Annotated in this window: 53 protein-coding genes (1 of these 53 only partly in view); 25 read left to right on the top strand and 28 right to left on the bottom strand. The window is 65.9% G+C overall.

Features of this window, described 5'->3' with window-relative positions; genetic code table 11:
- The first annotated feature begins 374 nt into the window (after positions 1 to 374).
- Complete coding sequence (locus tag KEC55_RS34130; protein WP_282511927.1) at positions 375 to 776, top strand: hypothetical protein; 402 nt, start codon at positions 375 to 377, stop codon at positions 774 to 776.
- A 201-nt stretch (positions 777 to 977) separates the two neighbouring features.
- On the opposite strand, the gene KEC55_RS34135 is transcribed toward KEC55_RS34130, so the two are convergent.
- A complete protein-coding gene (locus tag KEC55_RS34135; protein ID WP_011549124.1) occupies positions 978 to 1211 on the bottom strand; it encodes a hypothetical protein in 234 nt (77 codons plus the stop codon).
- Positions 1212 to 1522: 311 nt separating this feature from the next.
- On the bottom strand, positions 1523 to 2446 hold the full coding sequence (locus KEC55_RS34140) for a LysR family transcriptional regulator (protein ID WP_282511937.1): 924 nt from the start codon (positions 2444 to 2446) through the stop codon (positions 1523 to 1525).
- Positions 2447 to 2512: 66 nt separating this feature from the next.
- On the opposite strand from KEC55_RS34140, the gene KEC55_RS34145 reads away from it, so the two are divergent.
- Positions 2513 to 3130: a LysE family translocator gene (locus KEC55_RS34145; protein ID WP_282511938.1), complete on the top strand. Its 618-nt coding sequence runs from the start codon at positions 2513 to 2515 to the stop codon at positions 3128 to 3130.
- 27 nt (positions 3131 to 3157) lie between these two features.
- Here KEC55_RS34145 and KEC55_RS34150 read toward each other — a convergent pair whose 3' ends face one another.
- Positions 3158 to 3790, bottom strand: coding sequence for an FMN-dependent NADH-azoreductase (locus KEC55_RS34150; protein ID WP_282511939.1), 633 nt, complete (start codon positions 3788 to 3790; stop codon positions 3158 to 3160).
- A gap of 132 nt (positions 3791 to 3922) precedes the next feature.
- Between KEC55_RS34150 and KEC55_RS34155 the strand changes: the two genes are divergently transcribed.
- On the top strand, positions 3923 to 4801 hold the full coding sequence (locus KEC55_RS34155; protein WP_282511940.1) for a LysR substrate-binding domain-containing protein: 879 nt from the start codon (positions 3923 to 3925) through the stop codon (positions 4799 to 4801).
- A 52-nt stretch (positions 4802 to 4853) separates the two neighbouring features.
- On the opposite strand, the gene KEC55_RS34160 is transcribed toward KEC55_RS34155, so the two are convergent.
- Positions 4854 to 6329 carry a coniferyl aldehyde dehydrogenase gene (locus KEC55_RS34160; RefSeq protein ID WP_282511941.1) on the bottom strand — a complete coding sequence of 492 codons (1476 nt, stop codon included), beginning with the start codon at positions 6327 to 6329 and terminating at the stop codon, positions 4854 to 4856.
- A 99-nt stretch (positions 6330 to 6428) separates the two neighbouring features.
- Between KEC55_RS34160 and KEC55_RS34165 the strand changes: the two genes are divergently transcribed.
- The gene (locus KEC55_RS34165) at positions 6429 to 7082 is read left to right on the top strand and encodes a TetR/AcrR family transcriptional regulator (RefSeq protein ID WP_282511942.1); all 654 of its coding nucleotides are present in this window, start codon (positions 6429 to 6431) and stop codon (positions 7080 to 7082) included.
- Between the two features lie 132 nt (positions 7083 to 7214).
- On the top strand, positions 7215 to 7898 hold the full coding sequence (locus KEC55_RS34170; RefSeq protein WP_282511943.1) for a type 1 glutamine amidotransferase domain-containing protein: 684 nt from the start codon (positions 7215 to 7217) through the stop codon (positions 7896 to 7898).
- Positions 7899 to 7918: 20 nt separating this feature from the next.
- Here KEC55_RS34170 and KEC55_RS34175 read toward each other — a convergent pair whose 3' ends face one another.
- The 4 genes from KEC55_RS34175 to KEC55_RS34190 form a co-directional block, all read right to left on the bottom strand.
- Positions 7919 to 8398: a MerR family transcriptional regulator gene (locus tag KEC55_RS34175; protein ID WP_282511944.1), complete on the bottom strand. Its 480-nt coding sequence runs from the start codon at positions 8396 to 8398 to the stop codon at positions 7919 to 7921.
- A 125-nt stretch (positions 8399 to 8523) separates the two neighbouring features.
- Positions 8524 to 9768, bottom strand: a complete 1245-nt coding sequence (locus KEC55_RS34180) for a saccharopine dehydrogenase family protein (RefSeq protein ID WP_282511946.1) — start codon at positions 9766 to 9768, stop codon at positions 8524 to 8526.
- Positions 9769 to 9811: 43 nt separating this feature from the next.
- Positions 9812 to 10729, bottom strand: a complete 918-nt coding sequence (locus tag KEC55_RS34185; RefSeq protein WP_282511948.1) for an acetoacetate decarboxylase family protein — start codon at positions 10727 to 10729, stop codon at positions 9812 to 9814.
- 176 nt (positions 10730 to 10905) lie between these two features.
- The gene (locus KEC55_RS34190; RefSeq protein WP_282511950.1) at positions 10906 to 11355 is read right to left on the bottom strand and encodes a MerR family transcriptional regulator; all 450 of its coding nucleotides are present in this window, start codon (positions 11353 to 11355) and stop codon (positions 10906 to 10908) included.
- Between the two features lie 168 nt (positions 11356 to 11523).
- Here KEC55_RS34190 and KEC55_RS34195 point away from each other — a divergent pair, with 168 nt between their 5' ends.
- The gene (locus tag KEC55_RS34195; RefSeq protein ID WP_282511952.1) at positions 11524 to 12354 is read left to right on the top strand and encodes an alpha/beta fold hydrolase; all 831 of its coding nucleotides are present in this window, start codon (positions 11524 to 11526) and stop codon (positions 12352 to 12354) included.
- Between the two features lie 76 nt (positions 12355 to 12430).
- Here KEC55_RS34195 and KEC55_RS34200 read toward each other — a convergent pair whose 3' ends face one another.
- On the bottom strand, positions 12431 to 13093 hold the full coding sequence (locus tag KEC55_RS34200; RefSeq protein WP_282511954.1) for a glutathione S-transferase family protein: 663 nt from the start codon (positions 13091 to 13093) through the stop codon (positions 12431 to 12433).
- 99 nt (positions 13094 to 13192) lie between these two features.
- Between KEC55_RS34200 and KEC55_RS34205 the strand changes: the two genes are divergently transcribed.
- Complete coding sequence (locus KEC55_RS34205; protein WP_282511956.1) at positions 13193 to 14173, top strand: helix-turn-helix transcriptional regulator; 981 nt, start codon at positions 13193 to 13195, stop codon at positions 14171 to 14173.
- 10 nt (positions 14174 to 14183) lie between these two features.
- Here KEC55_RS34205 and KEC55_RS34210 read toward each other — a convergent pair whose 3' ends face one another.
- Positions 14184 to 14828 (bottom strand): HD domain-containing protein, encoded by a 645-nt coding sequence (locus tag KEC55_RS34210; RefSeq protein WP_282511958.1) that lies wholly within the window; start codon positions 14826 to 14828, stop codon positions 14184 to 14186.
- Positions 14829 to 14997: 169 nt separating this feature from the next.
- On the opposite strand from KEC55_RS34210, the gene KEC55_RS34215 reads away from it, so the two are divergent.
- Positions 14998 to 15405, top strand: coding sequence for a DUF3224 domain-containing protein (locus KEC55_RS34215; protein WP_282511960.1), 408 nt, complete (start codon positions 14998 to 15000; stop codon positions 15403 to 15405).
- Between the two features lie 49 nt (positions 15406 to 15454).
- Here the strand turns inward: KEC55_RS34215 and KEC55_RS34220 are convergent, their stop codons facing one another.
- The 3 genes from KEC55_RS34220 to KEC55_RS34230 all read right to left on the bottom strand — a co-directional run bounded on the left by KEC55_RS34220 (position 15455) and on the right by KEC55_RS34230 (position 19117).
- Entirely contained in the window at positions 15455 to 17020 is a 1566-nt protein-coding gene (locus KEC55_RS34220) for a methyl-accepting chemotaxis protein (RefSeq protein WP_282511962.1), read from the bottom strand.
- Between the two features lie 195 nt (positions 17021 to 17215).
- Complete coding sequence (locus tag KEC55_RS34225) at positions 17216 to 17626, bottom strand: VOC family protein (protein ID WP_282511964.1); 411 nt, start codon at positions 17624 to 17626, stop codon at positions 17216 to 17218.
- Positions 17627 to 17734: 108 nt separating this feature from the next.
- Positions 17735 to 19117: a CoA transferase gene (locus KEC55_RS34230; protein WP_282511966.1), complete on the bottom strand. Its 1383-nt coding sequence runs from the start codon at positions 19115 to 19117 to the stop codon at positions 17735 to 17737.
- Positions 19118 to 19271: 154 nt separating this feature from the next.
- Between KEC55_RS34230 and KEC55_RS34235 the strand changes: the two genes are divergently transcribed.
- The 4 genes from KEC55_RS34235 (at position 19272) to KEC55_RS34250 (ending at position 24376) form a co-directional block, all read left to right on the top strand.
- A complete protein-coding gene (locus tag KEC55_RS34235; protein ID WP_282513116.1) occupies positions 19272 to 20567 on the top strand; it encodes a citrate synthase family protein in 1296 nt (431 codons plus the stop codon).
- A 122-nt stretch (positions 20568 to 20689) separates the two neighbouring features.
- Positions 20690 to 21127 (top strand): hypothetical protein, encoded by a 438-nt coding sequence (locus tag KEC55_RS34240; protein ID WP_282511968.1) that lies wholly within the window; start codon positions 20690 to 20692, stop codon positions 21125 to 21127.
- Between the two features lie 1171 nt (positions 21128 to 22298).
- A complete protein-coding gene (locus KEC55_RS34245) occupies positions 22299 to 22682 on the top strand; it encodes an ATP-dependent protease (RefSeq protein WP_282511970.1) in 384 nt (127 codons plus the stop codon).
- Positions 22683 to 22876: 194 nt separating this feature from the next.
- On the top strand, positions 22877 to 24376 hold the full coding sequence (locus tag KEC55_RS34250; protein WP_282511972.1) for an FAD-dependent monooxygenase: 1500 nt from the start codon (positions 22877 to 22879) through the stop codon (positions 24374 to 24376).
- Here KEC55_RS34250 and KEC55_RS34255 read toward each other — a convergent pair whose 3' ends face one another.
- Both KEC55_RS34255 and KEC55_RS34260 read right to left on the bottom strand, forming a co-directional pair.
- Positions 24377 to 24916 (bottom strand): AAA family ATPase, encoded by a 540-nt coding sequence (locus KEC55_RS34255; RefSeq protein WP_432626329.1) that lies wholly within the window; start codon positions 24914 to 24916, stop codon positions 24377 to 24379. It lies immediately after the preceding gene.
- A gap of 194 nt (positions 24917 to 25110) precedes the next feature.
- Entirely contained in the window at positions 25111 to 25800 is a 690-nt protein-coding gene (locus KEC55_RS34260) for a TetR/AcrR family transcriptional regulator (RefSeq protein WP_282511974.1), read from the bottom strand.
- A gap of 53 nt (positions 25801 to 25853) precedes the next feature.
- Here KEC55_RS34260 and shc point away from each other — a divergent pair, with 53 nt between their 5' ends.
- The gene (gene shc, locus KEC55_RS34265; protein WP_282511976.1) at positions 25854 to 27893 is read left to right on the top strand and encodes a squalene--hopene cyclase; all 2040 of its coding nucleotides are present in this window, start codon (positions 25854 to 25856) and stop codon (positions 27891 to 27893) included.
- Between the two features lie 67 nt (positions 27894 to 27960).
- Here the strand turns inward: shc and KEC55_RS34270 are convergent, their stop codons facing one another.
- Complete coding sequence (locus KEC55_RS34270; RefSeq protein WP_282511978.1) at positions 27961 to 28875, bottom strand: LysR substrate-binding domain-containing protein; 915 nt, start codon at positions 28873 to 28875, stop codon at positions 27961 to 27963.
- A gap of 149 nt (positions 28876 to 29024) precedes the next feature.
- Here KEC55_RS34270 and KEC55_RS34275 point away from each other — a divergent pair, with 149 nt between their 5' ends.
- From KEC55_RS34275 to KEC55_RS34290, 4 genes are read left to right on the top strand one after another with little or no spacing between them, the layout of a single operon-like run.
- Entirely contained in the window at positions 29025 to 30149 is a 1125-nt protein-coding gene (locus KEC55_RS34275) for an NAD(P)/FAD-dependent oxidoreductase (protein WP_282511980.1), read from the top strand.
- Positions 30142 to 30441 carry a (2Fe-2S)-binding protein gene (locus KEC55_RS34280; protein WP_176046585.1) on the top strand — a complete coding sequence of 100 codons (300 nt, stop codon included), beginning with the start codon at positions 30142 to 30144 and terminating at the stop codon, positions 30439 to 30441. Before KEC55_RS34275 ends, KEC55_RS34280 begins: the two co-directional genes overlap by 8 nt.
- On the top strand, positions 30438 to 31874 hold the full coding sequence (locus KEC55_RS34285) for an NAD(P)/FAD-dependent oxidoreductase (RefSeq protein WP_282511983.1): 1437 nt from the start codon (positions 30438 to 30440) through the stop codon (positions 31872 to 31874). Before KEC55_RS34280 ends, KEC55_RS34285 begins: the two co-directional genes overlap by 4 nt.
- Positions 31875 to 31914: 40 nt before the next feature.
- The gene (locus tag KEC55_RS34290) at positions 31915 to 32697 is read left to right on the top strand and encodes an ABC transporter substrate-binding protein (protein WP_282511985.1); all 783 of its coding nucleotides are present in this window, start codon (positions 31915 to 31917) and stop codon (positions 32695 to 32697) included.
- Positions 32698 to 32829: 132 nt separating this feature from the next.
- On the opposite strand, the gene KEC55_RS34295 is transcribed toward KEC55_RS34290, so the two are convergent.
- Positions 32830 to 33849: an aldo/keto reductase gene (locus tag KEC55_RS34295; protein WP_282511987.1), complete on the bottom strand. Its 1020-nt coding sequence runs from the start codon at positions 33847 to 33849 to the stop codon at positions 32830 to 32832.
- 101 nt (positions 33850 to 33950) lie between these two features.
- Here KEC55_RS34295 and KEC55_RS34300 point away from each other — a divergent pair, with 101 nt between their 5' ends.
- Entirely contained in the window at positions 33951 to 34862 is a 912-nt protein-coding gene (locus KEC55_RS34300; protein WP_282511989.1) for a LysR family transcriptional regulator, read from the top strand.
- A gap of 153 nt (positions 34863 to 35015) precedes the next feature.
- Here the strand turns inward: KEC55_RS34300 and KEC55_RS34305 are convergent, their stop codons facing one another.
- The gene (locus KEC55_RS34305) at positions 35016 to 35432 is read right to left on the bottom strand and encodes an SRPBCC family protein (protein WP_282511991.1); all 417 of its coding nucleotides are present in this window, start codon (positions 35430 to 35432) and stop codon (positions 35016 to 35018) included.
- A 17-nt stretch (positions 35433 to 35449) separates the two neighbouring features.
- The gene (locus KEC55_RS34310; RefSeq protein ID WP_282511993.1) at positions 35450 to 36469 is read right to left on the bottom strand and encodes an aldo/keto reductase; all 1020 of its coding nucleotides are present in this window, start codon (positions 36467 to 36469) and stop codon (positions 35450 to 35452) included.
- A 321-nt stretch (positions 36470 to 36790) separates the two neighbouring features.
- Between KEC55_RS34310 and KEC55_RS34315 the strand changes: the two genes are divergently transcribed.
- Complete coding sequence (locus tag KEC55_RS34315) at positions 36791 to 37135, top strand: DUF4148 domain-containing protein (protein WP_282511994.1); 345 nt, start codon at positions 36791 to 36793, stop codon at positions 37133 to 37135.
- A gap of 256 nt (positions 37136 to 37391) precedes the next feature.
- On the opposite strand, the gene KEC55_RS34320 is transcribed toward KEC55_RS34315, so the two are convergent.
- The 4 genes from KEC55_RS34320 to KEC55_RS34335 all read right to left on the bottom strand — a co-directional run bounded on the left by KEC55_RS34320 (position 37392) and on the right by KEC55_RS34335 (position 41113).
- On the bottom strand, positions 37392 to 38294 hold the full coding sequence (locus tag KEC55_RS34320; protein WP_282511996.1) for a LysR substrate-binding domain-containing protein: 903 nt from the start codon (positions 38292 to 38294) through the stop codon (positions 37392 to 37394).
- A 208-nt stretch (positions 38295 to 38502) separates the two neighbouring features.
- Positions 38503 to 39414 carry an NAD-dependent epimerase/dehydratase family protein gene (locus KEC55_RS34325; RefSeq protein ID WP_282511997.1) on the bottom strand — a complete coding sequence of 304 codons (912 nt, stop codon included), beginning with the start codon at positions 39412 to 39414 and terminating at the stop codon, positions 38503 to 38505.
- Positions 39415 to 39553: 139 nt separating this feature from the next.
- A complete protein-coding gene (locus KEC55_RS34330; RefSeq protein WP_282513118.1) occupies positions 39554 to 40210 on the bottom strand; it encodes an ankyrin repeat domain-containing protein in 657 nt (218 codons plus the stop codon).
- Between the two features lie 48 nt (positions 40211 to 40258).
- Positions 40259 to 41113, bottom strand: a complete 855-nt coding sequence (locus KEC55_RS34335) for a helix-turn-helix transcriptional regulator (protein ID WP_282511999.1) — start codon at positions 41111 to 41113, stop codon at positions 40259 to 40261.
- Positions 41114 to 41384: 271 nt separating this feature from the next.
- Here KEC55_RS34335 and KEC55_RS34340 point away from each other — a divergent pair, with 271 nt between their 5' ends.
- The 3 genes from KEC55_RS34340 (at position 41385) to KEC55_RS34350 (ending at position 43961) form a co-directional block, all read left to right on the top strand.
- Positions 41385 to 42503 (top strand): polyamine ABC transporter substrate-binding protein, encoded by a 1119-nt coding sequence (locus KEC55_RS34340; RefSeq protein WP_282512000.1) that lies wholly within the window; start codon positions 41385 to 41387, stop codon positions 42501 to 42503.
- A 77-nt stretch (positions 42504 to 42580) separates the two neighbouring features.
- A complete protein-coding gene (locus tag KEC55_RS34345; RefSeq protein ID WP_282512001.1) occupies positions 42581 to 42952 on the top strand; it encodes a cupin domain-containing protein in 372 nt (123 codons plus the stop codon).
- A gap of 121 nt (positions 42953 to 43073) precedes the next feature.
- Positions 43074 to 43961 (top strand): LysR substrate-binding domain-containing protein, encoded by an 888-nt coding sequence (locus tag KEC55_RS34350; protein ID WP_282512002.1) that lies wholly within the window; start codon positions 43074 to 43076, stop codon positions 43959 to 43961.
- Positions 43962 to 43973: 12 nt separating this feature from the next.
- Here KEC55_RS34350 and KEC55_RS34355 read toward each other — a convergent pair whose 3' ends face one another.
- From KEC55_RS34355 to ampC, 5 genes are all read right to left on the bottom strand, one after another.
- Positions 43974 to 44660, bottom strand: coding sequence for an HAD family hydrolase (locus KEC55_RS34355; RefSeq protein ID WP_282512003.1), 687 nt, complete (start codon positions 44658 to 44660; stop codon positions 43974 to 43976).
- A gap of 140 nt (positions 44661 to 44800) precedes the next feature.
- Positions 44801 to 46939: a phosphocholine-specific phospholipase C gene (locus KEC55_RS34360; RefSeq protein ID WP_282512004.1), complete on the bottom strand. Its 2139-nt coding sequence runs from the start codon at positions 46937 to 46939 to the stop codon at positions 44801 to 44803.
- Between the two features lie 37 nt (positions 46940 to 46976).
- Positions 46977 to 47237, bottom strand: a complete 261-nt coding sequence (locus tag KEC55_RS34365) for a hypothetical protein (protein WP_282512006.1) — start codon at positions 47235 to 47237, stop codon at positions 46977 to 46979.
- 12 nt (positions 47238 to 47249) lie between these two features.
- Positions 47250 to 49361: a hypothetical protein gene (locus tag KEC55_RS34370; RefSeq protein WP_282512008.1), complete on the bottom strand. Its 2112-nt coding sequence runs from the start codon at positions 49359 to 49361 to the stop codon at positions 47250 to 47252.
- A gap of 165 nt (positions 49362 to 49526) precedes the next feature.
- Positions 49527 to 50702: a class C beta-lactamase gene (ampC, locus tag KEC55_RS34375; RefSeq protein ID WP_282512010.1), complete on the bottom strand. Its 1176-nt coding sequence runs from the start codon at positions 50700 to 50702 to the stop codon at positions 49527 to 49529.
- A 612-nt stretch (positions 50703 to 51314) separates the two neighbouring features.
- Here ampC and KEC55_RS34380 point away from each other — a divergent pair.
- The 3 genes in view from KEC55_RS34380 to KEC55_RS34390 are tightly spaced (at most 14 nt apart) and all read left to right on the top strand, a layout consistent with a single transcriptional unit that may run on beyond the window.
- On the top strand, positions 51315 to 52604 hold the full coding sequence (locus KEC55_RS34380; protein WP_282512012.1) for a hypothetical protein: 1290 nt from the start codon (positions 51315 to 51317) through the stop codon (positions 52602 to 52604).
- Positions 52598 to 53380: a DUF1266 domain-containing protein gene (locus tag KEC55_RS34385; RefSeq protein ID WP_282512014.1), complete on the top strand. Its 783-nt coding sequence runs from the start codon at positions 52598 to 52600 to the stop codon at positions 53378 to 53380. Before KEC55_RS34380 ends, KEC55_RS34385 begins: the two co-directional genes overlap by 7 nt.
- Before the next feature lie 14 nt (positions 53381 to 53394).
- Positions 53395 to 55381, top strand: partial view of a DUF4034 domain-containing protein gene (locus KEC55_RS34390; protein WP_282512016.1) — the 5' portion only. 2 nt of this gene lie beyond the right edge of the window; only the first 1987 of its 1989 coding nucleotides appear in the window; it begins with the start codon at positions 53395 to 53397; its stop codon straddles the right edge of the window (only 1 of its three bases is visible, at position 55381).

The raw sequence follows: 55381 nt of genomic DNA on the forward strand, positions 1-55381 counted from the left end.
GTTGCACGTGAATTCTCGACAAGAACGGGCTCAACGGAATGAAGCATGCGGCACACTGAACGACCGCTTGCGGGAAGGGTGTCTGACCGCTCCAGGTCCTGCCGGAAGTCGTCTTCGCGCCGAAACGCATCGTTCGGTGCCCGTCACGGACGGAACCGCATCGACAGACGCAAGCGTTGAATTCCGGTTTCCGCCGAAACAGCAGCCGTCTGATCGTGGAGTAGTATTCCCCCATGTCCAGGTTATTGCTCGGACTCTGCGGCGCACAGCCAACCCTTCGACCAGGGCGACAAGCTCGTCAACGGGTTGGCGAACTGCTCCAATGATAGATGTGATGGCGTCGGCCGTAACGACGGCATTGATGGGAATGCATCATGTCAACCGAGTGGAAGCACCGCGTCAGACTGTTTATCCAACGCTTCTGGCAGCCGACCAGTGCGTGCATGACCTGCATGCCGGGGAGCTGGGGCAATATCATGAGCGTTGCCCACTGGACCATTGCACTTCATACAGGTCTGCTTACGGGACTCCTGGCTGTACTTTTGACTTTCACGCCTGCGGCAAAACTTTACGCGCATCGATACGGCAATGCGCTGGTCGTGGGCGTCCTGACAACGTTGGGCGACGCCTACTCGCACACGAGCCACTATCGTATCCCCTATGTCGAACACATCGTGACCGGTGCGATTTCAGGTCTCTTGACGCTGGCGGCCTCATATCTCCTCGAAGATCGCGCGCGACGCCTTCGGGCCGTATGGGCTCGGGTTTTCGGATAGATCGTCCTCTGACTTTGCGAACCCATCGACCCAAACGGAAAGAGGTTCCCCGGTGTGGTAACGCTGCATGACCGGGAGGCAGTTCATGGACAACAAGTGCTCGCGGTGGTTACATGCCCCAGCGTCAGGGCGCGGCTACAAACGGCCGTTCGACACAGCTTTTTAGATCGTCGACAATCGGTGCAGATAAGGGCGTAGCCTTTAGCGGTTACCGTCGATCAGATCGTTCAGCAGCGCATCGAACGCGGCCTGTGCGTCTTCAAGTTCCTGCAGGGCGGCATCAAAGGTTTGCAGCGCGAACGGCGAAGGCTCGCCGCTGCCTTGCGGCGGAAATTGCTTCTGCATCGAGGCGAAAGTACTCTGCACGCGCAGCGTGGCGGCCACCATGCGCTCCATCGCCTGGGTTTCTTCGGCTCGGGCCTGTTCCGGATTCATTCCACTCTCCTTGGATGGTTTTCTTGAAGACCAGATCGTACACGCTGTGTCCGCTCTTGCCGCCCTTGGCAGAACGACTCCGTTGAAGGTTCCAACGGCACGCTGCGCGAGAAGCGATTTAATCGGGAATGATTCCGCAGTCGCGCCGAGGCCAAGATACTCATCGAGCGTGGCTACAAAATCCCGCCGCAGGTCACAACGATTGGCCGCTTTGGATGAATCTGAAGGGCCGCCTCCGGGTCGACACCAGCCAATCGAGTCCCCACCTCCGCGCACCAGCCCCCATTTACCGCGCATCCGAACCCTTCCCGTCACCCCTCCGCCCGCAACCACTCCAACAACCACGCCTGCGCACTCTCCTCCACCACCGGCGCCGGCGTCAACAGGCAGTACTGAGACCCATCCTCGACGAACCCCATCGGCGCGACCAGCACACCGCTTGCGATGTCGTCGCGCACGAGATGCCACGGCCCGATCGCCACCCCCAGCCCCGCGACAGCCGCCTGCAGACTGAAGTAAAAATGGTCGAACATCTGCCCGCGCCCGCCCGCCGCAGGCTGACCGACCGCCACCGCCCACTCCTTCCACGCCTCCGGCCGGGTCCGCGTATGCAATAGCGGCGCATCCTGCTTCAACGAACGCGCACCGCGGCGCGCGGCAAACCACGCACCGACCTTGTCCGCCCGGCAAACCGGCCCCACCCGCTCGGCGAACAACGGCGCCGCGTGATACCCCGCCGGCCACGCAAAATCGTTGCGTCGAATCGCCATGTCGATCCCGCTGTCGAACGAAAACGGCCCGCCCGCAGCGACCAGGTGGATATCGACACCCGCATATTGCGCCTGGAAATCCGGCCAGCGCGGGATCAGCCAGCGCATCAGAAGCGTCGGCTCGCACGACAGCACCCATCGCCGCGCACGCGCAGCCTCGCTACGCAATTCCCGCGCGGCGTGCCGCATCAGGCCGAGGCCGTCATGGACTGCCTGCGCCAGCTTGCGCCCCGCATCGGTCAGGAATACACGACGGCTACGCCGCAGGAACAACGCCACACCCAGATCATCTTCGAGCAGACGCACCGCGCGGCTGACCGCGCCGTGCGTCAAGCACAGCTCGTCGGCGGCACGACTGAAATTCTCGTGACGCGCCGCCGCCTCGAAACAGCGCAACGCCATCAGCGAAGGCAGGCCCGCACTGGTCGATTGTGAGTCAGGATCACCATTCTGGTCAGAAATCATCGTTTTTCCCGATGGAACATGGTCGTTATTATTTTGCCATCAGGGTTCCCATCGCAAGGAAAAGCAATGACCGAATTGATAGTTGTATTCACCATCACGTTGCTGGCCGTCATCAGCCCAGGTCCGGACTTCGCGATGGTCACGCGCAACAGCCTCCTGCTGTCGCGCCGTGCCGGCGTGCTCACCGCACTGGGAATCGGGCTGGGCGTCACGGTTCACGTGAGCTACACGCTGCTGGGCGTAGGGCTTCTGATCCGCCAGTCGTTGTGGCTCTTCAACACCGTCAAGCTGATCGGCGCGATCTACCTGATCTACCTGGGCGTCAAAATGCTGATGACTAAGGCCCATGACAAGCAATCCGACGCACCGGCAGCACCGTTGTCCGATCTCGCCGCGCTGCGCACCGGCTTCCTGACCAACGCGCTGAATCCGAAGACCACGGTGTTCATCGTCAGCCTGTTCATGCAGGCAGTCCGGCCCGACACGCCGTTGATCGTGCAGATCGGCTATGGCGCATTCATCGCGGTGGCGCATGCCGGCTGGTTCAGCCTGGTGGCCGTCTGCTTTTCAGCGACGGCCGTCCGCGATCGCCTGATGTCCCTGCGCCACTGGATCGACCGCACCTTCGGCTGCCTGCTCGTGGGCTTCGGTGTCGCGCTCGCCATCGCGCGCGGCGGACGCTGACCTCACCGCACACGACGCGTTGCAACGTCAGAACGCGCGTGCGATCGTCCGCGCTTCGTCAATCGCCCGACTGCGATCGACCTTTCCTTCGGGACCGAACAACGTGCGTTCGACGACAATTCCCGCGATGTCCGTCACGCCCACGAACTTGAGCCACGTTTCCATATACGGACGCTGCAGGTCGAACTCGGCGGCTGGCGTAAACGAACCCGGCGCCTCGTAGCTGAGCCCGCGCGCGTACACGACGGCCGCCTTTTTTCCGGCCAGCTTGCCGCTGAAACCCGATCCGTCGAACGTGAACAGCACATCCTTCTGCGAGATCACGTCGATCAGGTGCTTGAGCTTGTACGGAATGCTGAAATTCCACAGCGGCACGCCGAACAGGAACTTGTCCGCGTCGTGGAACGGCGCCGCGAGCCGTTCGATCTGCTGCCACGCAGCGACCTGTTCCGGCGTCAACGCCGTGCCGCTCAGTCCGGCATATTTCGCGGCCAGCGCGGCTGCATCGAATTCGGGCAGCACCACGTCCCAGATGTCGAGCGTCTGTATTTCATGATCGGGATGCGCGTGCCGGTACGCATCGAGAAATGCGCTGCACACGTCGATGGACGCCGAATAGGCCTTGTTGGGGGAGCCTTCGATATAAAGCACGCGTGTCATGGAGCCGATCCTTGCGACGAGTGACGGCGACGCACGGGATGCGCGATCGCCCACTACGAGTCGCAGCCTATCGGGCCGGCCTATAATCCGGAAACGATATTAATTGATCGAATTAACCCGGATTGGTAATCAATGAGCGCTCCCCTCGACACGACGCTGCTTCACACGTTTGTTGCGGTCGCCGACGTGCGAAGCTTCACCGGCGCCGGTCACCGGCTGAACCTCAGCCAATCCGCAGTCAGCGCGCAGATCGTTCGACTCGAAGAACAGGTCGGCCGCGCGCTGCTCGTACGCAATACGCGCAGCGTCACGCTCACCGCGCATGGCGAGACACTGCTCGGCTATGCGCGCGCGATGCTCAACCTGAGCGAGGAAGCACGGGCGAGGCTGGGAGCCGGCAACGCCGTCGACGTCAAGCTGCGGATCGGTGCATCGGAAGACTTTGCCGGAGACTGGCTTCCCGACGTGATGCGCCGCTATTGCGCCGCGCGGCGCGGCTTGCGGCTGGATCTGGTGGTGGACATCGGCGACAGCCTGTTTCGACGTCACGCGAACGGCGAGTTCGATCTCGTGATCGGCAGCCGGTGTTCGCATTCCGGCCAGGGCACGACGTTGTGGCAGGAACCGCTCGTCTGGGCATTCGCACGCCACGAGCCGCTTCCGGAAGGCGACGTGCCGCTCGCATGCTTCCCCGATCCGTGCCCGTACCGGGGCGCCGCCGTCAAGACGCTCGCGCTGGCCGGCATGGGCTACCGCATCGCGTGCGAAAGCCCGAGCGTCACCGGCATCCTGACGTTTGCGCGCGCCGGCATCGCGATCGCGCCATTGCCGCGCAGCGCGATCGACGACACGCTCCGTGAATTGGGCGGATCCGAAGGATTGCCGGCGCTGCCGGACATGGAATTCGTGATGATGCACGACGCCGCGGTACCGGCAGCTGTCGAATTCGCCGCGACGATTGTCGACGAAACCGCCGTTCGAACGGCGGCCGGTAAACGCAATCGAGCCTGACGAACAGCGCTCGCGACAATACATGCGGGGCACGCGCCGCGCCCCGCCCGGCTCACCGCTTCACGCTCCATTCGACGCGCCCGCCAGCAGGCTCCCGGCCGCGCCCGAGCAGCGCGGCCAGCGTGACATCCGCGAGCTTGCCGAACGGCGCGCGCAGCAGCGTCGGCAGGCTCCAGCGGCCCTGCACGAACACGCCTTTCGCGTGGCTCATCGTGCGAAATCCCTCGATGCCGTGATAGGCGCCCATCCCGCTCGGTCCGACGCCGCCGAACGGCAGGTCCTCCTGCGCGACGTGCAGGATCGTGTTGTTGATGCCGACATTGCCCGACGTGGTGCGCGTCAGCAGCGTCTCGCAGTCGCCGTCCCGTGCGCCGAAGTAATACAGCGCCAGCGGCCGCGGGCGCGCGTTGACGTAATCGACGACCTCGTCGATCGTGCGATACGTGCGCACCGGCAGGATCGGCCCGAAGATTTCCTCCTGCATGACGGCCGTATCGTCGCCCGCCCCGACGATCAGCGTCGGCGCGAGCGTGCGCTTGCGGGTCGCCGCGTGCCGCGGGTTCACGCCCGCCTCGATCACACGCGCGCCTTTGCTGCGCGCTTCGTCAACGAGCCCCTTCAGGCGATCGAAATGCCGGTCGCTGACGATCGATGTGTAATCCTGACTGGTCGGCCCGTCCGGATAGAAGCGTGCGACGGCCGCATCGTATTGCGCGACGAACGCATCCAGGTCGTCTTCATGGACCAGCGCGTAATCGGGCGCCACGCATGTCTGTCCGCCGTTCGACAGCTTGCCGAACACGATGCTGGACATCGTCCGGCCATCGACATGCCCCCTCGCGACGATCGCGGGGCTCTTGCCGCCCAGTTCGAGCGTGACCGGCACGAGATTGTCGCTTGCCGCCTTCATGACCTTGCGGCCCACCTGCGTACTGCCGGTAAACAGCAGATGATCGAACGGCAAACCGCTGAAGGCGGCGCCGACTTCCGGACCGCCCAGCACGACCGCGACTTCTTCGCTCGGGAAGGTGTCCGCCAGCATCCGGCGCATCACTTCGCTGGTGCGCGGCGTCAGCTCCGACGGCTTGAGCATCGCGCGGTTGCCGGCCGCCAGCGCGGTTGCCAGCGGAATGAACGTCAGCGCGAACGGGTAATTCCACGGCGCCATCACGCCGATGACACCCAGCGGCTGGTATTCCACATGCGCGTGCCCGGCCCGATAAAGGAGGCCGACGTGCCGGCGCTGCGGCTTCATGAAACGGCGCAGATTGCGCGTCAGGTAATCGATGGCCTGGACCACGCCCATCAATTCCATGATCGCGGTTTCGTGATGCGAGCGATGCCCGAAATCGGCACTGATGGCCTCTTCCACATCGCGACGATGCGCGAGCACGACGGCACGCAGCCGCGCGAGCTTCGCCTTGCGCTGCTGAATTCCCGGCGGCCCCTCGGTGACGAATGCCTTGCGCTGACGGGCCAGCAACGCCGCCGGGTCGATGCTCGAGCTGGATTCTGCGGAAACGGCCATGGTGGACCTCACGAGGTTACGTCGATGTAGACACTGTCAACTTGCATGCAGCCGATCATAGGACCACAATGTGTTTCTTGTCAACATAGGAGCAACACGATGTCGTCGGATGGGGATGCGGACGCCGGGCACAAGGCTTATCACCACGGGGATCTGCGTCGCGCGATCATCGAAACGGCGCTCGACACGCTGCAGGAGCAGCAAGGCTGGCAGTTCACGCTGCGCGAGATCGCGCGGCGCGCGAACGTCAGCCACTCCGCGCCGTACCGGCATTTCCCCGACAAGGCCGCGTTGCTGCACGAACTCGCGCTGATCGGTTTCGATCGCCTGCGCGACGAACTTGCCGCATCCGTCGACTCCTCGGCGGGCGCACCGGACGTGCTGCTGGCGCTCGCCTACGCCCATCTCGCGTTCGGGCAGCGCAACCCGGATCTGTATCGCCTGATGTTTGCCGCGGATGCCGGGGAGCCGTCCGACATTCATCTCGATCCGCGGGTGCAGGCGCCCTTCCTGCTGGTGGTCGACATCCTCGAGCACGGCCAGCGCGCCGGCACGATCCGCCCGCGCTCGGCGCTCGGCCAGGCAACCGCGTGCTGGGCCCATCTCCACGGCCTGACCATGCTCGCGATCGACGGACGACTGGTGCGCGAGAAGGTGGGCGATCATGCGATCGAAGATGCACTGACGACATTGCTGGACGGACTCGTGCTGCCCGACACGCGCACGCGTACAACCCGGTCGAAAAGATCTTGACCTTGAACTTCACTTAAAGGTTATGGTTTGCCTCGGCAGCGTATCGAAGCCATGGGTATGGGTACTGCCATCCGACAATCCGGCAGCACGTCGACGACGTCCGCCCGTGGCCGATCAAGAGGAAACCGCATCATGACCAAGCGCATCCTTCATGTCGTCAGCAATGTCGCGCACTACGCCGATCCGTCGCAACCGACCGGCCTGTGGCTGTCCGAGCTGACCCATGCCCATGAAATCTTCGCGGCGAAAGGCTATGAGCAGCGGCTCGTGAGCCCGAGGGGCGGCGTGTCGCCGCTGGAGCCGCGCTCGCTGAAATGGCCGCATGCCGACGCCGCGTCGAAAGCATGGCGCGCCGACAAGGCCAACGAGGCGCTGCTCGCGAACACCGCGCGCCCGGACGAAATCGATTCGGCCGATTTCGATGCGATCTACTTCACCGGCGGCCATGCGGTCATGTGGGACTACCCGGACGATGCCGGGCTGCAGCGGCTCACGCGCGAGCTCTACGAGCGCGGCGGTGTCGTATCGTCGGTCTGCCACGGCTACTGCGGGTTGCTGAACACCCGGCTGTCGGACGGCTCGCTGCTGGTCGCCGGGCGCCGGATCACCGGCTACTCGTGGGTGGAGGAAATCCTGGCCGGCGTCGCGAAGAAAGTGCCCTACAACGTCGAGCAGCAGATGCAGCAGCGCGGCGCGCGCTACGAGAAGGCGCTGCTGCCGTTCACGTCGAACGTCGTCGTCGACGGCCGCCTGGTGACCGGCCAGAATCCGCAATCGGCGAAGGCAACGGCCGAACAGGTCGTCGCCCTGCTGTAACGCGGCGCGCCGGCGGCCGCCTAACGGGCGGTCGTTCGGTGCGGCAGCGGTTCGTCACGCACGTCGGCGGCGACAGCGTCGCCGGTGCGCGCGGCATTCGCGGACGGGATTCCCGACAGCAGTTGCTTCGCGTTGGTTGCGCAATCCACCGTATCGGGCTTCGCGCCGATCCCGGCAATCAGCGCGACGACATGCGCCTTGCTGCGCGCGAGCCGCGCCTCCAGCGCTTCGAGGTCCTGCACCTTGCGGCACATCGCGTCCAGCAACGACCCGCATTGCCATCGCGCAAAGTCGGACGGGATCAGCGTGCGAATCTCGTCCAGGCTGAAATCCGCCTTCTGCGCCGCCGTGATCAGGTCGAGCACCGTCACCGCTTCCTGCGGATACGTGCGATAGCCGTTCGCCTCACGCTCGACCAGCGTCAACAGGCCGATGCGTTCATAGAAGCGGATGCGCGAAGGGGTAAGGCCGGTGCGTTCCGCCAGTTCCCCGATCTTCATGTTCCGATACTCCCCGGCCGGAGCGGATCCGGCCATTCAACCAACCGTGACAGCAAGCAGTCTCCTCATATTGATTCGCAATCCGATCTTTATCCTTGCCTCTTCCGTGGCAGGCCGGGTGGTACTCAAATCACCTCGAAGCCCAACCCGGCATGGCGAACCAGACGCTCGACATAGCGTTCGTCGAACATCGTCGCGGGTGTCCAGAAGCCGCCGCCGCGCCCGCTCTTGACACCGTCACTGCTGTAATCCAGCACGAGACTGAGCGCGGCCTGCCCGAGCATCTTGCCGGTCGAGCCGTAGCCCGGGTCGCGGTCGCCGGTGACTTTCACGCGCAAAGTCCGCCCGTCGTCGGCACGGCCGAAGAAACGCAAGTCGTAGCGACCAGCCTGCTGGGCCTCGGCGCTCGGCCCCTCGCCGGGCTTCGGCAGCAGGAAGCGCTCCATCAGGCCGCGCACGGGCTTGATGAGGACGCCCACCATGAACGCGCCGAGTCCCGCGACCATCGTCAGCGCGGTCAGGCGGCCCTTCAGGCCCGCGCCCGTCATCACGGCTTCGTCATAGGTGAAGCGGCTGCCGTACGCATTGCCCGCCAGCGCATTGGAGCGGTGTACGACGCGCTCGTTGATCGCCGCCATCACGAACGGGGCGATCCATGCGTCGCAATCGCGATCGAATTCGGCGGACCGGACCGCATGCTGCCGCGCCGTAAAGCCATGCCCTTTCGGGCACAGTGAATAAGGATCGAGCAGTTCGCGGCGCAACGCGGGATCGGCCGCCGCTTCCCGCACGACGTTGATCACACTCGCCACGGTGCCGCCCGACGCGCCGCCCTTCAGCGTCCGGACGCGCATCTTCACCTGCGTGGCCGGCACGCCCCACTGCCGGCGCGCGTGTTGCTGCAGGAAGAAAACACCCATGTCCGACGGCACCGAATCGAAGCCGCAGCAATGCACGATGCGCGCGCCCGATTGCCGGGCCGCCGACTCGTACCGGTCGATCATCCGCTTGATCCACTGCGTCTCGCCGGTGAGGTCGCAGTAGTCGGTGCCGGTTTGCGCGCAGACCCTGACGAGCGGCTCGCCGTAAAGGGCGTATGGCCCGACGGTCGACACGACCACTCGCGTTTGCGCGCACAGCGCCTGAAGCTGCGCTTCGTCGGCCGCGTCCGCGACGATGATCGGCACGGACTGCCCGGCCACGCCGAGCGCCGCCCTGACCTGCTTGAGCTTCGCCTCGGACCGGCCGGCGATCGCCCAGCGCAGCGTCTCGCCAGCGCCCGGCAGATAGTCGGACAAATAGCGGGTCAGGATCTGACCGACAAAACTGGTGGCGCCGAATACGACGAGATCGTAGGCGGGTTGCGGCATGGGCATCTCCTTCGGTGCGCGCGTGTCGCGCGCATCCGTATCGTCAGCGTGGTTTTCCGGGTTCATCGAAGGTCTTCAGGGGCGTCGGCAGGTTCAGGACCAGCTGCGCGTCCTTGACCACGTCGAGCCGCATGATGGTCGACGCACCGAGCCCGTCGAGCAACTGGCTCAACGGCCCGCCGTGCCGAATCAGCTCGACGTTGCGCGGCAGCAGGCGCTGCGCGAACGAGAGCATGTTGGTTTGCACCGTCGACTGATGCCATTCGCCGTCGAGGCGGTTGACCATCGTCGTCGTGCCCATGTGCGATTGCGATGGCACAGTGGTCAGCGCCGGCAGCGGCACGCTCAGGCTCAGGTCCGGCCGGCCACCGGGACCGGCGATGCGCGCGCGGGCGGTAGCACCGATGTTCACGTCGATATCGGCGAGCCACTTCGGCAACTGATAGCCGTGTACGCCGCGCACCCGCGCGATTTCCGTCGTGACCGGCAGCGCCAGCACGTGCGCGAAGAAACTGCGGCGCCGCATCGAATCGATCAGCTCCAGCGCAGGCGATCCTTTCGCACCCGGCCGGCGGATCACCACCGCGACGGATACTTCGTCATACGGATCGTTGTCGCACACCGAATATGAAAAGAACGTCAGCGCGACCAGCCCGTAGCCGGGGAGCGCCCGTAGCGGTTCGAGCGGTACTGGCAGCGTGGTCCGCAGGCGTTCGAGCGGCGCAAGAAACAACAGCTGGATGCTGCTGGAGCGGTAATAGAAGTTCGGCGCCCAGGTCGGCCCGACCCGCGAGGCGACCTGACGCTTGGGAATCCGGCGGAAAAAATCGATGTTCCCCGCGGCAGGGTCGCGCGCCACTTCGTCCAGGTCCGGGTTCATCCGGAACCGGTCGTAGTACCCGCCTTCCGGCACGTCGACCGTATGCGGCCCGAACTCGACCTGTGTAAAACGCCTGTCCATGCTCGTCGCCTCTCGTCGGTGATTGACCGTGGCAGGCAACACCCGAAGCCTGCTGATTCACTGCCGTCAGCAAGCACTCTAAGCTTTAAGTCAACTTTAAGGTCAAGGCCCGGAATAGAGGAACGCGTCGGACTTCGTTCGAGCGGCTTTCCGGCGATCGCGGCCGCACCGACGGATCATTTGGCCGTCGTGCGACGCCCCTTGCCGCGGATCGATACGACGCCGTGACCGTGCAGCCGGTCCATCACCCAGCGTGTGCGTTCGGTGCAGTTCAGTTCGGTCGGCCGGTTCCTGATGCTGTCGATCGCGACCAGCAGTTGCGCCTTGTTCTCCTTGAGGCGCTTCTGCATTGCTTCGATCTCGGCGACTTTCCGTTCGAGCGCCGCCACCAGCCCGTCGTGCTCCCAGTTGCCGGCCTTCACCGGCAGCAGATGACGGATCTGCTCGAGCGAAAAACCCGCGCTTTGCGCGCTGGAAATAATCTCGAGCATCCACACGGCGCTCTCGGCGTAGTCGCGATAACCGTTCGTGCTGCGCTCGACGGCCGTGATCAGCCCTTCAGCTTCGTAAAAGCGGATCCGCGATGCCGAAAGACCGCTGAGCTTCGCGAGCTCCCCGATTCTCATACCTGCCTCGCCAGCGTGTTGACATTAAACCTAACTTTAAACCTAGAGTGACTGCATCGCCAAGCCGGACGGACGGCCGATGCCGCCGCGCACGTTGCACGGGCCTGGCGATCGCGGCACACGGAAGGACCGTCACGAATCGATATCGCCCACCGAACAGGAGCAGACATGGGATACGTCACGACGCAAGATGGCGTCGACATCTTCTACAAGGACTGGGGGCCGCGCGACGCCCAGGTGATCTTTTTTCATCACGGCTGGCCGCTCAGCGCCGACGACTGGGACGCGCAGATGCTGTTCTTCCTCGCCCAGGGCTATCGCGTGATCGCGCACGACCGTCGCGGCCACGGACGCTCCAGCCAGGTCTGGGACGGTCATGACATGGATCACTATGCGGACGACGTCGCCGCGGTCGTGAACCACCTCGGCGTGCAGGGCGCCGTCCACGTCGGCCACTCCACCGGCGGCGGCGAAGTGATCCACTACGTCGCGCGCCACGGTGAAGACCGCGTCGCCAAGGCCGTGCTGATCAGCGCCGTGCCGCCGCTGATGGTCAGGACCGACAGCAACCCGGGCGGCCTGCCGAAAGCGGTGTTCGACAACCTGCAGGCGCAGCTCGCGGCGAATCGCGCGCAGTTCTACTACGACGTGCCGGCCGGCCCGTTCTACGGCTACAACCGCGACGGCGCGACACCGTCGCAAGGCGTCATCTGGAACTGGTGGCGGCAAGGCATGATGGGCAGCGCGAAGGCGCACTACGACGGCATCGTCGCGTTCTCGCAGACCGACTTCACCGAAGACCTGAAAAGCACCACGATTCCGGTGCTCGTGATGCACGGCGACGACGACCAGATCGTCCCGTATGCCGATTCCGGCCTGCTGTCGGCGAAGCTGGCGCGGAACAGCACGCTAAAGGTTTATGCGGGGTTCCCGCACGGCATGCCGACGTCGAACGCCGATACGATCAACGCCGATCTGCTCGCGTTCATCCGCAGCTGAACGCGGCGGATGACGGGTGCGGCCTTCAGGCTGGAGTCGCAGGCTGAAGGCCGCCCTGCATGGCTGCCGGACGCGGCTATCGACGTTCGCGAATAAAATCGGGAACCGCTTCGCCAATCGACGCGAGATACGCCGCCATCGCACCGGCCACCTTGCGCACGGCGGGGCGAGCCGTCATCCGTTCGCGCCACGCCAGCAGCTTCGGCGTTTCGTCAGTCATCGGCGCGCCCTTGCGCGCACCGAACAATTGCGCCATGTAGAACGCGATGTCGGCGTAGGAATACGTGCCGGCCAAAAAGTCCCGATCCGCAAGAACGCGCTCCATGCGCCGATAGTATTGCGCCGCCTCGGCACGCGCGGCCTGCGCCGCCGGAACGTCCGGCGTGCCCTCCAGCCCCATCAGCCGGACAACATGCGGGAAATAGACTTCGTCGCTGCCGTGTTCGAGCTGACGCGCAACGGCGCGCGCCGCCGGTTGCGCCGGCCACAACGCGGGCTCCGGCTTCAGGTCCTCGAGATACTCGAAGATTTGCGTGGAATCGAAGATCTCCAGAGTGCCGTCGATCAGCACGGGCACCTGGCGCTTCGGATTGATGCGCAAGACGTCCGGATGCCTGGGCTCGTAGCCGCGTTGTTGACTGAACGGCACCATCACCAGCTCGAATTCGATGCCCTTCTCGTGCGCCGCAATCTCGACCTTGGCACCGAACATGCTCAACGGTCCTGAAATGATCTTCATGGTTCGTCTCCGCTTCAAGGGAACGGGTCAGCGATACGGCCAAGCATAAGCCCGAAAACATGACACCTGATGTCAGGTATTTGAGGTAACGTGTCGCGTATGAAAGCGAGCCGCCTGTTGTCGATCATGATGATGCTGCAGGCGCGCGGCCGGATGACCGCGCCTGCGCTGGCCGAAGCGCTGGAAGTGTCCGAGCGCACGATCCTGCGCGATATCGACCAGCTCTCCACGGCCGGCGTGCCGATCTGGGGCGATCGCGGCCGCAACGGCGGATTTCAGCTGCGTGACGGCTGGAACACCGATCTCACCGGGCTCACCGAACAGGAAGCGCATGCACTGATCCTGGCGGGTTTGCCCGGGCCGGCGAGCGAACTGGGGCTCGACGGCATGGCGACTTCCGCCCGGCTGAAGATGATCGCCAGCCTGCCGCCGGCCTCGCGCGAGCGGGCCGATCGCGTCGCCAGCCGGTTGCACATCGATACCGTGGACTGGTACCGCGCGCAGGAAACGCCCGAGTTCCTGCGTGAAGCCGCCGACGCGGTGTGGGGTGCGTACCGGATCGACGTCACGTACCAGAGCTGGCGCGGCTTGTCCCGCCGCGCGCTCGAACCGCTCGGCCTCGTGCTCAAGGGCGGTGCCTGGTACCTGATTGCGAAGGTGGTCGGCAATCCCGGCGCGCTCACCTTCCGGCTCACGAACATCCGCGAACTCAACGCGACGCGCCGCCGTTTCAAGCGCCCCGCGCGATTCGATCTGGCCACGCACTGGCGTGACGCGATGAGCCGGTACGAAGCCGATCTCCACCGGCTGACCGCCCATATCGCCGTATCGCCGCGCGGCGAAACGTGGCTGGCCAATGCGCGGATCAAGACCTCCCCGGTTTCCGAAGCGTCACGCAGCACGGACGTACCGCCGGGATGGAACGCATTCCTGATGCCGATCGAATCGATCGAGCACGGCGCGCGCAGGCTGCTGGGTTTCGGCGCGCACGTAAAAATCCTCGGGCCGCAGGCGCTCAAGGACCAGTTCATCGACGAGTTGTCGCAAGTGGCAGCGCTTTATCGATCCGGCGGCGATTGAAGCGTCGCCTTCAGATCTCGTCGGAAAACTCGTCGAGAAAACGTTGCAGCCGATCGCGACGAACGATCGCCATGCGCGTACCGGTGACGGTCTGGAAACCGGTTGCCAGCTTCAGCAGTTTCGTGCGGAAGTGATCGATCGCGAATCGCGTGTCGTCGAGCGCCCGCTCCGCCGCGTGGGGATCGGCCGGGTCATACAACGCGCTACCCATCCGGCCCGCGACATAAAAGCAGCGCGCGACGCCCACCATGCCGATTGCATCGAGCCGGTCGGCATCCTGCAGCACCTTGGCTTCGAGCGTCTTCGGCGCAATGCAGGCGGAAAAACTGTGCGCCTCGACCGCGTGCGCGACCGCGTCGATCTTCGCATCCGGCCAGTCGAGCGACTTCAGCACCCGCCGCGCCTTTTCCGCCGACAACCGCGACGCCTGTGCGCGCAGCGGAGAATCCTTCTCGACCGCCACGCAGTCATGCAACAGCGTTGCCGCGCACAGCACTTCGGCATCGCCGCCCTCCTCGGCACGAATCGCGGCGGCATTCTTCCACACGCGTTGCAAATGCGACGTGTCATGAGCGCCGTCGCCATGGGCGTCGTGCCAATGGGCGAGCAAGGTGTGAGCCAGATCCTGAAAGGGGGCAAACGCAGAGGTAGTCACGGGGGCGGATGGTCAACGACTGGATGACGATTATCCCCCATGCGCCACACGGTCACGACCCGACGTCGCATCCGGCTTCCTCGATGTCCGCGCGTCAAGCAAATCGTTACCTCCGGCAGGACCCGGCTGGCTTATAGTGCGGAGTGCCCATTCAACGAGGAGTGCTGCAATGAAACTGCTGGCCAACGGTCCGTTCGAAGTGAAGCTGAATCCTGAATCCCTGAGCACCGTCGCGGAAAATTCCGGGCTCGGCCGCATGTCGCTGGACAAGCAGTTTCACGGCGACCTGGAAGCCGTCAGCCACGGCGAGATGCTCGCGTTTCGCAGCAGCGTCCAGGGCTCAGCAGGCTATGTGGCGATGGAAACGGTACAGGGCGTACTCGGCGGGCGCCAGGGCACTTTCGTCCTGCAGCACAGCTCCACGATGACGCGTGGGGAGCCGAAGCAGTCGATCACCGTCGTACCCGATTCCGGGACGGGGGAACTGCTGGGGCTTGCCGGTTCGATGGTCATCCATATCGACAACGGCCGGCATTCGTACAGCTTCGACTATGCATTGCCTGACGCGGCGCAGTGAGTCGCTCACGGAGATAGCGCTGGCCCCGCGCCAGCGACACACTTCCGCATCACGCAACGGTTTCGTCACGCAAACGGAACTGCGCGACCGCCGCGCTCAGTCGTGAACCCTGTTCATCGAGCGACAGTGCCGCGGCGGCCGCCTCCTCGACCAGCGCCGCATTGCGTTGCATCGTCTGCTCCATCTGGATGACCGCGGCGTTCACCTGCTCGATCCCCGACGACTGCTCTTCGAATGCATGGCTGGTCTCGCCCATGATCGCGTTGACACGCTCGACCGCGGCAACGAGCTCGCTCATCGCCGAGCCGGCCAGCGTGACGAGGCCGCTGCCGTCTTCGACACGCCGCGCGGCATTGCCGATCAGGTCGCGAATCTCCTTCGCCGCCGACGCGCAGCGCTGCGCGAGCCCGCGCACCTCCGTCGCGACGACCGCGAACCCGCGCCCCTGCTCGCCTGCGCGCGCGGCCTCGACCGCCGCATTCAGCGCGAGGATGTTGGTCTGGAACGCGATGCTTTCGATCGTGCCGACGATGCCGGAAATCCGCGCGGAGCTGTGCGAAATCGCGGACATCGTCTCGACCACGCGCTGCATTGCCTCGCCGCCGCGCGACGCGATGCCGGCCGCGCCTTCGACGTACGTGCGCGCATCGCGCGCGTTGTCCGCGTTCTGGCGCACGGCCGCCGTCAGCTGCTCGACGCTCGCCGCCGCTTGTTGCAGCGACACGGCCTGCTGCTCGGTGCGCGCGGACAGGTCGACGTTGCCGCTCGCGATCGTGCGAACGTCGCCGACGATCGTCTCGGTACTTGCGCGCACCTGGTTCACAGTGTCGACGAGGCCGTCCTGCATGCGCTTCAGCGCATTGAGCAGATAGGCCATTTCATTTTCGCCCGCGATGACGACGGTGCCCGTCAGGTCGCCTTTCGAAATTTTCTCGAACTGGCCGACCGCGAGATTGATCGGCTCGATGATCGCCTTCGCGAGCACGCGCTGCGCAAAGAAACCGACAACGAGCGCCAGCCCCGCGACCGCCGCCATCCCCCACACGATCCGGTGAAAATGCACGCCGGCAGCGTCGTAGCGGGCCTTCTGGCGCGCGACCTGGAACGACTCGAGCGCGTCGATCGCATCCTGGTAGGCGGCGAACAGCGCCGGCGGCGCGGTACGCTGCGTGTCGAGGAAGTTGAACGCGTCGTCGCCGTCGAGCTGCGACAGCGCTTTCAGGAACACGCGATCGAGCAGCGCCCGCCGGTGGCTCTGCAGCGTGTCAAACAATGCCTGCTCGTTCGCGTCGCGCGCATGCAGGCGCGCATACGCATCCAGTTCGTCATTGCTCTGCTTGAGGAGCGCGTGGAGCTGCGCGGCTCCCTCCTTGCCCGACTGGCCCGCGCTGATGACCTGCGCGACGTCGCTCATGCGTTCGCGCAGCACGAGCATCCGCTCGGAGCTGGTCTTCAGGTGCAGCAGCGACGCGGTGTCGTCGCGGTACATCGCCTCGAGCGAGCCGTTGCTCATGTAGAGCGCCGCAATGCAGGCGCCGACCACCAGCACGAGCAGCACGGTATAGCCGGCGATGGTCGCGACGAGTCCACCGCGGATGGTGAGTTGTTTTCGCATGACGTTCCCTTGCGCGGGCCGGGCGCGGCCAGCGGCGGATGTGGATTCCGGATCACGAAAGACGAGCGCCGCGTCGCAACACGCGGCGCGGGGGCTGCGAACGGGTTAACGGCGGGGGGAACGGGAAGGTTTTACCTGTACGCGACGTGAATCTTGACGATTACGACAGGTGGGGCAGCCAGAGAGAGCGTGCGGCTATTCCCCGCCGGCCAGCCTTGCACGAATCTCGTCAGCCGACAGGTCGCGCTGGTGCGTGGCAATCTGCCAGATGTTTCCCCACGGATCCTTCACCATCGCGCGCCTGTCGCCGTACGGCATGTCGGCGGGCGCTTCCAGCGAGACCGCGCGCGCCGCGATCGCGCGCCGATGGGTCGCATCGGTATCCTCGACATACACGTACAGGAACGCCGGCATCGGATCGCGCAGACCGTCACCGCCGCTGATCATCACGACCGAATCGCCGATGCGGATTTCGGCAGGCAAGCCGGCACGGAATTCTCCGCAGGCGTCGAACACCGTCCGGATGAATTCGACCAGGTTCTCCGGATCCGGTACGACAATGCGCGGCGTGACGGTATGCCATCCGGCGGGCTGGAATGTGGCCATGGTGCGCAACCTCCGATGCGTGCGTCAGCGGTATTGTCCTCCGCGCACCGGTGGTCTGCAAAGGAATGCGAAGGGTTGCTCAAATACCGCACGCCCCTTCGCCGCTCGTCAGAGGCTGACGTTCGACTCCAGCCACCGCGGTTCGTACGCTCCCAATGCCCGTGCCGGATAGAACCACGCGAGCGGCGCCCCCGCGATCTGCAACGGCGGTTGGAGCCGCGTTGCAGGCCCCCATGACGTCGCTTCGACGCGATCCGCGCGGTCGTGTTGTGAATCCGGAATCACGGCAACCACGTCGCTCATCGGCTCCGAACGCAACTGCAAGACGGCCGACGTACGCGCCAGCGAAGCGCGAACTTCGGTGCCCACACCGTCCTTCAGTCGCGCCGTCAGCCCGCGGATGGCAGCAGCAGCCATCAGGTAACCCGTCGCATGGTCGATCGCCTGGACGGGCAGGCTCACCGGCTCGTCGCTTCCCGTCACGCGCATGCCCGCGTCGGCGATTCCCGCACTCATCTGGATGAGGCTGTCGAAGCCACGCCGGCAACGCCACGCGCCGGTCCAGCCGTACGCGTCGAGCGACACGTCGATGAGTGCGGGATTGAGATCGCGCCGTTGCGCGGCGTCGAGACCGAAACGCGCAAGTGCGTCGGAACGGTAACCGTGCACGACGATATCCGCGTCGCGCAGCAGCCGCTTGAGCGTATCGAGATCCGCAGGCTGCTTCAGGTCAAGGCGCGCGCAGCGCTTGCCGAGAACAACGTCCGGCACCGTACCGGGCTCTTCCCAGCCATGCGGATCGATGCGCAGCACGTCGGCACCGAGGCCCGCCAGAAATCGCGTCGCGACGGGGCCGGCGAGTATGCGCGTCAGATCGAGCACGCGAATGCCGCGCAGCGGCCGGTCTCGCGACGGCTGCCAGTCGCGCGCTCCAACCGCCTTCGCGGTGTGAGCATGCAGCAATGGTTCGGATGCAACAGCCTTGCCTTGCTGATGCGCGGCCCATTCCTGCCGCGAATGCATCATCGCCGCGCACCCGCCACGCTCGACAATCGCGTCTTCTAGCGCATGGGCATCCCAGCGGCTGACCGCTTGCGCGACCGCTTGTGCGTCTGCCGCGCAGCCGAGCACCGTCAAAGCGGCCTGCCGATGATGGGGCGCGTTGGTGTGCAACCGGATCCAGCGATCGCGCGCCCGATAGTTGCCGGCCACCGGATCCCATTGAGGCGGCAGCGTCCATCCCGACGGGCGAAGCGACGTGCCGAACCACAGCGATGCCATGCGCCGGTCGACGTGAACCGCCGGCAATATGCCGGTCGATTCGAGCAGCAATTCGGCGACGGCCGTACCCGCCGCGCCAATCGCCGCACTGGCCAGATCGGTGACGCGAAACGCGGACAGTAATTCGCCAGAGCCGCTGAAACTGCAATGCTCGAGACGTTGCGGCGCGCCACCCAGCGCGGCCCAGAATTCCTGCAGATGACGCGGCATCAAGCCCTCATCGGCCGTAGCCGCAACATGGGAAATTTGATCGACACGCATGTTCGCCTCGAATCGTTTTGGTGAAGCAAAGATCGGCTCGCTCGCATTTATTGTCAACGTTGATTATTCTGATCAACCTGCCGAACGAATCGAGCCTCGTACCATGTCGCCTTATCTGAATTCGACCGAAGCGGCCGCGCGGCTCGGCGTCTCGCGACAGACGCTTTACGCATACGTGAGCCGCGGCCTGCTTCGCGCGGAACCCACCGGCAATCCACGTGAAAGCCGCTACTTCGCAGCGGACGTCGACCGTCTCGCGGCCGAACGTGCGCGCGGCCGCAAACCGAAGGAAGTCGCGAAAGCCGCGTTGAACTGGGGTTCGCCAGTGCTCGAATCGAGCATCACGCTGATCGAGGGCGGCCAGCTTTTCTATCGCGGCGTGGATGCACTCGATCTCGCCGGCCGCGCGAGTCTCGAGGAAGTCGCCGCGCTGCTTTGGCAATGCGACGAGCGGACTGCTTTCGGCCCTCGCGTCCCCCGTGCACCGACGGTGTTGCGAACCCTCTTCAAACACTACGGCGATCAGCGCGCGGAGCAGGCGCTCTTGTCGCTGTTCGCCGTCGCCACCGACGACGCACCGACGGCAGCGTGGCAGCAATCGGCCGACAGCCGGATGCAGGGCTGCGGCGACCTGGTACGGATCCTCGCGGCATGCCTGTTGCGCACCGGGTTCGATACGGCACCCGTCCACGAGCAATGCGCGCGCGCATGGGGCGTCGTGCCGTCCGGTGCGGAACTCATCAGGATCGCGCTCGTCCTGTGCGCGGATCACGAACTGAACGCATCGAGCTTCACGGGCCGATGCGTGGCGTCGACGAACGCGAGTTTGCGCGCGGTCGTGATCGGCGGCCTCGCCGGTCTGTCAGGTGGGCGGCACGGCGCGACCACCGCGCGTGTCGAGGCGATGTGGGATGAAATCGGCAACCGGGACGTCGAGCGAAAAATGCGCGAGCGCCTGCACCGAGGCGACGATCTGCCGGGGTTCGGACATTCGCTGTATCCCGGTGGCGACGTGCGGGCAGCCTGCCTGCTGTCACGCATCCTGCCGCGCCATCCGCAATGGAAAACGATGATCGATGCAGGCAGTTCGCTGGCCGGCCAGAAGCCTTCTCTGGATCTCGCGCTCGTCGCGCTACGCAGGCATTTGCGGCTTCCTGTCGGCGCCGCGTTCGGCCTGTTCGCGCTTGGCCGCTCGATCGGCTGGATCGCGCACGGGCTCGAGCAGCGCGAACATCCGGAATTGATCAGGCCTCGCGCGGTATATACGGGGGTGCGGCCAGACAGTGTTGGTGCCGGCTCGGGTCAGCCGCGGTCACGCGGGCGATCGGGAAAGCGCTCCGTGTCGCAGCATGCGGCTCCGCAAAACGACATGCTTGCCACGTTCTTCAAAGCCCGATAGCCAGGCGAGCGAGTGGTTCACGAAGTCGGTACTCGATCTGGGCGGGGATGGGATGGGCCCGTATGATCAGTGCGTGCCCCGACAATAAAGCACTCCAACATTGACAGGACGGTTCGCCAAACATGCCCCTCGAAACTGTCCACCTTGATCGGGTTTTTGGCGTCACACATACGTCTCAAAACCGCAAGTCCGTTACGCTGTTCGGATTCGAAAGCAAAAACCGGAAGGAATATTCGGTCGCAGCGCCGGGGAAGCCCCGCATTGAGTCAGGGATGACAATTACCGCCTATTTGTCGGAGGCCGGTAACTGGCAGACGCTGGTCGGCTGGCGTGATCACGAGAGCGGCGAGATTGTGTGCGAATCCGAGGGGGGACCCATTTTCCTCTGTATCTGGTCTGCAGCAGGCCTCGGCATGACGTTACGCGGGGTCTTGCACCAGTCAGTGACGCTCTCCGTCATCTCGGTCGGGATGGTTGCCTCGTTCCTTTGGGGCATCCGTCAGGTCCGCGATCTGCGACGGGTCCGCCGTGAACTGGAGGCGTCGGCGACGAGGGAATGAGGCAGTGGCGACACGTGCTGCCATTGGCCGTTTTCGGCCAGGAGCGGCCATTCGACATTGCGACCCGAATCGCCGACAATCCTCCGAGGATGGTTCTAGCAGTATTTTCGAATTGATTGAATATCGCCCTATGACCGTGAGAGAAGGCGGCATTTGTGCCCGCGCCATCGCTTATCTGAAGCCCATGGTGCAAGACTCAACGCCAGCAATATCGTTGTCAGGCGAAGACTCGCCTGTTCTCCGTCCTCTCAGCGACGACCTATTGGTTTCGTATGTCGTAGACGCATCTGATCATTTGGCTTTCGTTCAGCACCGGCATCTGGAACAGGAGTGTGTTTCGGCTGATCAGCTTCATTCAATCGCCGTTTCAAATTTGCAGACTCTTGCGGAAGAAAGCCTGGTTGTTCGCGAGTACGGTTCCATATATGTTGCACTCATGGGAGGTAACTTCGAGGCGAGTCTTCTCACGCTTGATGCCATGTGGAATCACTGGTATGCACATGTCGCCCCACAGGGCTTTGTCGCCGTTGCTCCAGCGCGTGACCTCCTTGCATTCTGCGACTCATCTTCCACACAAGGGTTAGTGGAGCTTCGGCAAGTCGTAGAGCGGTCCGGGGATTGTGACCATCGACTGCTCCCTCACTTGTACCGACGCATAGCCGGCGCATGGAGGCAACTGCCTGTCACGCCGTGATCAGGGACGGCGATTCAGGCGCTCTGCGAATTTAGGCAAGATAGACGCCAAGTCCAATAGGACAGATTCGCGTCTAACGAGGATGCGAATGTCCGTTTTCGCTGTCCGCGACTGTCTCTGCAGGGTCGTTTTGATCCGATAACGTACCACCGGGGAGATATCCGGCGAAGTTCTGCCATTGCGAGCAATTCACGACCGGCGCCCGCATCGGCGTTTGAGTGCCGATGTGACTCTCGCGGCGATACGCTCGAAACTCTTTCGACAACCTGCCACACCCAGTTGTTTTCATCGCTCGCATGCCCTGTCGCCCGTGCGGCCCCGACGAGTGGCACACCCGAACGCATGAATCCCCCGATCATGGCGCCTTTGCACGGGCCAAACGTCGGCGCCAAAGCGCGTGTTGCACCATCCGGATTCGTAACACCTGCCCGGGTACGGCCTGTGCGATCATGTGCCACGATCAACATGAGAAATGGCATGACGACTACATTCGACGAGGCGACAACGGCGGCGATCGCCGCGTTTGCCCAATTGGATTTCTACACGGCCGTGCAGGCGATGCGCGCCGAGGCCGACTACGACCACGAACGGGACCAGTGGATCGCGCGCTACATCGACGAGTACGGCGGCGGTGCGGACGATGCAGAATATGACGCCTTGCACGCGCGGGCCCAGGCAACCCCGGAATACGCGCAGTTCGTCGATGCGGTTCGCCAGGAAATCCTGGAATACTTCGGCGTAACCGACGATCAACTGGACTGGATGGTCCTGCTGCGCAATGACGACAGCGACGAGCTTTGGGCGGAAGTCAACCGTCAGCGGAGCGCGCTGGGAACCGGTGAAGTGCGCGGCGATCTCTGACCGTTGCTTGCCATGACGCTATCCAGTCGTGCCGGGTGCGCGGCTGGAGTCACGTCGGGCTCTCGGCTGCTGCAACCGATCCGCCAAGAGTGGGCAAGCCTTCGAATCTTCGAAACGCGTGATCATTGTGCTCCGACCCTTGCCCTCGGAGGTGCAACGGCTCGACTGGCAGCATTGATTCCGTGAGGTAGCCAATGCAGGTATCGGAGCACGAAGTTGTCATTGCCGGAGGCGGGCCAACCGGTTTGATGCTGGCAGGCGAACTGGCGCTGGCGGGCGTCGATGTCGCCATCGTCGAACGCCGCCCCGACCAGACGCTTGCAGGTTCGCGCGCCGGCGGCCTGATTGCCCGGACACTCGAGATTTTCGATCAGCGTGGCATCGTGGACCGCTTCCTTGCTGAAGGACAGAAGGCGCAAGTCACCGGATTTGCGTCGATTCGTCTGGACATCAGCGATTTTCCGACCCGGCACAATTACGTGCTGGGGCTACGACAAAAACATATCGAGCGCATTCTCGCCGGGTGGGTCGACGAGCTGGCCGTGCCGATCTATCGCGACTGCGACTTGACGGGTTTCGCGCAGGACGACTCGGGCGTCACCATCGAACTGTCCAGTCGTCCGTCACTGCGCGCGCGCTATCTCGTCGGGTGCGATGGCGGCCGCAGCCTCGTGCGTAAAACCGCCGGCATCGAGTTTCCAGGCTGGGACGCAACGACCAGCAGCATTCTCGCCGAGTGCGAGATGACAGAGGAACCGCCACTGGGCGTCCATCGTACTGCGCTGGGCATTCATGCCTTCGGCCGTGAGGAATACGAAATTCGTGATGGCAAGATCGTCTTTGCCACCGAGGGACCCGTCGGCGTAATGGTGACTGAAAAGGCGGTCGGTGCGAAGACCGAACCCACGCTGGAGGATCTCAGGGAAGCGCTCGTCGCCGCATGCGGCACCGACTACGGCGCGCACCATCTGACGTGGATTTCCCGATTCACCGACATGGCACGGCAAGCAGCAACCTACCGCAAGGGCCGCGTTCTCCTCGCCGGCGATGCGGCCCATGTGCACTCCCCGGTGGGCGGAAAGGGCCTCAACATCGGCGTCCAGGATGCCGTGAATCTGGGTTGGAAACTGGCTCAGGTGGTGAAAGGCATATCGCCTGACAGCCTGCTCGACACGTATCACGCCGAGCAACATCCGGTCGCGGCCCGCGTGCTGCGCACGACGATGGCGCAGGTCGCCCTGCAGCGCACCGACGACAGCACCGAAGCGTTGCGTGAAATCGCCGCGGAGCTGTTTCGCATGGACGAACCCCGCAAGCGAACCGCCGCCGAGATGTGCGGGCTTGGAGTCCATTACGATCTCGGTACCGGGCATCCGCTGCTCGGTCGCCGCATGCCGGACCTCGACCTGATCACGCCTGACGGGTCGATCCGCGTCTTTGCGCTGCTCCGGCGTGCCCGGCCCGTGCTGTTGAATCTCGACGAACCCGACAGCATCGACATCACGCGCTGGCTGGATCGCGTCACGTTGGTTCACGCCCGATACGACGGTCCTTGGGAACTGCCTGCGTTGGGCCAGGTGGCCGCACCGACGGCGGTATTGATCCGGCCCGATGGTTATGTGGCGTGGGTTGGAACCCACACGCAAGACGGTCTTCAGGATGCTATGAACATCTGGTTCGGGCCACCCGGCTGATCACTTACGCCGCCCGCGTCGCCGCAGGTCACGACATTCAGCCCCTCCGCCGCATCCGGCGCGACGAAGTAAGTACCGCGTGATCTGCTCGAACTCGGCATCCGACGCCTGGAACGGATGTTCCCCTAGCGCATTGCGCGCACGCAGGCGCGCCTTGCACACTGCATCGCTGACATCGAGATAATGCAGACGATGGCCGCAGCCGGCGACCTGCGCGATGCGATGTCCCCATGCGCGCGCCGCCACGGTATTGAATGGAAAATCGAGCACCACCGACACGCCGGCCTGCAGAACGGCACCAACGTGATCAGCCATCACGTCCTTGATACGTTTGGCATACCTGACATAGTCGTCGATCGACAGGATCTCGCCCGGATAGAGGCGAGCAAGCCACGTGTCTTCGCTGATCAGGACGGTCCGCTCCGCGTTCGCCAGCCGTGCGGTCAGCGTCGATTTTCCCGACGCGATCTTGCCGCACACCATGTGGAGCAACACCGCGTCATTCGATAATGCCGCTTGAAATGGATGCTCGATCTGCATTTCCAGGTACTCCATGAAGGGCCCAGAAAGCAAAAACCCGCCTTCCGGGCGGGTTGAGATGACAATCATTCAGTCGATGGCTACCCCGCCGGCAAAAGTGCGGCGCAAATAATCGAATGGGCAGGCGATCGGTTCATGCGCATCAGAATAACGAACCGTCCGCGCGCGAGCAAGCCGATGTGATACTGGCTGCTTCAGCCACCCTTCGGAAACACCCCCTTGCTCATCGCATCGAGCTGCCGCACGATCTCCGCGCGCAGTTCGACCGATACCTCGACGCTGTCGAGCAGCTCCGAGATCCACAACCCGTCGGCGGCGAGCCGGCAGATCATCAGCGTGGCAGCCTGCTCGAGCGGCACGGGATCGGGCCGCGTCCATTCGCGCATCGGCACCGACCATCGCTCGCGCGTGTCCTGCTCGGTAATCATCGACGCAACCAGCACGCGCAGCACATCGGTACTCGCGGCCGGATTCGCCGCATCGAGCACCGCATGCAGATAAGCGCGCGCCGCCGCGCCGTCGCCGCGCGGATCCGCCGCCATCCGCGCGTCCATCTGCGCACCGAACCGCGCGGTCGCCTGCCCGAACAACGCATCCAGCAGCCCCTGCTTGTTCGCGAAGTGATACTGCAGCGCGCCTTTCGTCACGCCGGCGCGCTCGGCCACCGCATCGAGCGTCAACGCGGCCACGCCGTGATGTGTCGCGATTTCCGATGCGGCTGCCAGCAGCTGCGCGCGCACCTGGTCCGGCGCTTTTTTTCGCCGCACTCCGGCGACGGCTCCGGCCGGCGCCGATGATCCTTCAGGCGCCCGTGCGCCGGCCGTTCCAGCCGGTTCGACAGGCGCGGACACATCGTGCGGCGCGGGTTCGAGGCGTTTTTTCATGGTGCGGATGGTAGCACCCGGGCGTCTCGATATAAACATTCCGGCTGGATGGTATGATCCGCCGCATGAATAAATCGGCCCCCTCTCCCTGGTCCGCGCTCGACACCGCGATCGCCCGTGGACGCGACGCGCTCGTGCGTCTTCAGCAGCCCGACGGCAGCTGGTGTTTCGAACTCGAATCCGACGCGACGATCACCGCGGAATACATCCTGATGATGCATTTCATGGACAAGATCGACGACGACCGCCAGGAGAAGATGGCGCGTTACCTGCGTGCGAACCAGCGGCTCGACACGCACGGCGCATGGGCGCTGTACGTCGACGGCGAACCGGACGTGTCGTGCAGCGTAAAGGCGTATTTCGCGTTGAAAGCGGCAGGCGACAGCGAACAGGCGCCGCACATGATCCGCGCGCGCGATGCCATCCTGACACTCGGCGGCGCGGCGCGCGCGAACGTGTTCACACGCATCCTGCTCGCGACGTTCGGCCAGGTGCCGTGGCGCGCGGCGCCGTTCATGCCGATCGAATTCGTGCTGTTCCCGAAGTGGGTGCCGATCTCGATGTACAAGGTCGCGTACTGGGCGCGCACGACGATGGTGCCGCTGCTGGTGCTGTGCTCGCTGAAGGCGCGTGCGCGCAATCCGCGCAACATCTCGATCCGCGAGCTGTTCGTCACGCCGCCGGATGAAGAGCGCCAGTATTTCCCGCCCGCGAGCGGCATGCGCAAGGCGTTCCTCGCGCTCGACCGCACGGTCCGCCATATCGAGCCGCTGATGCCGAAGGGCCTGCGGCAGCGCGCGATCCGGCACGCGGAAGCATGGTGCGCGGAACGCATGAACGGCGAGGACGGGCTCGGCGGCATCTTCCCGCCGATCGTGTACAGCTACCAGATGATGCAGGTGCTCGGCTACCCGGACGACCATCCGCTGCGTCGCGATTGCGAAAACGCGCTGGAGAAACTGCTGGTCACGCGTCCGGACGGCAGCATGTATTGCCAGCCGTGCCTGTCGCCGGTGTGGGACACCGCATGGAGCACGATGGCGCTCGAGCAGGCGCGCGGCGTCGCGTCGCCGGACGCCGGCGAGCCGGACGGCGCGCTGCGCGAACTCGATGAACGCATCGCACGCGCGTACGACTGGCTGGCCGTGCGTCAGGTGAACGACCTGCGCGGCGACTGGATCGAGAACGCGCCAGCCGACGTCGAACCGGGCGGCTGGGCGTTCCAGTACGCGAACCCGTACTACCCCGACATCGACGACACCGCGGTCGTCACCGCGATGCTCGATCGCCGCGGCCGCACGCATCGCAACGCGGACGGCACCAATCCGCATGCGCCGCGCGTTGCGCGCGCGCTCGACTGGATGCGCGGGCTGCAATCGCGCAACGGCGGCTTCGCGGCTTTCGATGCCGACTGCGACCGCATGTACCTGAACGCGATCCCGTTCGCCGATCACGGCGCGCTGCTCGATCCGCCGACCGAGGACGTGTCGGGCCGCGTGCTGCTGTGCTTCGGCGTGACGAAACGCGCGGAAGAACGCGCGTCGCTCGCGCGCTGCATCGACTACGTGAAGCGCACGCAGCAACCCGACGGCAGCTGGTGGGGCCGCTGGGGCACGAACTACATCTACGGAACGTGGAGCGTACTGGCCGGCCTCGCGCTCGCCGGCGAGGACAAGTCGCAGCCGTATATCGCACGCGCGATCGAATGGCTGCGTGCAAGGCAGCATGCGGATGGCGGCTGGGGCGAGACGAACGACAGCTACATCGACCCGAAGCTCGCCGGCACCAATGGCGGCGAGAGCACGTCGAACTTCACCGCGTGGGCGCTGCTCGCGCAAATGGCGTTCGGCGACTGCGAATCCGATTCGGTGAAGCGCGGCATTGCGTACCTGCAGTCCGTGCAGCAGGACGACGGCTTCTGGTGGCACCGCTCGCACAATGCGCCGGGCTTCCCGCGCATCTTCTACCTGAAGTATCACGGCTATACCGCGTACTTCCCGCTGTGGGCGCTCGCGCGCTACCGGCGGCTGGCGGGCGCTGCTGCGGCGGCCACGCCCTCAGCAGTCGAAGCGACCGACACGGCCGTCGCTTGATCGATCGCGCGCCGCGGTGCCCGAAGGCACCCGGCGCGCTCGCAGTCGCATCCCCCTCCCCGCCGAATCACTCGGCCCCCTTCTCCCGCATCCTCGCAAACGCATCGCGCAGATCGACGCAGAACGCGTCGCCGATCATCGACAGCGGCTGCGACGCAGACGTCACCAGATAGAAGTGATCGGGCACGGCAGGCTCGAACGGCTTGACGGCCACACGTTGGCCCGCGTACGCGGCCGTCACCGGATCGATCAGCGCAACGCCCGCACCATTCGCGACGAACGCGACAATCGTCTGCGACAGCTGCGCCTCGATCGACAGTACCCGCGACACGCCAGCTTCGACGAACACGCGATCGATCGCGCTGCGCGCCTCGAAACTTGGTGGAAATGAAATGAACGATTCGTCGCGCAGGTCGGCCGGCTGCACGACGCGCTTGCGCGCGAGCCGATGCCCGCGCGGCACGATGCAGCACATCGCGCTTTCCGCGAGGCGCTCGCCGCGCACGGCCGGATGGGGCACCGGTTCGGCGATCAACCCGACATCGCACTGCCCGGAAGCGACCTTGTCGACGACCGTGGACGCACTATGCGCGAGCAGCGTGATGTCGACGCCCGGATGCGCGTGCGAGAACCGCGTCACGAGCTCCGGCAGCAGGTCGAGCGCGACGGCCGGCGAGCCGGCCACGCGCAGCGTGCCGCGCCGCATCGCGCGGATCTGCTCGGCGGCCTGCGCAACGCGATCGAGCCCGACGAACGCGCGCTCGACCTCCTCGTACAGCACGCGCGCCTGCGCCGTAGGCGTGAAGCGCCCCTGCTGCCGCTCGAACAGCACGAAGCCGATCCGGTCCTCGAGATCGGCGATCAGCCGGCTCACGGCCGGCTGCGAGATGTGGAGATCGCGCGCCGCGCGCGTGACGGTATGGCGCTGCATCACCGCACGGAACGCTTCGATCTGACGAATCCTCAGCGATGGCATGGTCATAACACTGGATTATGGGTCGTTGATCAAGCTGTATTGGACAGCACATTTTGCCTGTCCGAACATCGATTCCGCAACGTATTGAAAGCAAGGAGCCGCGCCGTCATGGGATATAACACGCAACCGCTGCACCCGCGACACCGGAGCCGCGCATGACCGTGCGCCGCTTCGACGTCGTCGTGGCCGGCGGCGGCCTCGTCGGCATGGCGATCGCGTGGGGTATCGCGCGTCTCGGCAAAACCGTCGCCGTCTGCGACGGCGACGACATCGCGTTTCGTGCGGCGCGCGGCAATTTCGGGCTCGTGTGGGTACAGGGCAAAGGCGGCCGCTGCCTGCCGTATGCGCGCTGGTCGCGCGAATCGTCCGAGCGCTGGCACGCATTCGCCGCGCAGTTGCAGCGCGAAACGGGGGTGAACTGCGGTTTCGAGCGGCCGGGCGGCATCGAACTGTTCGAGCATCGTGCCGAACTCGACAGCGCGACCGACCTGCTCGAATCGCTGCGCCGGCAGGAAGCCGCGCTGTCGTACGAAGTGCTCGATCCGACAGCACTGCGCCGGCGCATCCCGTCGGCGTCGCCATCGCTGGCCGGCGCGCTGTGGTCGCCGAACGACGGCCACGCGAATCCGCTCTACACGCTGCGCGCGATGCTGCAGGCGTTCCAGCAGTGCGGCGGCGTCTATCTGCCGCGCAGCGAAGTCACGGAAATCCGCCCGCGCGCCGGGCGCTTCGAGATCGACACGCGCGACGCGCGGCTCGAAGCCGGGCGCGTGGTGCTCGCGGCCGGCCTCGACAACGCGCGGCTCGCGCCGATGGTCGACCTGCGTGCGCCGGTCTCGCCGTTGCGCGGCCAGATCATGGTCACCGAGCGCCTCGCACCGTTTCTCGACTACCCGACGCTCGTCGTGCGGCAAACGCCTGAAGGCTCGGTGCTGCTCGGCGACTCGGCCGAGGACGTCGGCTTCGACGACGGACAGACACGCCCCGCGATGGTCGACATCGCACGCCGCGCACGCACCGCGTTTCCGGCGCTCGCGCATGCGCGCATCGTGCGCGCGTGGGGCGCGCTGCGCATCATGACGCCTGACGGCCTGCCCGTCTACGAAGCGTCGGCCACCCATCCAGGCGCGTTCATCGCGATCTGCCACAGCGGCGTGACGCTCGCGGCAACCCATGCCGATCTCGTCGCGCCGTGGATCGTGGGCGGCGCCGCGCCCGCCGACCTGTCCGCCTTTACCACCGCGCGCTTCGCCGCGCCCACGGAAGCCCGGCATGTTTGAATCCCTCATTCCCGCCGCCGCGATGTTCGAACGCGTGCGCATCCATATCGACGGCACGCCGCACGACGTGCCCGCGCACTACAACGTTGCTGCCGCGATGCTCGCCGCCGGTTCGGCCGCGTGCCGCGCGAGCGCCGTGAGCGGTGCGCCGCGCGGCCCGTTCTGCATGATGGGCGTGTGCTTCGACTGTCTCGTCGAAGTCGACGGCGTGCCCAACGTGCAGGGCTGCATGACACCCGTCTCCGACGGCATGCAGGTGCGTGCGATGCACGGCAAGGCGAGGCTCGCATGACGCGCCGCCAGTGTGACCTGTTGATCGTCGGCGCCGGGCCGGCCGGGATGGCGGCGGCGGCCGCCGCGCGTTCGGCCGGGTTGTCGGTCGTCGTCGCGGACGAAGGCCGCGCACCCGGCGGCCAGATCTACCGCAACGTGACCGATGCACCGGCGCCGCTCGCGTCATGGCTCGGCACCGACTACACGGCTGGCCGGCCGCTCGTCGACGGCCTGCTCGCGAGCGGTGCGCACTATCTGCCGCGCAGCGTCGTCTGGCAGGTCGCGTTCGAACCGGAGCCTGTCGCGATGCTCACGCAAAGCGGCCCGTCAGGCGGCACGCTCGAAGTCGGCGCACGTGCGGTGTTGATCGCGACCGGCGCGCAGGAACGCCCGTGGCCGGTGCGCGGCTGGACGTTGCCCGGCGTGATGGGTGTCGGCGCCGCGCAGACGCTTCTGAAAGCGTCGGGCCTCGCGCCGTCGGCCGATGCGGTGCTCGCGGGCAGCGGCCCGCTGCTGTGGCTGTTCGCCGCGCAATTGCTGAACGCGGGCCGGCGCGTGCGCGCGCTGGTCGACACGACACCGCGCGACGCATGGCGGCGTGCGCTCCCGCATGCGTTGCCGGCACTGCGCGGCGCCGACTATCTGCTCAAGGGCTGGCGCATGCTTCGCGCGGTGCGCAACGCCGGAATTCCCGTGTATCGCGGCGCGACCGAGATCGCCATCGACGGCGACACGCGCGCCGAACGCATCCGCTTTCGCGACGAAGACGGCGTCGTGCAGACGCTCGACACGTCGCTCGTGCTGCTCCATCAAGGCGTCATTCCGTCGACGCAGCTTGCGCGTTCGCTCGGCTGCGCGCATGCATGGGACGCATCCTCGGCATGCTGGCGTCCGCAGTGCGACGCGCGCGGCCGCAGCAGCGTGCCGCACGTCTGGATTGCGGGCGATGGCGCAGGCATCGGCGGCGCACAGGCCGCGGCACTCGCCGGCGAAGTGTCGGCGCTCGACATCGCTGCGCAACTCGGCGCACTCGACGCACAACGCCGATCCGCACGCGAGCGCCCGGTGCTGCGCGCATTGCGCCGTCATCTCGCGGTGCGCCCGTTGCTCGACGCGCTGTACACGCCGCCCGCCGCTATCCGCCACCCCGGTGACGACACGATCGTGTGCCGCTGCGAGGAAATCACGGCCGGCGAGGTTCGCCAGCTCGCCGCGCGCGGCTGCCAGGGGCCAAACCAGATGAAGGCATTCACGCGCTGCGGGATGGGCCCGTGCCAGGGGCGCTGGTGCGGCACGACGGTCGGCGAGCTGATCGCCGACGTGCAGCAGCGCAGCGTCGACGATGTCGGGTACTACCGGATCCGCGCACCGATCAAGCCGGTCACCGTCGGCGAGATGGCCGACGCCCTCGAACTGTCGAACGATTTCCAGCGCGGCGAATTTCCGAGCTGACGCATAAACAGATTCATCCCCACACGAACGGAGCCAAACCATGAAAACGCGCCTCACGATTCTCCTTTCCGCCGCCGCGATGGTTTTCGCGTCGATGGCGTCGGCGAAGGAATGGACGACCATCCGCATCGGGGTCGATCCGACCTACCCGCCGTTCGAATCGACGGCGACCGACGGCAGCATGAAGGGCTTCGACATCGATCTCGGCAACGCGCTGTGCGCGAAGCTGAATGCGAAATGCGTGTGGGTATCGAGCAGTTTCGACGGGTTGATTCCGGGGCTGCAGGCGCGCAAGTTCGACGTGATCCTGTCGTCGATGGCCGCGACCGAACAGCGACGCCAGCAGATCGACTTCACTGACCGCCTGTATCGCAACCAGACGCGGCTGATCGCACGCACCGGCTCGGGGCTGCTCCCGGAAGCGGCGAAGCTCGCCGGCAAGCGCGTCGCGGTCGAACAGGGCACGATCCAGGAAACCTATGCGCGTGAAAAGTGGGCGGCGGCGAAGGTCGAGGTCGTCCCGTATCCGAGCTACGACCAGGCGTATGCGGATCTCGTCAACGGGCGCGTCGACGGCGTGCTGATGGATGCGGTGCAAGGCCAGCTCGGGTTCCTGTCGACGCCGCGCGGCAAGGGCTTCTCGTTCGCGGGCGGCGTGGTGTACGACCCGAAGATCATGGGCAACGGCGACGCGGCCGGCGTGCGCAAGGCCGACGGCGATCTGCGCGACGCACTCAATCGCGCGATCGCGCAGATCCGCAGCGACGGTACCTACAACACGATCCAGTCGAAGTATTTCGATTTCGACATGTACGGGAATTGACGTCGAACGCGGGGCGATCGAAGGGCCACGGCACCGCCTGCGGGCCGTACGCATACAGCCGGTATCGCGACGATTGACGTTCATCGAAGCGACGGGACCCACGCCGGCCTGCACGGTCGCATCGCTTGCCGTTCAGCGAGCGAGCGGCAACGGCGCGTCGGGAGCGACGAGCTGCTGCTCGCGCATCTCGCGCCAGAAATCGGCGGGGATATCGAACCTCAGTGCCGCGACATCTTCCGCGATACGCTCCGCACGGCTCGCACCCGGAATCACCGAAACCGTCGCCGGATGCGCGAGCACGAACTGCAGCGCGGCCGCCTTGACCGGCACGTCGTAGCGCGCGGCGATCGCGTTGATCCGTTCAACCTTCGCGACGATCTCGGGCGGCGCCTTCCGGTATTCGTAATGCGCGCCGCCGACGAGCACGCCCGAGCTGTACGGGCCGCCAACGACGATCCCGACGTTACGGGCCGCGGCCGCCGGCATCACGCGTTGCAGCGCGCGCTCGTGATCGAGCAGCGTGTAGCGGCCGGCGAGCAACATGGCGTCCGGTTGCGGCTCGGCGAGGTCGAGCACCAGTTCGACCGGTTCGACACGGTTCACGCCGAGGCCCCACGCACCGATCACGCCTTCCTCGCGCAGCTTGCCCAGTACTCGGAATGCGCCCTTGCGCGCCGCTTCGAATTGCGCGAGCCATTCGTCTCCATAGATGTCCTGAGCGATGTCGTGCACCCATACGATATCGAGGCGATCGGTACGCAGGCGCTTGAGGCTGCCCTCGATCGAGCGCAGCGTCGCGTCGGCCGAGTAATCGCTCAGCAGCCGGTTCGCGCGGCCGTGCGCGAAGATCCCGCTCTTGTCGCCGTAGTCGCGCGTCTTCGCGTCTTCCATTTCGTCGAGCACGATACGGCCGACCTTCGTGCTGATGAAGTAGTCGTCGCGGCGATGGCCAGCGAGCGCGTCGCCGAGGCGCGATTCCGCGAGGCCCGCGCCATACGACGGCGCGGTGTCGAAGTAACGTATGCCGCGCGCCCACGCGGCTTCGACGGTTGCGATCGCTTCTACGTCGGGAATGTCGCGGAACATGTTGCCGAGCGGCGCTGCGCCGAAACCGAGCCGGTTACCGGCCGGCAGCGTGTCTTTGAGACTCATGTGTTGCTCCAGGTCTGACAGGAAAGTGCACCCAGTCTAGGTTGCACAAACAAGTCCGTCCAAGACATAATTCATCAAACTTGAGTCCCAGAAGGTCTTATATGCTCGACATCCGCCAGCTTCAATATTTCATCGCGGTCGCGGAAGAAGAACACGTCGGCCGCGCGGCCGAACGCCTGCACATTTCGCAATCGCCGCTTAGCCGCCAGATTGCGCAGCTCGAGGAAAAGCTTGGCCTGACGCTGTTCGAACGCAGCCAGCAGCGCATTCGTCTGACGCGCGACGGGCGCACGTTCCTCAGCGAAGCGCACGCGTTCCTGCGCCACGCGAACCGGCTCGAGTCGCTGGCGCGACGGCTCGGCCGCGGCGACGAAGGCGGCCTGTGCATCGGCTACCTGGAAACGGCCACGCACTCGGGCGTGCTGCCGCGCGCGTTGAAGGCGCTGCGCGCCGAGCGCCCCGCCGTCCATATCGCGCTGTACAACTACACGTCCGCCGCGCAGCTCGAAGGCCTGCGCGAGCGCAGTCTCGATATCGCGCTCGTCACCGAGCCACCCGCGCCCGACGATCCCGAACTCGATGCGACGATGGTGATGAACGACCCGATGCTGCTCGCGATGCCCGACGGGCACCCGCTCGCGAAGAAGAAGACGCTGGTCGCCGACGATCTCGCCACGCAAGCGTGGATCGGCGTGACGCAACAGGAAAGCGCGCCGCGTCACGGCGCGTTCGTCGCGGCCTGTGCGAAGGCCGGTTTCTCGCCGGAGATTTCGGTCGAAGCGACCGAGCCGCTCGCCGCGCTCGGGCTCGTCGCCGCCGGGCTCGGCGTGACGATGATCCAGCAGAGCCTGCGTCATCAGGTGCCGGAAGGCGTCGTGCTGCGCGAGTTGCCATGGTTCAGCTACCGCACGCCGCTTTGGGCCGCGTGGCACAAGGTCAACCTGCGGCCGCTGGTCGGCACCTTCCGCGAGATCCTGACCGGCGAGGAAGTCGTCGCGGCGGCCGGAAAATAACACCCTGAATGATCGGGGCGCCAGCGCTTCGGTGCCGTCGCGCATGCGAAGCAAACATGCCAACGCCTTCGCTGCGAGCCTGAACCCGCAACGAAGGCGCTGACGGAGCCCGATATCGCCAGGCTCCTGCTCGCACGATGCGATGCGCTGCCGTCAGGCCGCCGCGAACCGCTTTGCGAGTTCCGCGAGGCCGTCTTCGTAGATTCCGCGGAACAGCTTGACGGTGTCGTCATCGGTCGCGCCGTGCGGCGTGAACGTGCCCGACCACTCGACGCTCGACGCGTTCGGACCGTTTTCGCGCACGCGCAGCGTGGAGCGATAGTTCACGACCGGGAACGGTGCTTCGAGGATCGCGTACGTGTAGCTGCGCGCCGCTTCGTCGAATGCGACCAGCCGCTCGACGATCGCGTCGCCGGCCGGGTTCGCGAGACGCCGCACGCGCCCGCCTTCGCCCAGTTCGCTGGCCGGAATGTACGACAGCCAGTCGGGCAGCGACCCGAAGCCGCCGATCAGTTGCCAGACGGTCCCGGCCGAAGCCGGGAGTTCGATGCTTGCATTTGCCTGTGCCATGTCATCACCTTGGTCGATTAACGATCGGTCGGCAGCGGCGCATTGGCCGCAATCAGACCCTGTTCGCGCATGTCGCGCCAGAAGTCGGCCGGAATCACCACGTTCAGCGCAGCCTGGTCTTCCGCGATCCGCTCCGGACGGCTCGCGCCCGGAATCACCGCGACGGTGGCCGGATGCGACATCGAGAACTGCAGCGCGGCGGCCTTGATCGGCACGTTGTAGCGCGTGGCGATCGCCTTGATCCGCTCGACCTTCGCGAGGATTTCCGGCGAAGCCTTCTGGTATTCGAAGTGCGTGCCGCCTGCGAGCACGCCCGAGCTGTACGGGCCACCGACGACGATCCCGACGTTCTGCGCGGCAGCCGCCGGCATCACGCGTTGCAGCGCGCGCTCGTGATCGAGCAGCGTGTAGCGGCCGGCCAGCAGCATGCCGTCCGGTTGCGGTTCGGCGAGATCGAGCACCAGCTCGACCGGTTCGACGCGGTTTACGCCGAGGCCCCATGCCTTGATCACGCCTTCTTCACGCAGTTTGCTCAGCACGCGAAATGCGCCCTTGCGCGCCACTTCGAATTGCGCGAGCCATTCGTCGCCATAGAAATCCTGGGCGATGTCGTGCACCCAGACGATGTCGAGGCGGTCGGTGCGCAGGCGCTTCAGGCTGTCCTCGATCGAACGCAGCGTCGCGTCGGCCGTGTAGTCGTTGACGATGCGGTTCGGCCGGCCGTGTTCGAACAGGCCGCCCTTTTCACCGAGATCGCGCGCCGACACGTCTTCGACTTCGTCGAGGATCACGCGGCCAACCTTCGTGCTCAGGACATATTCGTCACGCGGGTGGTTCGCCAGCGCGTCGCCGAGGCGGATTTCCGCCAGGCCGGCGCCATAGAACGGGGCCGAATCGAAATAACGGATGCCGTGTTGCCATGCCGCTTCGACGGTGGCCGCGGCTTCCGCGTCGGGGATGTTGCGGAACATGTTGCCGAGCGGGGCAGTACCGAAACCAAGGATCTTGTTACCGGGCAGCTTGTCTTTGAGACTCATGATTTTCTCCAGGAAGTAAGGGAAAGCGAGTTCAGTCTAGGCAGGCGGGTTAAGTCTGTCCAAGACGGAATTAGACACACTTGAGTCCCACGAGGTCTGATTGGCCGATTTGAGACCTGTCTCGATGAGCCACGCCGACACCCCGTTCGGGCAGGACGCCCGGCCGGCAAGGCTTTCGACCGAATCCGCGCCCGATTCGTGATTTGAGATCAAAAATCATTTGGGCCGGCAGCCGTTTTTCCCGGGCGCCGCGATACCTATATTGGCTGCACACGCAACGACATCAACGTGGTTGCGGTTCACTCAACCTGACAGGTACCCATGATGAAAACGCTGATTTCTTCCACGCTTGCCGCACTGATCCTTTCCGCCCCGGCGCTGTCGTTCGCGCAGCAGGCCGACCATCAACTGACCCGCGCCGAAGTGAAGGCCGAAATGGCCCGCCTCGCGGCCGTCGGCTACACCCCGGCGCTGGACCACAACCAGTATCCGGTCGCGATCCTCGCCGCAGAAAAGCGCGTGCATGAAAATGCCGTTGCACAGGCAACACCGAATGCCGCACCGGCCGCCGACAAAGCCGGTTACGGCAGCGAAGCCCGCACCACCAGCGAATCCGGCCGCGCGACGATGATCAACGGCCGCGACTCGATCTATCGCGGTCATTGAGTCGCGTCGACGCGCAAGAGGGCACGCCTCTCGATACGCGCCACCGCTCGCCCCTGCCTTCAGCATGGCCGGCCCGGATCGCCTGAACAGGCATTCGGGCCGCGCGTCGTTCGAATGCAATCGGCGCCACGGCGGCATCGATGCGCCAGATCGACAAACGGAACGATCGGAATTTCAACAGGAAAGGAGACGACTGCCGCCGCAGACGAATGCATCGCGCGACCGATGGCGATGCATGGCAGGCAGCCGATGCGCGTCAGTCGATATCGCCGCTGCTCTTCAATTGCATGGCGACATAGTCGAGAAAGCTCGAGATGCGCAACGACAGCCGGGTATTTCGATAGTAGACCGCATGAATCGGCTGACGGAACTCGACGGTTTCGTCGACGAGCAGTTCGACCAGGCTGCCGTCACGACAATGATTGCTCGTCATGTAGTCGGCCAGGCATGCGATGCCGGCGCCGTTCAACGCCAGCGTCATCAGCGTCTCGCCGCTCGATGCCTGCAGCGCGGGGTGAATTCGATAGCTGTCGCCGTCGGCACTGCGCAGCGGCCAGTGGTTCAGCGTTTCCGGCTGCACGAAACCGAGCAGCGTATGGTTCGCGAGATCGGCGACGCTCGTCGGCACGCCGGCTTTCTCCAGATAAGCAGGGCTCGCCAGGATACGCAGCCGGCTGCTGCCGAGCCGGCGCGCGTGCAGCGTCGAATCGCGCAGCTCGCCGATCCGGATCGCCACGTCGGTACGCTGTTCGAGCAGGTCGATGATCTCGTCGCTCGTATGGAGTTCGGCCGCGATCGCCGGATACGCTTCGCGGAAGCCCGGCATCATCGGCGCGATCACGTGCTGCATGAACGGCATCGCCGCATTGATCCGCAGGCGCCCCGACGGCGTCTCGCGCTGGCTGACGATCTGCTCCTCGGCAAATTCGACCGACGCGATGATGTCGCGCGCGTACTCGAGGAAGAGCTTGCCCTCCTCGGTCACTTCGAGGCGACGCGTCGTGCGGCGGATCAGCGTCGTGTCGAGCTTCTCCTCGAGGCGCCGCAGGATCCGGCTCATCACCGAGGTCGGCTGGTGCAGCTTGTCGGCCGCGCCAGTCAGCGAACCGGTATCGGCGATGGTCACGAACGCGAGCATCTCGTCGAGGGTCGTCTTCATGGTCGGCAGTCGTCAGCGGTTTCAGGAACCGTCACGATAGTGCCGCCGCACCGCTTTGATAAGCGGGCGCGGACGCGAATCACAGTTGATTTCGATTCAACAATGCGCGGCGAATATTGTCGGAACAATCCGACGTGAGGCCCGTGGCCGGTCGCGCGGACGCGCCCGGGCGGGCGCGCTTTTCTTCATACGGGTCGATGCACCGGATTCACGCGGCGACGGGCATCTCGTCGCGAATCCAGTCCAGCATCGCGCCATGCTTCGGCGCCCAGCCGAGCTCCCGTCGCGCGCGCAACGCCTTCACGCGGCTGTTCGATGCGAGCGAGAAATGCGCGCGGGAATGACCGAGCACCTGCGCTGCGTCGGCGACGTCCCATTCGACGACGGACGGCAGGTCGAGACGTTCGGCAAGCGCATGGCCAATTTCCGCGAACGACGCTTCGCCGTTTTCCGCGAAGTAGAACGCGCCCGGCGACGCCGTATGGATCGCGCGCAGATACAGATCGGCAACGTCGTCGACATGCACGTTCGACCAGCGGTTCAGCCCCTTGCCGATCACGCGCACCGCGCCGGCGTCGCGCGCGATGGCCGCGAGCAGCGGCAGTTGCGCGCTGTCGCGGCGGATACCGAGGCCGTCGCCGTAGATCATGCTGTTGCAGATCACGGCCGAGCGGATGCCGAGGGTTGCTGCCGACATCACGAGCCGGTCGATCGCGTGGCGCTCGGCCTTCGCGGGTTTGACGACGGGCGTCGTTTCGTCGAATACGGCGGCATCGCCATGCGCGCCCTGTGCGTCGTCCGCGATCACGCTGGTGCCGCTCGTATGCAGGAACGTCTTGCCCGAGCCGCCCAGCGCCGCGATGATCGCCTCGACGGCCTCGCGGTGATCGCTGCTGGCCGCGTTGACGACGCAGTCCGCGTCGCGCGCGAACGCATGCAGCAGCGCCGCATCGTCGAGCGAACCGACGACCGGCATGATGCCGGCCGCCGCGAGTTTCGCGGCGTTCTCGCCGTCGCGCGTCAAGCCGGTGACGACGTGCCCGGCCGACACGAGCCGCGCGGCCACGGAGCCGCCGATGTAGCCGCTCGCGCCCGTCACGAATATCTTGATGCCTTTCATCCGCTGCTCCGAGAGCGAGACGGCCAGTGCGGGTCACGTCTCGCGAAATGTCGTGTGCCGCAGTATCGACGGCCGGCGTAGCCCGGGAAAGGCACGAATCGCCAAAACAGTTTTGAGCGCAACGGGATGATCGGCCGCGTCAGACGAATCCCTCTTCGACCAGCGTACAGCCGTTCGCGGTGACCTCGTGGCGCTGGCCCGAGCCGCCGACCACGCGGCTCCAGCTCGCCGACACGAGCACGGCCGCATCGCCATCCGTGCGCAACGCATAGCTGAAGCCGCCGTACATGCCCGGCACCGCGAACCACGTGCTTCTGGCCCGCGCGTCGAGTTCCAGCAGCGGTTCGAGTTCGGGCAGGCGCAGTGCATCGACGCGCAGGTGCGCGATGCGGCCCAGGATCATCGCGTGGAAATGGCGCTGGATGGCCAGCAGCGCATCGTCGGGCACGAAGCGCTGCGGCTGCGGCGCCAGCAACTCGACCAGATGCCGGTGCCCGCGCCGCACCGCGATGTCGATCGCGCGCTCGCGTTGCGCATCGCGCAGCATGCGCGATGCGCCGAGTCGCAGCAGTTCGGCAACGACCGCTTTCGGCGCGCCGCCGTAAGCGGCCTGATGCAACGGCGTGTAGAGCGACGTGCCGCCGAGCCGCGTCGCGTTGACGAGGTCAGGCTGTCGCGCAACGCAGTCGAGCATCGTCGCCCATTCGCCATTGCGTGCCGCGTCGGCCAAAGCGTGCCGGCTCGCGACCTCCGCATCGCCGAGTACATCGGCGCCCGTGATGCCATCCCATGCCATGCTCAAGCGGCGCTCCTCGGGTATCGCGTGTGCTTCACGGCAACATCGTCACGCGTCGCTCCGGCGCGCCGCCGACGACGCGTCGAGCGCATCGTGATCGACCAGCAGGTTCAGCAGCTGGCGCCGCGATTCGATGCCGAGCTTCGCGAATGCGCGACGCGCATAGGTGTCGATCGACGACGGACGAATGCCCAGTTCGTGCGCGATATCCTGCGTCTTCCGGCCGCGAATGAGGCGGACGCACACTTCCGACTCGCGCGACGTCAGCTTCTCGAACACGTCGTGCAGTCGCTGCGTGGCGATGCCCTCGCGCGCACGAGCCGTGCCCACATCGGCCGGCCGGTCGCCGACGATGCGCCGATGCGCGACCGCCAGCGGCAACACGATCAGCGCGACATGCCGCACGATGCTCAGCTCCTTCAGCGAAAACGGCGGCAGCCGGCGCGCGCGGCACACCGACAGCGCATAGGTCAGCTCGTCCACACGATACGTGACCACGCATTCGTCGTGAATGTCCTCGGTATCGTAAAACGCGCGCCGGATCTCCGGGTTCAGGCGCAGCGTCGACAGTTGCAGCAGCTGCGTATCGCGTTCGCCGCGGATGCAGTCGAACGTCGTATCGATCTGCGCGAAATCGCGGTAATAACGCGTCATCGTACGCTCGATCTGGTCCGGATACGTGCCGTAGCTGCCGATCCAGCCGACGCGACGCTCGAGCAGCGACTCGTCTTCGTAATCCAGATGAATGGAATCGCAATCGACGATGCGCGTCAGGTTCTCGAACACGACCGCGACGAAATCCGGCGATCCGATCGCACCGGCCACGGCCGACAGCGCGTCGGACATGAATACGAGCTGGTTCAACTGGATATCGATCGTTGCGGCGGCGTCATGGTCGGTCATACGATGCACGAAAGAATGGGACGCTTACCGTTACCACGCCAAAAGTGCATTGCCAATTCCCTCGTGCCGGGTTCCCTTACGCACGGCCGCCCGGCTGTACGGATTTCATGGACAGACATCCGGCCGGCCGCCACATACAGTCGTTCCCGATATCCGGCGAGGCCCGTCGGCGCGTTCGCGGTTCGAAGCGAACCGCCGCGCGTCTCGCCGACCGACCCGCGGCGCGTCTGCGCCCCGCAGTGCGCCGCCCTCGTTCCGAAAGGGAGTGACCATGATCGTCCGCGTTTTTCGTCTCGCCTTCCCCGTTGCAATCGCGACCGTTGCCTGCTTCGCGCCGCTGTCGGTATCGCCGGCCCGCGCGGCCGACGCCGAACTGAACGTTTACAACTGGTCCGAGTACATTGCGAAAACGACGATCCCGGACTTCCAGAAACAGACCGGCGTGCATGTGCGCTACGACGTCTACGACAGCGACGACACACTGCAGTCGAAACTGCTGGCCGGCAGTTCCGGCTACGACATCGTCGTGCCGACGTCGAACTACATGGCCAAGCAGATCCAGGCCGGCGTGTACCAGAAGCTCGACAAGACGAAGCTGCCGAACCTCGCGAACCTCGATCCCGCGCTGATGAAGAAGATCGCCGAATCCGACCCGGGCAACCAGTACGGCGTACCGTGGGCCTACGGTACCGACGGCGTGGGCTACAACGTGCAGGCGGTCAGGAAGGCGCTCGGCGACGGCGCGCCGCTCGACAGCTGGGCGCTGGTGTTCGATCCGGCCAACGTGTCGAAGCTGAAAAGCTGCGGCGTGTCGTTCCTCGACGCACCGGACGACGTGTTTGCGGCCGCGCTCCAGTATCTCGGCAAGGACCCGAACAGCAAGAACCCGGCCGACTATCACACGGCGTTCGACATGCTGAAGAAGGTGCGCCCGTACATCACGCAGTTCAACTCGTCGGGCTACAACAACGACCTCGCGAACAACGACGTCTGTGTCGTGCTCGGCTGGTCGGGCGACGTCAGCGTCGCACGCCGCGAAGCGGCGGCGGCGAAGCGCGGCTACGAGATCCGCTACGCGAACCCGAAGGAAGGCGGCATCCTGTGGTTCGACGTGATGGCGATTCCGAAGGATGCGCCGCATCCGGAAGCCGCGCTGCAGTGGATCAACTACATCCAGGACCCGAAGGTCAACGCGGACATCACCAACGAGATCTACTACCCGAGCGCGAACAAGGCGGCCCATCAGTACGTGACGCCGGCCGTCGCGCACGATCCGAACGTGTATCTGTCCGCCGACGTGCTCGACAGGATGACGCTGTCGAAGCCGCGTTCGGCCGACATCGCGCGACTCGAGAACCGCCTGTGGCAGCAACTGAAAACCGGCAACTGACCGCGCCGCCCTCAACCATGCAATCATGCGAACGCGCCGTCGGCGCGTTCATTTCAATTCGACGCAACCTGACCATCATGATCGACGTTTCCTCCATCACCGACGCGTTTGCCCCCAGCGGCGAGCCGACGCAGTACCGCGTATCGCCCGAGAAGCTGATTTCCGGCGATCCGCTGCACACGCTCACGCCCGGCTTCGCGAGTCCGTGCGGCCGTTTCTCGACCGGCATCTGGGAAAGCACGCCCGGATGCTGGCACGTCGCGTACACCGAAGCGGAATACTGCGAGATCCTCGAAGGCACGTCGGTGATCACCGACCTCGAAGGCAACCGGAAAACCCTGCGTACCGGCCACCGCTTCGTGATTCCGCCAGGCTTTCGCGGCACGTGGGAAGTGGTCGAACGCACGCGCAAGATCTTCGTCGCGTACGACGAGCAACCGGCCGGATAAGCGACGGCAGCACGGGGGGCGCGCAACATCGCGCCCCACTTTGCCACGCATTTCCACGCCAATGACATGGAAATGACACGCGCAACCGGTAATTTCCGGTCGTCCCGTCCCGTGTGTCGCCATGCTTGCCCTGCTTCTTGCCGCCTTCTACGAAACCGCCCGCCAGGGAAGCGTGACCGCGGCCGCGAAGCGCCTCGACGTGAGCCAGCCGACGATCACGTCGCGCATCCAGCAGCTCGAACGCCACTACGGCGTCGAGCTGTTTCATCGTCGCGGCAACCGTCTCGACCTCAGCGATGCCGGTGCGTCGCTGATGCCGATGATCGGCCAGATGCTGCAGATGGAATACGACATCGATTTCGCGTTGCGCAACGAGCGCGAACTGCACACGGGCAACCTGCGCGTCGGCACGACCGGCCCGTTCTACATCCTGCCCGCGATCGCCGCATTCCGCCGCCAGTATCCGGCCGTGAAGATCAGCATCGAGATCGGCAACTCGCAGCAGGTGCTCGATGCGCTCGTCGATTTTCGTGTCGACGTCGCCGTCTCGTCGAAGCGCGACGACGATCCGCGCTTCGTCCGGCATACGATCGCGAACGATCCGCTGGTGCTGGTCGTGCACCGCTCGCATCCGCTCGCCGCGCGCGAGTCGGTGACGCTCGCGATGCTGGCCCGCGAGACGCTGCTGCTGCGCGAGGCCGGCTCGCGCACGCGTGCGCTGATGGAGCACGTGCTGAAGCACGCGGGCATCGACGTGCCCGCGAACGCGATCGAGCTTGGCAGCCGCGAAGCGATTCGCGAAGCCGTGCGGCACGACATGGGCTGCACGCTGATGCCGCGCGGCGAGGTCGGCGCGCATCCCGAGCTGCGCGCGATCGCGATCGCCGACGATCTGCCGCCGATGCACGAATACCTGTACTACCTCGATGCGCGCGCCGATACGCGGCTGATCACGGCGTTCATGGCGAACGTCGAACGCCGCGACGAATGCACGTTTGCACGCGCATAGCGACGCGCACGCTCATACCGTTTCGAACACGTCGACGATCTGCCAGCCTCGCTGCATCGCCACCGCGCGCAATCGTTCATCCGGATTCGTCGCGATCGCATCGGTCACCTTCTCGAGCAACGGCACATCGTTGTGCGAATCGCTGTAGAACCAGCTGCGCTCGAAATCCGTCCACGCAAGACCGAGCGACGCAAGCCACGCATCGGTGCGCACGATCTTCCCCTCCCGATAGCTCGGCACGCCGGCCGGGCGCCCCGTATAGCGCGACTCGGGCCGGCCGTCGACGGTCTCGAGCTCGCAGGCGATCAGCGCCTCGATGCCGAATGCGCGCGCGATCGGCCGCGTGATGAACGCATTCGTCGCGGTGACGATGCAGCACAGGTCGCCTCGCTCGCGATGATGGCGCACGAGGTCGAGTGCGGCCGGCGAGATCGCGGGCCACACGACGTCGGCCATGAAGCACGCGTGCCAGTGTGCGAGCCGTTCGCGCGAATAGCGTGCGAGCGGCGCAAGCATGTTGCACAGATGCGCGTGGATGTCGAGCGTGCCGGCTGCATAGCCGGCCGCGAATGCGGCGTCGATACGGTCGAATTCGGCCGCGTCGACGAGGCCGTGCTCGACCATGAAACGGCCCCAGGCCTGGTCGCTGTCGAACGGAATGAGGGTGAGGTCGAGATCGAAAAGCGCGAGTTGCGTCATCGAATGAAGCGTCGTGTGAACAGGAAGGAATGAAAAACGCGCGGCCTCGCCCACGCGAAGCCGCGCACAAAAGCCGCCGGCGCGAATCGGCGCGCCGGCGGCACCCGGTGATGCGACGCCGGCCGCACGGCCGGCGCCCGTCAGTTGGACACGCCCATCGCCGGATCGCTGATGCTGTCCTTGCCGGTCTCGACCCGGCCCGCGAAGCGGCGCACGAGGCCGTTCTCGGCCGTCAGCGTGAAGTCGTACCAGCCGCTCGACGCGGCGAGCGTCCAGTACGGCTCGACCTGCATCCCGGCCGGTACCGCATAGCTCCACGGGCCGTCGGTGCGGTACGCGTTCGACGTGACCGTGACCTGGCTCGCCGCGTTGCCGACGTTCATGATCGTCAGGTACACGGCGTCGTTCGCCGGGTCGTAGCACACGCGGATTTCCGGCACGGGGCCACTCGCGGCCTGCGCGACGTTGCCCTGGAATTCGCGCAGGAAGCCGTTCGGCCCGAGCACCCACAGGTCGTAGTTGCCCGCGTCGTCGGCCACCGCGCGCCACGAATCCGACAACTGCTTGCCCGCTTCGACCGTATAGCGGCGCGGCGCGCGATCGAGATGCAGCTTGTCGTACACATGGAACACCGCGCCGACCGTGCCCGTATTGCTGAACGTGAGCCACAGCAGCCCGCCCGATACGTCGGCGCTCGCGCTCGTGTGCAGCTCGTACGGCAATGCGCGCGACGGCCGCGTGCCCTGCGGCTGCACCGGCATCTGCTGCGACGCGACCGACGGCACGGGCACCGCGCCCATCAGGGCCTGCTGCACGTGCTGCGCATCGGCCGCGGCCTTGGTCGGTGCCGGCAGCGACGTCGTCGGGTTGCCGTTCGGGTTCCTGAAGTTGAATGCCGACGTCATGTCGCCGCACACCGCGCGGCGCCACGGGCTGATGTTCGGCTCCTGCACGCCGAAGCGCTGCTCGAGAAAGCGCAGCACCGACGTATGGTCGAACACTTCCGAGTTGACCCAGCCGCCTGTGCTCCACGGCGACACGACGAACATCGGCACGCGCGGGCCCGGCCCGTACGGGCGGCCGTCCGGCGCGAGCGGCGACGAATCGCCGGGCGGGTTCGGCAGCGTGAAGTACTCGTACTGCGTGGTCACGGTCGACTTGCCCGCATACGTGCCGTCGGTGTTGCGCGACGGCGGGTTCGGCGGCGGCATGTGATCGAAGAAGCCGTCGTTCTCGTCGTAGTTCACGAACAGCACGGTCTTGCTCCACACGTCCGGATTCGCGGTCAGCGTGTCGAGCAGGCGCTGCAGGTAGTACGCGCCCTGCCCCGGCGTCGACGCGCCCGGGTGCTCGCAGTACGCGGTCGGCGACACGATCCAGCTCACCTGCGGCATCCGGTTCGCCGCGATGTCGTCGGCGAGCGACTGCAGGAAGCCGCCGTCGGGCATCGTGTTGCCGATCCCCTTGTACAGCGGCGACAGCGCCTCCATCGCGGGCGTGTACGGCGCATTCGGCGAACCGGGCACGGTCTCGTTGACCTTACGGAACGTCGCGAAACCCGCGAGCGGGTTGTCGGTGTAGTTGTCCGGCATGTTCTGGTAGACCTTCCAGCTCACGCCCGACGCTTGCAGGCGCTCCGGGTAGGTCGTCCACGTGAGGCCCGTCTTCGACGAACCGAGGCCGTCCCAGCCGTCGTTGTTCACGACGGCCGTGTTCGAGCCGGTCGGGCCGTTCGTGCCGGTCCACAGGAAGATCCGGTTCGAGTTCGTGCCGCCGTGCAGCGAGCAGTGGTACGCGTCGCACACGGTGAACGCATTCGCGAGCGCGAAGTGAAACGGCAGGTCGGACTGGCGCAGGTAGCCCATCGACGCATCGCCCTTCGACGCGGGCCATGCGGTCATCCGGCCGTTGTCCCATGCCGAATGCGAATCGGTCCACGAGTGCGCGCCGCCGACCAACAATGCGTTGCCCTTCGTGCTGTCGAGATAGAACGGCAACACCGGGCGCTTGCCGTCGTTCTGCTGCCAGACCGGCGTGCCGGCCGGCTGCGGGATCGTCAGGCGATCGCCGAAGCCGCGCACGCCGGGCATCGTGCCGAAGTAGTGATCGAACGAGCGGTTTTCCTGCATGAAGATCACGACGTGCTGGACGTCGTTGATCGTGCCCGTCTGGTTGTTGGCGGGAATCGCGAGCGCGCGCCGGATCGCCGGCGGGAACATCGAGAAAGCCGTGCCGGCAGCGGCGGCACGGAGAAACGAGCGGCGGTCGATGGAAGTCATGATCGGGAAGGAAGGTCGTTCCGGAAAGGCGCGCGCGTCACGGCGCGCAGCGCAGCTGCGAGTTCAGCAACGGCGACGGCAGCGCGGCCGTGCCCGAGGCGGCACACGGGCCGGCGCCCGGCAGCGCGACGATCGGCACCGGCGCGCTCGCGCCGCCCGCACCGGCCGGCGCGGCATTCGCCTTCGCGGCGCTGGCGGGCGTGCTGCCCGAATCGTCGCCGCCGCACCCGGCGACCAGCGCGCTCAACACGCAGGCGGCGAGCGCGACGCGCACGCGGCGCAGGTGTGTGAGGTTCATGTCGGCACTCCGTCAGTGAAGGATCGTCGACAGCGGCTTGCCCGAGCCCGCGACCGACTGCAGTTCGGTTTCGGTCACCACGCGATTCCACATCGCGACGTCGGAAAAGCTCTCGACGTTCGGCTTGACCGTCGTGCACGCGTTGACCGTATAGCCGCCGCTGTAGTGGCTCGCCGGGTAGCCGCACGCGAGCATGTGGTACTGGCCCGTGCCGTCCTCGTTCACGCCGAAGGTCTTCGTGCCGAGGCCCGGCAGCGCGGCCACGGACACCGTCAGCGGCGTGCTCTGCTTCTGCTCGCCGAGCACCGGGTCGAACGTGTAGGCCGTCATCGTCTTGCCAACCGTGTCGATCACGAACGCCGCGTACACCCACTGGTTCGCACTCACGCTCATCGTCTTCAGGTCATTGCGGGTGGAACCATCGCCCGCGTTGTACTGGATGTTGCAGGTGCCCGACGGCGCGCCCGACGCCTGCGGGAACAGCCCGATCGCGATGCCCGCGTTCTTGCCGCTCTGCCAGTTCTTGTTCGCGAAGACCGGCGTGCCGAAGCCGACCACGTCGGTACACGGCGTCTTCAGCCACATGCCGATCGTGAATTGCGATTGCGTCGCGATGTCGGCGTTCTGCACGAGTTTGTAGCCGTCGTACCCGTTCGTGTCGACGGTCTGCGTCGTCACCTGCAGCGCCTGACCGCCGAACGGATCCGCGCTCAGCGAGCCGCCGTTCGCGGCAGCCGAGAACGGGCCCATCGTGCTCGCGTTCAATGCATCGACGGCCGGCAGCGCGCCGAACGGGTAGTACGACGCGAGGCCGTTCTTCAGCGTCGTCGCGAGCGGCGGCGGCGGGGGCGGCGGCGGCACGTACGCGATCCGCGCGATGCTGCCGAGCGGCGCGCCGCCCGCCGTCACCACGTAGTCGAAGCTGTAGGTGCCGGCCGCGGTCAGGCCGAGATCGCTGTCGGTATAGGTCGTCGTGCCGGCCGGCAGCGTCGCGATCTGCTGGCCCGCGCGGTACACCGCGATCGCGCCGCTCGCGGGCGCGGCCCACGTCAGCACGACGCTGTGGCCGTCGGTGCTGGCCGCGCCGGCGAGCTGCGACACCGGCTGCGCGCCGATCAGTTCGCCGCCGTCCATTTCGTACGCGGACGCCGCGGGCAGCGCACCGAACTGCGCGAGCACGGTCGGCGCGATGTCCGCGATGCTCGCACGCGTGTGCAGGTCCGCCAGCGACGCCGGCTGCGCGGCGCTGCCCAGCCGCCCGTTGTCGGCCTGGTTCATCGCGATGAAAGTCGTCGATTCGGGCAGCAGCGGCAGGCCGTCGCTGCCGCCGGCCGCGTTCAGGCCATGGCCGCCGGTGACGACGACCAGCCAGTTCTCCTTGTTGCGCTTCGCGGTTTCGGCGACGAGCGCGCCGACGGCCGCGTCGAGTTGTTTGAGCGTGTTCGCGTACGCCGCCGCGCCGAGGCCGTAGTTCAGCGCCGCATCCTGCGCCGAATGGTATTGCGCGACGACGAGCGAGTAACCCTGCTGGATCATCGTCACGCCTTGCTGCGTGACGCAGCTGTCGACCGCCGCGCAATTCGCGAGCGTGTCGAGGCTGCCCGCGTTGCGTCCGGCCGTCAGCAGCGTCGCGAGCGCCGGCGATCCGACTGCCGCGCCCAGCAGGCCCGCGTTCGCGGTTTTCAGCGTGTCGAATGCGGTCGGCGCCTGCAGCGCCTGGTTCGGTGCGTCGGACAGCACCTGGTGACGGTTGCCCCACGCGCCGGTGAGCAGCGTGGCCCAGCTCGGTATATCGAGGTTCGGTTGCTGCGACAGCTGGCTGTTGACGCCCCCGCTATACGCGGGCGCGACCTGCAGCTTCGCGAGATTCGGCAACGTGCCGCCCGCGATGCCGGCCGCGAGCGCCGCATAAGTGACGCCGTCGAGCTCGATCACGAGCGCACGGTTCGTGACCTGCTGGCCCGGCGGCGTACCGTTGTTGCCCTTGCCATTGTCGGTACCGCCGGCCGCGTTCGTCGACGCGCTGCCGGTGCCGCCCGAGCCATCCATGTTGCCGCCGCATGCGCCGAGCGCGCCGACCAAGGTCAGCCCGCACAGCAGCCGCGCGAGAGTGGTCTTCCTCATGTTTCCCCCTGACTGGACTATCCGGATAGGCCCGGAGATCTGCCCGGATTCTGCTCAGGGGATGCGATGCGCGTATTTCGTTTTGCAGAAGCGCGCCGATACAGGTATCGGCTTTTTTGGGGGCGGGCCGGACCGGGCAACATCGCCGGCCCGCCGATGGAAACGTTACCGTCCGTCGCCAAGCGCGCCGAGAATCCCGTACGCGGCCTTCACGCGGTCTTCGATCGGCACACTGCCGTTCGCGAGCATCACGATCGCGATCTGCTTCGACGGCACGAATGCGACATACGTGCTGAAGCCGCCGGTCGAGCCGGTCTTGTTGATCCACGTCGCCGGGTTCGGCGCCAGCGGCGGCTTGATCGCACTGGCCGGTACCGCGTCGTACAGCATCTTCGGCGCATTGCCTTCAAGCAGCGTCGGCAGCGCGACCGGGGACGGATACTGTTCCCAGATCAGGTCCTGCGTCAGCGGCCCCGCGCGGAAATAGCCGGTGTGCGTGCGATCGATCGCGCGCTGCAGGCGCGGCGCCGTCTGGATCAGCCCCATGTTCGCCTGCACGAAGCGCAACAGGTCCGCTGCCGTGGTCCGCACGCCGTAGGCCGGCTGCCACAGCATGCCTTGTGTCATCCGGACCGGCTTGCCGTCCTTCGTATAGCCCTGCGCGTAGTCGGCCATGCGTGCGTCGGGCACGTTGATGTACGTGTGCGTCATCCCGAGCGCGGGAAAGAGCCGCTGCTCCATCAGCGTCGCGAAGTCCTTGTGCATCGCCTTCGCGGTGAGCCAGCCGAGCATGCCGATCGCGACGTTCGAATACTTGCGGTGCGTGCCCGGCGCATACTCGGGCCGCCACGCGTCGAGATAGCGGATCAGGCCGGCGTCGTCGCGGATGCTGTCCGGTACCTGCAGCGGTGTCCCGCCGGGCGTGTGCGTGCCGAGCTGGAGCAGCGTGACGACGCCGAACGGCTTGCCCTGCAGTTCGGGCAGATATTTGGCGACCGGGTCCGCCAGCGACAGCTCACCGCCCTCCTGCGCATCCGACGCAAGCGTCGCGGTCAGCGTCTTGCTGACCGAACCGATCTCGAACAGCGTATCGCCGGTGACGGGCCTACCGGTCTGCTTCGACATCACGCCGTAGTCGAACACGTACGGCTTGCCGTCCGCGACGATGCCGATCGCCATGCCGGGAATCGCGTACTGCTTCATCAGTGGTGCGATGTGGCGGGTCACGGTGTCGTGGAGGTCGTCCTGCGCGGCAGTGGCAGCGGCCGCGCGGCCGGCGGTTGTGATTGCGCACGCGGCGACGAGCAGCGTCGCGGCGAAGCGTGTCACGTTGAATCGCATGGTTGCGGTTCCTTTGGTATCGAATGGTTGCGTGAGCAACAGGCCGGTACGCGTCACACGGCAATCGTGCCGGCCGGCCTGTCGAAGCAGGACTATCCGCTGCCGGCCGGCCGCCGACAATCGACGATATGTTGCGCGAGCCTAAAGAAAATCTTATGAGATACGCGAAGCACCGGATTGCACCGTCGCAATCGCGGGCCGCCACCCGGTTTGCACGGGAAAACCTGTCGGTTTTAACAGCATCGAATCCGGCGACCGAATTGCGCCGTATAAAAAATCCATGAAAAAGAGATAACTCTTGTCAGATTCGCCAACGCCGGCACGCCGCGCGATTGATTCACCCGCGCGGATCGCAGTAGACTCGCGAAAGCAAAAAATAAAATCCATCCTGAGAGAAACAATGAATCGCTACTCGTTGATCGCCCGCTCCTGCGTCGCTGGTTGCCGGCCGGTCGCGTGATTTTCACGCGCCGGCCAACCCGTATCGGGACACCGCAACGCTGCCGCGCATCGCTCGCGCGCACGTCCGCCGTTTCGCCCGCCAGCCGATAGCACCGCCAGGGTCTCGCGCGCACTGCCCGCGCACGCCCTGCCTGACCGGAGAGTGACCTCGTGACAGAAACCGTAGCGGCGTCCGCCTATCGGCCGCGCGATGTCGTCAATGCACCCGACATCAAGGCGGCCATCGCGCGCCGCAGCGCCGAGCGCGGCGATCCTGCCGACATCCTCGCGTGGCTCGGCAACCACTTCTTCCGCTGGGTCGTCGGCGCGTTCGAGCAGGCGCGGCCGCTCGATTCGCTCGCCGATTACCGCGCGCTTGCCGGCGCCGACCGGCCGGCGCCCGACTGGCTCGTACGCCGGTTCCGCACGTCACCGGCATCCGGCGCGGCGGCCGACGCGGCACCGCCGCCGGCCGTCGAACCGAAACCGCTCTACTTCATCGATCCCGAGCACATGCTGCTGATCGACCGCGAGCGCGTGCTGGTCGAATTCCTGCGCTCGCGCGCCGGCACGCGGCTCGCGCAAAAACTGCAACGCATCACGTGCACGATGGCGCTCGACATGTGGGAGCGCGAGCACCAGCGGATGCAGGCGCGTCGCGACAAGGGCTGGGTGCCGAGCAGCGGCCTCGCGCTGCGCGAGGTGATGCGCACGCCGAACGGGGTCGTCTTCGAATTCATCGGCGATCACGCGGCGCTGCGCGAGGAACTCGCCTACGAGTCGTTCTACATGCAGCACTGCCTCGGCCAGTTCGCGGATCGCCGCCGGCTGCGCGGCGGCTACGGCGAACAGTACGCGCAGGCCGCGCAGGAGGGCCGGCTGCGCCTGTTTACGCTGCGCGGCGCGGGCAACCAGCCGCACGTGACGATCAGCCTGCAGGTGACCGGCGACGGCCTGCGCATCGACCAGATCAAGGGCAAGCAGAACCGCCATCCGGTACGTCGTTATGCGGACGACGTCCGCCAGTTTCTGCGCGTGCTCGCCCCTCATGGCGAGCGGCATCCCGATTGCGAGGGCATGGGGCTCGTGTTCGAACCGGATGCGCCGGGCGCGGCCGGCGGTGCCTGGACCTTCGTCACCGACGTGCGCTCGCCCGACCATCTGCTGAGCGTGATGAGCGAGAACTTCCACCTGATCGAGCATTTCCCGCAACCGCCGGCCGCACTTCAATGGCTGCTGCTGCGCAACGCACCGTATGCGCTCGGCCAGCTCCGGCAAATCGACCCGGCCGTCGCGGCTGCCGCACGCCATGCGCTGCCGGCCGAAGCGCTGCCGGCCGCGCGCGAACCGGACGCACCGCCGGCAACGGCCGCTTTCGAGATCGAAGGCATCGCGATCGATCCCGCGCTGTGCGCGGCATTCGCACTGCCTGCGGCGGCAGATGGGAGCGCGTCATGTTGAAACTGCTGATCGGCGCGGCCGTGCTGTGGTTCGCGTGGTACCTGTGGCGATCGTTCCGGACCGCCGCGCGGATGGTGCGCGAAGTCGACGCCGACCAGGCCGCGGGGGCCGACAGCACGGTATCGGTGCGGCAAACCACGGCCGTCAGGCTCGCGCACTCGCTGGCCGACCAGGCGCCGCCGAACCGCCGCCGCTGGGCGCTCGCGCTCGCCGACATCCTGCTGATCCGCAACGGGCTGCGCTGTGATTGCGACGATCTCGTCTACGCGCTGCCCGATGCACAGCGCGAGAAACTCGCGCTCCAGATGCGGCGCGAACTCGACCTGCCGGCCGACCTGCCCGAGTGGCAGATCGTGCAGCGCGTGCCGTCGATCCTCGCGGGCTGGATCCGCGGCGTCGGCCGCTCGCACGAAGGCTTCTACGAACAGCTCGCAGCCGTTGGCCGCGTGCGCGACGCGCTGGCGTTCGATTGCGCACGCACCGCGTTTCTCGTGCGCTGCATCGCGCTGCTCGGCTGGGCATCCGAACAGCACGCGTGGGTCGTACTGCTGCTCAACGCGCAGCGCGCGCAGGACAGCTTCGACAGCTGGGAAGACTTCGGGCTCGCGTATGCGCGAGCACGTCAGCACTGGCTGCGCGGCAGCGGCCAGGACGGCCCCGCGTCGTCGCGCGCCACGCAGGAAGTGCGCGAGCACCTGCGCAATCCGTCCGGAAACTGGCTTTCGCTGCCGTGGAAGCGCTATCGCATCTTCGATCCCCAACCCGTTTCGTCATGACCACCGACACCGACATGTCCTCCGCTCCCGCCGACCTGATTCCGCCCGCGAAGTCCCGATGGTTCATCTGCGACGTCGACGCTCTGCTGCGCGCGGGCGAGTTTGCCGCGCTCGACGCGCAGCTCGACGCCGCGCTCGCCGCCAGCTTCGCCGACCGTACGGCCGAAGCGCTGTACGTCGACGCGCTGCCGGCCGACGTTCAGCCATGCATCGACGCGGGCGCCGACGGCCTCGCGCGCCTGCGCGCATGGCAGGCCGCGAACCCGAGCTCCGCGCACGCGTGGCTGTGCGAAGCGCATTACTGGCACCACTGGGCCTACGAATACCGCGGTTCCGGCTGGGCCGAGACAGTGACCGAAACCGGCTGGATCTGCGCACATGCATGCGCCGCGATGACGGTCGTCGCCGCGCTGCGCGCGCTGGTGCTCGCGCCGACGATGTGGAGCGCGCCGATGGTGATCTTCACGAGCGTGTCGTCGTTCGGCGAGCCCGAGTGGCTCACGCAGCTCGTACGCGAGCGCCGCTGGTCCATCACCGAACTGCACCTGAACGTCGGCGCGGAAGACGAAGCCACGTGCGCCGAACTGCAGCGCATGCTCGCGCGCTCGGGATTGAATCCCGACGTGCCGGTCGCGTGCCCGGCCGAATTTCCCGACGCGCTGCCGGGCCCCGTCCAGGGCAAGAAGCTGCGCAAGGAGAAGTGGTACTGGATGGAAGCGACGCTGCACGTCCACCGGAGACTGTTCTTCCCGATGCGCACGTTCATCTGGTACATGCAGCCGCGCTGGGGCGGCTCGCACGACCACGTCCGCGCGTTCGTCGATTCCGATGCCTGCGCGCACCTCGATGCGCTCGAGAAGGACCGGCTGCGCCACGAGATCTGGCGCGACGATTACGCCGGCAATACGCTCGATCCGGATGACGGCGAAGACGACGCGCGCCGCGCGATGGCCGCGACGCTCGCACGCGCGCAGGCCGCGCTGCATCCGTATCACCGCTGGGAAACGCTGCACTGGCTCGCGTACAGCCATTTCAAGCGCAACGAGGACGAACAGGCCTACGCGCGGCTGCAGGAAGCCGAGCGCCACGAGCCGATCGACGACAATCGCGCGATGGCGATGGGCTTGCGACTGACGCTCGGCCTCGACCCGCAAGGCGACTGGCTGACCCGTGCGATCGAACGCGCATCGGACGCACGCGCATGCACGTCGGCGATGATCCTGCGCGGCTATGCCCATCGCACCGGCACGTTCGGCTTCGCACAGGACGACGCGCGCGGCGAAGCATGGCTCGAAGCCGCACGGTTGAACGAGCCGGGCTCGCTCGCATGGAACCAGCTCGCCACCGCGCTGGAATACAACAACCGTCGCCCCGCCGACGCCGTCGCACTCTGCCAGCTCGGCTACGAGGCGGGCGGCGATTCGTGCGGCTACCTGCTCGGCTGCTTCTACAAGGAAGGCACGGTTGTCGAGGCCGATCCGTACCGCGCCGCCCACTACTTCCGCGAGTCGATGGACGCCGGCGGCAACATGGCCGCGTACCGGCTCGGGTACACGTACCACCACATCGGACTCAACAGCACGGACCGCGACGAACGCGCGCGCATGCAGGTCGAGGCCGTCGAAACCGCTCGCAAGGCTCACGAAATGGGGCACACGGACGGCCTCGAGTGCATGCTGATGTTCATCGGCGACATCGAGGATCATTCGTCGCGCCACCGCTATGTCGACGAGCTGCGCCGGCATGCCGACGGCGGCCACCCGGCCGCGATGGCCGCACTGTCGTTCTTCTTCGCCGACATCAGCGACAAGTCGCTCTACGACTATCGTGAAAGCGTGCGCTGGATCATGGGCGCGCAGGCGATCGCCCCGGACGACGAATACGTGCTCAACATCACACGCGTCAGCCACGAGGACGGCATGCTCGCGAAGCTGCGATACAAGCTGCAGCGCAAGCAGATCAAGGCACACGAAATCCCCGGCGCCGACAACGCGATGGTCT

Origin of the sequence: Burkholderia cepacia, assembly GCF_029962485.1 — a bacterium.
GTDB lineage: Bacteria > Pseudomonadota > Gammaproteobacteria > Burkholderiales > Burkholderiaceae > Burkholderia.

What these genes read in the sequence shown, in the direction of transcription:
- KEC55_RS34195 (WP_282511952.1), top strand. Translation starts at nt 11,524, where the DNA reads ATGGGATACGTCACGACGCAAGATGGCGTCGACATCTTCTACAAGGAC.
- KEC55_RS34340 (WP_282512000.1), top strand. Translation starts at nt 41,385, where the DNA reads ATGATCGTCCGCGTTTTTCGTCTCGCCTTCCCCGTTGCAATCGCGACC.
- KEC55_RS34280 (WP_176046585.1), top strand. Translation starts at nt 30,142, where the DNA reads ATGTTTGAATCCCTCATTCCCGCCGCCGCGATGTTCGAACGCGTGCGC.
- KEC55_RS34360 (WP_282512004.1), bottom strand. Translation starts at nt 46,939, where the DNA reads ATGACTTCCATCGACCGCCGCTCGTTTCTCCGTGCCGCCGCTGCCGGC.
- KEC55_RS34180 (WP_282511946.1), bottom strand. Translation starts at nt 9,768, where the DNA reads ATGCCGCAACCCGCCTACGATCTCGTCGTATTCGGCGCCACCAGTTTT.
- KEC55_RS34185 (WP_282511948.1), bottom strand. Translation starts at nt 10,729, where the DNA reads ATGGACAGGCGTTTTACACAGGTCGAGTTCGGGCCGCATACGGTCGAC.
- KEC55_RS34370 (WP_282512008.1), bottom strand. Translation starts at nt 49,361, where the DNA reads ATGAGGAAGACCACTCTCGCGCGGCTGCTGTGCGGGCTGACCTTGGTC.
- KEC55_RS34130 (WP_282511927.1), top strand. Translation starts at nt 375, where the DNA reads ATGTCAACCGAGTGGAAGCACCGCGTCAGACTGTTTATCCAACGCTTC.
- KEC55_RS34275 (WP_282511980.1), top strand. Translation starts at nt 29,025, where the DNA reads ATGACCGTGCGCCGCTTCGACGTCGTCGTGGCCGGCGGCGGCCTCGTC.
- ampC (WP_282512010.1), bottom strand. Translation starts at nt 50,702, where the DNA reads ATGCGATTCAACGTGACACGCTTCGCCGCGACGCTGCTCGTCGCCGCG.
- KEC55_RS34135 (WP_011549124.1), bottom strand. Translation starts at nt 1,211, where the DNA reads ATGAATCCGGAACAGGCCCGAGCCGAAGAAACCCAGGCGATGGAGCGC.
- KEC55_RS34305 (WP_282511991.1), bottom strand. Translation starts at nt 35,432, where the DNA reads ATGGCACAGGCAAATGCAAGCATCGAACTCCCGGCTTCGGCCGGGACC.
- KEC55_RS34165 (WP_282511942.1), top strand. Translation starts at nt 6,429, where the DNA reads ATGTCGTCGGATGGGGATGCGGACGCCGGGCACAAGGCTTATCACCAC.
- KEC55_RS34330 (WP_282513118.1), bottom strand. Translation starts at nt 40,210, where the DNA reads ATGGCATGGGATGGCATCACGGGCGCCGATGTACTCGGCGATGCGGAG.
- KEC55_RS34245 (WP_282511970.1), top strand. Translation starts at nt 22,299, where the DNA reads ATGACGACTACATTCGACGAGGCGACAACGGCGGCGATCGCCGCGTTT.
- KEC55_RS34290 (WP_282511985.1), top strand. Translation starts at nt 31,915, where the DNA reads ATGAAAACGCGCCTCACGATTCTCCTTTCCGCCGCCGCGATGGTTTTC.
- KEC55_RS34260 (WP_282511974.1), bottom strand. Translation starts at nt 25,800, where the DNA reads ATGAAAAAACGCCTCGAACCCGCGCCGCACGATGTGTCCGCGCCTGTC.
- KEC55_RS34215 (WP_282511960.1), top strand. Translation starts at nt 14,998, where the DNA reads ATGAAACTGCTGGCCAACGGTCCGTTCGAAGTGAAGCTGAATCCTGAA.
- KEC55_RS34270 (WP_282511978.1), bottom strand. Translation starts at nt 28,875, where the DNA reads ATGACCATGCCATCGCTGAGGATTCGTCAGATCGAAGCGTTCCGTGCG.
- KEC55_RS34140 (WP_282511937.1), bottom strand. Translation starts at nt 2,446, where the DNA reads ATGATTTCTGACCAGAATGGTGATCCTGACTCACAATCGACCAGTGCG.
- KEC55_RS34150 (WP_282511939.1), bottom strand. Translation starts at nt 3,790, where the DNA reads ATGACACGCGTGCTTTATATCGAAGGCTCCCCCAACAAGGCCTATTCG.
- KEC55_RS34320 (WP_282511996.1), bottom strand. Translation starts at nt 38,294, where the DNA reads ATGAAGACGACCCTCGACGAGATGCTCGCGTTCGTGACCATCGCCGAT.
- KEC55_RS34225 (WP_282511964.1), bottom strand. Translation starts at nt 17,626, where the DNA reads ATGGCCACATTCCAGCCCGCCGGATGGCATACCGTCACGCCGCGCATT.
- KEC55_RS34145 (WP_282511938.1), top strand. Translation starts at nt 2,513, where the DNA reads ATGACCGAATTGATAGTTGTATTCACCATCACGTTGCTGGCCGTCATC.
- KEC55_RS34235 (WP_282513116.1), top strand. Translation starts at nt 19,272, where the DNA reads ATGTCGCCTTATCTGAATTCGACCGAAGCGGCCGCGCGGCTCGGCGTC.
- KEC55_RS34295 (WP_282511987.1), bottom strand. Translation starts at nt 33,849, where the DNA reads ATGAGTCTCAAAGACACGCTGCCGGCCGGTAACCGGCTCGGTTTCGGC.
- KEC55_RS34365 (WP_282512006.1), bottom strand. Translation starts at nt 47,237, where the DNA reads ATGAACCTCACACACCTGCGCCGCGTGCGCGTCGCGCTCGCCGCCTGC.
- KEC55_RS34345 (WP_282512001.1), top strand. Translation starts at nt 42,581, where the DNA reads ATGATCGACGTTTCCTCCATCACCGACGCGTTTGCCCCCAGCGGCGAG.
- KEC55_RS34300 (WP_282511989.1), top strand. Translation starts at nt 33,951, where the DNA reads ATGCTCGACATCCGCCAGCTTCAATATTTCATCGCGGTCGCGGAAGAA.
- KEC55_RS34160 (WP_282511941.1), bottom strand. Translation starts at nt 6,329, where the DNA reads ATGGCCGTTTCCGCAGAATCCAGCTCGAGCATCGACCCGGCGGCGTTG.
- KEC55_RS34355 (WP_282512003.1), bottom strand. Translation starts at nt 44,660, where the DNA reads ATGACGCAACTCGCGCTTTTCGATCTCGACCTCACCCTCATTCCGTTC.
- KEC55_RS34175 (WP_282511944.1), bottom strand. Translation starts at nt 8,398, where the DNA reads ATGAAGATCGGGGAACTGGCGGAACGCACCGGCCTTACCCCTTCGCGC.
- KEC55_RS34285 (WP_282511983.1), top strand. Translation starts at nt 30,438, where the DNA reads ATGACGCGCCGCCAGTGTGACCTGTTGATCGTCGGCGCCGGGCCGGCC.
- KEC55_RS34200 (WP_282511954.1), bottom strand. Translation starts at nt 13,093, where the DNA reads ATGAAGATCATTTCAGGACCGTTGAGCATGTTCGGTGCCAAGGTCGAG.
- KEC55_RS34310 (WP_282511993.1), bottom strand. Translation starts at nt 36,469, where the DNA reads ATGAGTCTCAAAGACAAGCTGCCCGGTAACAAGATCCTTGGTTTCGGT.
- KEC55_RS34170 (WP_282511943.1), top strand. Translation starts at nt 7,215, where the DNA reads ATGACCAAGCGCATCCTTCATGTCGTCAGCAATGTCGCGCACTACGCC.
- KEC55_RS34230 (WP_282511966.1), bottom strand. Translation starts at nt 19,117, where the DNA reads ATGCCGCGTCATCTGCAGGAATTCTGGGCCGCGCTGGGTGGCGCGCCG.
- KEC55_RS34315 (WP_282511994.1), top strand. Translation starts at nt 36,791, where the DNA reads ATGATGAAAACGCTGATTTCTTCCACGCTTGCCGCACTGATCCTTTCC.
- KEC55_RS34335 (WP_282511999.1), bottom strand. Translation starts at nt 41,113, where the DNA reads ATGACCGACCATGACGCCGCCGCAACGATCGATATCCAGTTGAACCAG.
- KEC55_RS34325 (WP_282511997.1), bottom strand. Translation starts at nt 39,414, where the DNA reads ATGAAAGGCATCAAGATATTCGTGACGGGCGCGAGCGGCTACATCGGC.
- KEC55_RS34240 (WP_282511968.1), top strand. Translation starts at nt 20,690, where the DNA reads ATGCCCCTCGAAACTGTCCACCTTGATCGGGTTTTTGGCGTCACACAT.
- KEC55_RS34220 (WP_282511962.1), bottom strand. Translation starts at nt 17,020, where the DNA reads ATGCGAAAACAACTCACCATCCGCGGTGGACTCGTCGCGACCATCGCC.
- KEC55_RS34350 (WP_282512002.1), top strand. Translation starts at nt 43,074, where the DNA reads ATGCTTGCCCTGCTTCTTGCCGCCTTCTACGAAACCGCCCGCCAGGGA.
- KEC55_RS34205 (WP_282511956.1), top strand. Translation starts at nt 13,193, where the DNA reads ATGAAAGCGAGCCGCCTGTTGTCGATCATGATGATGCTGCAGGCGCGC.
- KEC55_RS34190 (WP_282511950.1), bottom strand. Translation starts at nt 11,355, where the DNA reads ATGAGAATCGGGGAGCTCGCGAAGCTCAGCGGTCTTTCGGCATCGCGG.
- shc (WP_282511976.1), top strand. Translation starts at nt 25,854, where the DNA reads ATGATCCGCCGCATGAATAAATCGGCCCCCTCTCCCTGGTCCGCGCTC.
- KEC55_RS34385 (WP_282512014.1), top strand. Translation starts at nt 52,598, where the DNA reads ATGTTGAAACTGCTGATCGGCGCGGCCGTGCTGTGGTTCGCGTGGTAC.
- KEC55_RS34255 (WP_432626329.1), bottom strand. Translation starts at nt 24,916, where the DNA reads ATGCAGATCGAGCATCCATTTCAAGCGGCATTATCGAATGACGCGGTG.
- KEC55_RS34250 (WP_282511972.1), top strand. Translation starts at nt 22,877, where the DNA reads ATGCAGGTATCGGAGCACGAAGTTGTCATTGCCGGAGGCGGGCCAACC.
- KEC55_RS34155 (WP_282511940.1), top strand. Translation starts at nt 3,923, where the DNA reads ATGAGCGCTCCCCTCGACACGACGCTGCTTCACACGTTTGTTGCGGTC.